The sequence below is a fragment of the Streptomyces sp. WG7 genome, assembly GCF_049975785.1.
Lineage (GTDB): Bacteria > Actinomycetota > Actinomycetes > Streptomycetales > Streptomycetaceae > Streptomyces.
In genome coordinates this window covers 1-57,003 of the sequence record NZ_JBNGGE010000012.1, presented here as the reverse complement: position 1 = coordinate 57,003, position 57,003 = coordinate 1, and the positions used below count along the sequence as shown (strand labels likewise).

Sequence of the window (57,003 nt, the reverse complement as noted above, 5' to 3'; positions counted from 1 at the left end):
GGCAGGTCCGCAGCCAGGGGTGGGCCGGCGCGCCCGGCCCCGCCTGCGCACCCTCGTGTGCCGGGACCGGCGGGATCGCCACCGCCCCCAGGACCACCCCGTCACTGTCGTCGACGAGCAGGTCGAGGCGGCGTTCCGCCCCGTCCAGCACCGCCCGCGCCGCCGCGACCGCGCCCGACGGCAGACCGAGCGCCCGGGTGAGGCCCAGGACCGCCCCCACCGGCACCACCGACAGCGCGCAGTCCGCCAGCTCCCGCTGCCGGTGCAGCAGGGTGACGGCCCGCAGCAGCGCGCGGTCGTCACCGATCACGACGGGCCGTCGCGAACCCCTTCGCCGCAGCGCCCGGGCGAACTCCTCCGGACCGTCCGGCAGACACACCTTCGTGCTCGCCGCACCCGCGCTGAGCACGTCTTTCGCGATCCGGACGGACTCTCCGTCCGTCCGCCGGGCGGCCGGATCGACGACCACCAGGAGCTGATCGGGCACCGCGGAAGATGTTCCGGAAGATGTCGCGGAAGTCGCCACCTCGGCCATGCCTCGCTTCCTCGGGTAGCATCCTTGTGCAAGAGCCCCTTGCGCTATTGCGCCAGGGGCTTCGTCTATTCCGGGGCATCCGGTCCGACGGTTGGCGGCCAACGACGGTCGCGGTGTACGTGGCGGAAACCCACCGCGTACGCCCTCGACCTTGGACATGCCCCGCCCGGAAGGGGTGTACGCGCGTGCCCGCACTTGTGCTGCTCGGTGCTCAGTGGGGTGACGAAGGCAAGGGAAAGGCGACGGACCTGCTCGGTGGTTCCGTCGACTATGTGGTGCGCTACCAAGGCGGCAACAACGCCGGCCACACGGTAGTCGTGGGCGACCAGAAGTACGCCCTCCACCTGCTCCCTTCCGGAATCCTGTCTCCCGGCTGTACGCCGGTCATCGGTAACGGCGTCGTTGTCGACCCGTCGGTCCTGTTCTCCGAGCTGAGCGGGCTGAACGAGCGCGGCGTCGACACGTCCAAGCTCCTGATCAGCGGTAACGCGCACATCATCACGCCGTACAACGTGACCGTCGACAAGGTGACGGAACGCTTCCTCGGCAAGCGCAAGATCGGCACCACCGGCCGCGGCATCGGTCCGACCTATGCCGACAAGATCAACCGTGTGGGCATCCGCGTCCAGGACCTCTACGACGAGTCGATCCTCACCCAGAAGGTCGAGGCGGCGCTCGACGCCAAGAACCAGATGCTCACCAAGCTCTACAACCGCCGTGCGATCGCCACGGGCCAGGTGGTCGAGGAGCTGCTGGGCTACGCGGACAAGCTCCGCCCGTACGTCGCCGACACCGTCCTGGTCCTCAACCAGGCCCTCGACGACGACAAGGTGGTCCTCTTCGAGGGCGGCCAGGGCACGCTGCTCGACATCGACCACGGCACGTACCCCTTCGTCACCTCGTCGAACCCGACCGCGGGCGGTGCCTGCACGGGCGCCGGCGTCGGCCCGACGAAGATCAGCCGGGTCATCGGCATCCTGAAGGCGTACACGACCCGTGTCGGCGCCGGACCGTTCCCGACGGAGCTGTTCGACGAGGACGGCGAGGCGCTGCGCCGCATCGGCGGCGAGCGCGGTGTCACCACCGGCCGCGACCGCCGCTGCGGCTGGTTCGACGCGGTGATCGCCCGTTACGCGACCCGCGTCAACGGCCTCACCGACTTCTTCCTCACCAAGCTCGACGTCCTCACCGGCTGGGAGCAGATCCCGGTCTGCGTGGCGTACGAGATCGACGGCAAGCGCGTCGAGGAGCTGCCGTACTCGCAGTCCGACTTCCACCACGCGAAGCCGGTCTACGAGATGCTGCCGGGCTGGAGCGAGGACATCAGCAAGGCGAAGACCTTCGCCGAGCTGCCGAAGAACGCCCAGGCGTACGTCAAGGCGCTGGAGGAGATGTCCGGCGCCCCGATCTCCGCGATCGGCGTGGGCCCGGGCCGGGACGAGACGATCGAGATCAACTCGTTCCTGTAGGAACGGCGGGCGGACAGCGCGGAGCGGATCGGAACATGCGGAAGCCCACCACCCGGATGTGGATCTGGCTGACCGTCGCGGTCGTCGCCGTCACCGGCGGGCTCCTCTACGTCGACAGCCACCGCGTCTCCGCCGCCCCGCACGCGGACGACGCCAAGTGCGACACGGTCGTCGACCGCCTCCCCGACGACATACCCGGCGCCACGCGCGACTGGGCCCTCGGCGAAGGCGTCGCCTCCTGGGGCGGACAGAAGGCGGTGTTTCGCTGCGGCGCCGAGGAACTGCCGCCGAACATCAATCTCTGCGTCACCGTCGACGGTGTCGACTGGGTCCTGGACGAGGAGCGGCTCAAGCGCGACGGCGTGAGCGTGCTGCGGACGTACGGGCGCTCCCCGGCCGTCGAGTTCACGTACACCGGGCCGCGCGAGGAGGTGGGCGGCGTCCTCACCGCGCTGGAACCCGCTGTCGAGTGGCTCCCGCAGAAGCGCAAGTGCGTCGGGCTCCAGGACGCCGACGTCGTCCTGTAGCCGTTGGGCCTTCTTCGCCGGGCGCGGGAGCGGTCACGGGGCCGGAGCACCTGGGCGAACCGGACATCACGGGCATAGGCTGAGGCTGTACACGTCGCGTCGGCAGGAGAAGGTGAGTGCGATGCGCGTGCTGCTCAAGGCGACGCTGGACACGGAGAAGTCGAACGAGGCCATCCGCAGCGGGAAGTTGACCGAGCTGATCAGCCGGACGCTCGACCACGTCAAGCCGGAGGCCGCCTACTTCGGTCCCCTCGGTGGCCGGCGGACGGCCCTGATGGTCTTCGACATGCAGGACAGCTCCGAGCTGCCGGCCATCGGTGAGCCGTTCTTCGCCGAGCTGAACGCCGAGGTGGAGGTGTCCCCGGTCATGAACGCGGACGACCTGCAGAAGGGTCTCTCCCAGCTGCGCTGACCGGCCGGCCGGCCGGTCAGCTGAAGACGATCATCGACCCCTGGGCCAGACTCCGCGTGGCCGCCGCGTGCAGCCCCAGCCACACGTGGCGCTCCCGGGCGAAGGGGCCGGAGTCGTACGGCACGGGTGCGGCCGGTTCCTCCAGTTCCGTCGGGGCGAGCGGCGGACGCGGTGGTGCCGGAGGGTTGGCCGGATCGATACCGAGGGCCGGGCCGACGGCCTCCAGCTCCCGCAGCAGGGTGTGCGAGGAGCCCAAGGGGCCGCCGCCCGCGAGGAGTTCGTCGCTCGCGAGCGGGTGCGGGAAGTCGACGGGGACGTAGGCCCCCGCGTGGTCGTAGTGCCAGACCAGGTGCGACTGCTGGGCGGTCGTCTCGAACATCTCCAGCAACTGCTCGTAGTCGCCGCCGAGTTCGTCCACCGGCGTCACCGGCAGCCCGCACACCTGGAGCAGGTGGGCGCGGCGCAGGAAGTGCAGCGCGTCGTAGTCGAATCCGGCCACCGGCGCGACCTCGCCGGAGAGTCCCGGCATGTACTGGTACACGGGTACCGGCGGCAGTCCGGCCTCGGCGAGCACCTTGTCGTATTGCGCGAGTTCTTCGGCGAACGGGTTGTCCGGCGTGTGGCACAAGACGTCGACGAGCGGTACCAGCCACAGGTCACAGGCCAAAAGAGGGCTCCTCACACAGCACGGTGGTCAGCGAAGCGAAGCGTAGTCGGTGGGTGTCGGTACGGGGCGGCGCGGGTTGGCGCGGGTTGTGTGCAGGTCCCATACCCATCTGGGGCCGGACCACGACACCCCGGGCGTTGGTCATCCCCCGGTCGTCCCCCGGTCATTGCCGGGCGAGTCGCTCGATGAGGGCGAGCGAGTGGGCGTTGTACGCGTCGACGAGCGAGCGCGCCCCCGCGGCGTCTCGGCGGGCGAGGGCGTCGACCAGTTCGGTGTGCCCGGACCACAGGGCGCCGCGCAGATCGCTGAGCCGGCGCAGATGCTGCACCGTGCACACCCAGCTCTGCACGCGCAGCCGGTGCAGGAAGTCGGAGAGGTAGCGGTTGCCGAAGAGCACGGCCAGCTCGCGCCAGTACCGCAGGTCGTAGCCGATGAGGACGGGCAGGTCGCCGGCCGCGGCGGCGCGCTGTGCCTCCTCGCCGCGCCGCCGGACCCCGGCGAGGGCGGCGACGATCCGCGGGTCGTCGGGGTCCGGGCCGCCCCGGCGGTCGTCGATGAGGACGAGGAACATCCCGTCGGTGACGAGGGAGCGGGCCGCGATCATGCCGCGGAAGTCGTCGACCGAGTACTCGTGCACGCGGAAGCCGCGGTGGTGGTCGGCGTCGAGGAGTCCCTGCGCGGACAGGTCGACCAGGGCCTCGCGCACGGGCGTCGCGGACACCCCGTACTGCTCGGCTATCTCCTTGACCGTGAACTCCTGCCCCGGCTGGAGCCGCCCGGCCAGCACCTCGTCGCGGAGCGCGTCGGCGATCTGCTGGCGCAGGGTGCTGCGCGTGACGGCACCGGTGCCGCTGGGGCCGGGCATGGTCGGGCGTCTCCTCGTCGCGTTCGGGGCGTGCTCGTACGCGTGTCCACTGCGTACGAGCACGCCACCTTACGCGCTCGGGTTCCTTCCCTGCCCGTATGCGGGCAGGCTCTTACTCGGTGTACTCGTCCGCCACGGACAGTGCCGTGTCCAGGGCCGCCAGCCCCTCCTTCAGTTCGGCCTCGGAGATGTTGCACGGCGGCACCACGTGGGTCCGGTTCATGTTCACGAACGGCCACACGCCGTGCGCCTTGGCCGAGGCGGCGAACGCGGACATCGGGGTGGCGGCCTGTCCGGTCGCGTTGTAGGGGACCAGCGGCTCCCGGGTCTCCCGGTTCCTCACCAGTTCCAGTGCCCAGAACATGCCGGTGCCGCGCACCTCGCCCACGCTCGGGTGGCGTTCGGCCAGCTCCCGCAGGGCCGGCCCGACGACCTCTGCCCCGAGCCGGGCGGCGTGCTCGACGATGCCCTCCTCCGCCATCACGTTGATCGTGGCGACGGCCGCGGCGCAGGCCAGCGGGTGCCCGGAGTAGGTCAGCCCGCCGGGGTAGGGCCGCTCGGCGAACGTCTCGGCGATCCGCGCGGAGATCGCGACGCCGCCCAGCGGGACGTAGCCCGAGTTCACGCCCTTGGCGAAGGTCATCAGGTCGGGCACGACGTCGTACAGGTCGGCCGCGAACCACGTGCCGGTCCGCCCGAACCCGGCCATGACCTCGTCCAGGACGAACACGATCCCGTACTTGTCGCAGATCTCGCGGACCCCGGCCAGGTAGCCGGCCGGCGGCGTCATGATCCCCGCCGTGCCCGGGATCGTCTCCAGGACGACCGCGGCGACGGTCCCCGGCCCCTCGAACGCGATCGTCGTCTCCAGGTGCTCCAGCGCCCGCGCGCACTCCTGCTCCTCGGTCTCGGCGTAGAAGCGCGAGCGGTACAGGAAGGGTGCCCAGAAGTGCACGGTGCCGGCCGCGCCGCTGTCCGAGGCCCAGCGGCGCGGGTCGCCGGTGAGGTTGATCGCCTGCTGGGTGCCGCCGTGGTACGAGCGGTACACCGACAGCACCTTCGGCCGCCCGGTGTGCAGCCGCGACATGCGCACGGCGTGCTCCACGGCGTCGGCGCCGCCGTTGGTGAAGAAGATCTTGTCCAGGTCGCCGGGTGTCCGCTCGGCGATCAGCCGCGCCGCCTCCGAGCGCGCCTCGACGGCGAACGCGGGCGCGAACGTCGTCATCCGTGCCGCCTGCTCCTGGATCGCGGCGACGACCTTGGGGTGCTGGTAGCCGATGTTGGTGTAGACGAGCCCGCTGGCGAGGTCGAGGTAGCGCCTGCCTTCGTAGTCCCAGAAGTACGACCCCTCGGCGCCGGCGACGGCGAGCGGGTCGATGAGCTCCTGCGCGGACCAGGAGTGGAAGACGTGCGCGCGGTCCGCGGCCTTCACGGCGGCGCCGGCCTGGGGGTTGGGCTGAGGGGTCATGCGGCCGAGGGTAGGTGTCCGCGATGCGGAAACGGAATCGGCGTCCTGTCTGCGGTCGAGGGCTTTCCGCGACAGGTTGTCCACGTACCGGGCGGGAGCGTCCGAGGCGGCGCCGGCGGAGGCGGTCGAGGCCCTCGAACGCCTGTCGAAGGTGCTGGGCTCCCTCGGCCCGCCTGTTACGGAACCGTAGAACCGGACCGGCTCACCGAACGGCCGCCCCGCACTATCGTTGTGGTGTTGCTCACGTGGGTTCACGTGCGGGGGAAGGCGGCGCGACATGGAGAAGCTCGGGGTCGGGGACCCGCGGCACATCGGCGCTTATCGACTGCTGGGCCGGCTCGGCGCGGGCGGCATGGGCCAGGTCTATCTGGCCCGTTCGGACCGCGGACGCACGGTCGCCGTCAAGCTGGTCCGCGAGGAGCTGGCCGCGCGGGAGGAGTTCCGGGAGCGGTTCCGGCAGGAGGTCGGGTCCGCGCGGCGGGTCGGCGGGTACTGGACGGCGCCCGTGCTGGACGCCGACACCGAGGCCGCCGTCCCGTGGGTCGCCACCGGGTACGTCGCGGGCCCCAGCCTCCAGCAGGTCGTGGGGCACGACCACGGCGCCCTGCCCGAGCGCTCGGTACGGACCCTGGCGGCCGGGCTCGCCCACGCCCTCCAGGACATCCACGCCGCCGGGATCATCCACCGGGACCTCAAGCCGTCCAACGTGCTCGTCACCATCGACGGCCCCCGGGTCATCGACTTCGGCATCGCGCGGGCCCTGGAGACGGTCACCGAGGGCGGGCTGACCCGCACCGGCGCGCTCGTCGGCTCGCCCGGTTTCATGGCGCCCGAGCAGGTGCGCGGCGACCGCGTCACGCCCGCGTGCGACGTCTTCTGCCTCGGCTCGGTCCTCGCCTACGCGGCCACCGGCAAGCTGCCCTTCGGCACCACCGACAGCGGCGTGCACGCGCTGATGTTCCGCATCGCGCAGGAGGAACCCGACCTGGAGGGGGTGCCCGAGGGCATCGCCGACCTCGTCCGCGACTGCCTGAGGAAGGACCCCGCCGCACGGCCCGCCTTCGCCGAGGTCCTGGAGCGCACGGGGGCGCACGACACGGTCGCCGACGGCCGTTCCCGTGACCCCTGGCTGCCCGGCGTGCTGGTGGCCCAGCTCGGCCGGCACGCGGTGCTGCTGCTGGACACGGAGAACCCGCATTCACTGGGCGCGGCCGGGGCCGCCGGGGGCGACGACGCGGCGGCCGGCCCGGAGCGGGACGCTCCGGACGCGGACGCGGGCCCGCTCCCGTTCCGGAACCCGCTCCGGCCCCAGGACCGGTCCCCGGGGCCCGAACCGGGCACGGCGCCGCCGGACGGGGGCCCGCCGCCACCGCGTGAGCCGGGCAGCGGCGCCCCGCTGAACCACCTCCCCACCCTGGTCGCGGGCCAGAGCCCCCCGGCCCCTCCGCCCGCCCACGGCCACCCGCAACACCCCCAGCCCCAGCCGCAGCCCCTCCCCCACCCGTATCCCCAGCCGCCCGCCCACGGTTACGCCCCGGCCCCGGCCTGGACCGCGCCTCCCGGGTACCACCCGCCGTACGGCGGCCTCGGCTCGACCCCGCCCTACGGGCCCCCGCCGTACGGCCCGCCCGCCGAGCCGCCCCGAAGAGGCCGGTCCACGGCGCTGCTGATCGTGGTCGCCCTGGTCGTCGCGCTGGGCGCCGGAGGCTCGGTCTACGCCCTGATGAGCGGGGACGGCGACGGCGCGAACCGGGCCGACGACGACCGCTCGAGCCCCGCGACGGTGGGTGCGTCCCAGAACCCGGGCTCCGGTACGGGCAGCCCGGCGCCGACGACCGGGGACGACCGGCCGACGGCGCCCACGTCGTCGGCGGCCGAGGACGGCACGATCCCGACGGCCTACCTGGGCACCTGGGCGACGACCATCGACAACGAGTCCGGCGTCCACCCCCGGCGGCTGACCATTCGGCAGGGCGACGTGGGCGACACGGTCCTGTCCCTCGTCGCCGACGGCCCGGCCGGCAACGGCACCTACCACTGCGTCTTCGAGGCCGACCTGGCCGGTGCCCCGGGCCCCGGCGGCCCCCTGGACATCGGCCCGTCCAGGGTGACGGCGGGCCCGTCCACCTCCTGCCGCCCGGGTGACCCCACCCGGGTCACCCTCCTGCCGAACGGCACCCTGGAACGCACCAACACCGGCAACGCCGAGAAGCTGACCTACCGGCGCCGGTAGCCGCCCGGCGGCCCGCACCGCCGCCCGATCGCACCGGCCCGGTTGCCCCCTCGTCGGCGCACAGTGCCCCTGAGGACCTTGCACCGTGTGTCGCGGCTGATCGAGACTGGACGGTCCACCGAGGGAGGATCGCGGATGCACGCACGGGACCGGAAGCCGGGAGAGGAACAGCGGAAGGCCGCCGCCACGCGCGACCGCGTCCCGTCCGCCGTCGCCGCCGGCACACACACCCCCGAGGCGCTGCGGATGCTGCAGCGCAGCGCCGGCAACGCGGCGGCCTCCCGCGTGATCGGGCAGCAGCGGCACGCCCACGGTCCCGGCCACCACGGGCAGGCGTCCGGTTCCTCCGCGGGACTTCCCGTGCAGCGGGTGACGGCGGGACCGCACATGCAGTCCTACAAGCGCCCGAACATCTCCAACGCGGCCACCGACGAGATGCTGAGCTATCAGGGAGTCGCCGACCGCCCGTCCTCGCCGCGAGCGCGGCAGCGCAACAAGGACCTCGCGGGTGACAACTCGTGGGACGTCGCTCTCAAGACCAACTGGGACAACGGGAAGCGCACCGGCTCCACCCCGGGCCCCAATCCCATCGGCATCTCACGCAACCACCGGCTCTCGGACCACTACGTCGGGCACATCCTCGAGGCGGCTGCCCAGTCCCTGAACAACGCCGGCCAGAACGGACCGCAGGCGTTGAGGATCAGGACAGCGGTGGAGAAGTTCGTCACCGCGTGCGCCCCGTCCGCCAAGGTCCCGGGCATCATGGTCAAATTCGACGCCTTCGCCGGAGGCAACGGCGACTTCCGGGACCTCGTCGGTGCCACCTCGAACAACGGCAGGAACCTGCGAGCGGGCCACACCAACGAGAACTCCACCATCCAGGAGCACTTCGACCCGAGCATCATCGCGGACGGCAAGTCGATGCCCGAGGGGACGCCCATCACCGCGTCCATCCAGGAGGCGGTGAAGAACCTGGCGACCCAGAACGTCATCACGCAGGGGCTGGCGGACGAGGCGCTCCAGCCCTACCGGGGCTGGACCTCCTCCGACATCCGGCAGCGTGCCTGACCAGCAGCAGATCCCTGAGGGCGCCGGCCGCACCCCGCTCTCGCCGCGGCGCCTGTCACCGGGGCTCCGGAGGCCGCTGCCGGGGCATGTTCGGCCGGGGCCCGTTCGACGACACCGAGAACCGTCCCGGCCCTCCTGCCCCGGCCTCCGGGCGTCCCCCCGCGGAGGCTTCCGCCTGCGGTCCCAGCGGTGCGGCCCCGGTCCGGAAGTCCACCATCCAGTCCGCTGTCTCCGTCCGCACCAGCTCCGTCACGTCCTCGGAGAACCGCCGCAGCACCAGCAGGCACCGCTCGGCCGCCTCACTCGCCGTGCCGTCCGCCGGGCCCAGCACCTCCCGCACGCTCTCCGACGCCCAGTCGAACTGGAGCACCTGAAGCCGCCGCTGCACCGCCTGCGCCGTGGCCACGTCCCGCATCCACCCGGACGTGATCCCGAAGTACCGGTCCGCGGCCACGCACGCCACCGCGACCAGCAGGGCCAGATACCCCCAGGGCGCGCCCCTGCCCACCGTCCCGGACATGTCCAGCAGCGGCAGCGCCGCCCCGGCGAGAGCCCCGGCCGCGGCCCCGGCCCGCAGCGCGACGGCGCTGCGCCGCTTCCACACCCGGTCCGCCAGGTACCAGGCCGCCGTGTCCAGCGCGCCCCGCTCCACCCACCGGTACAGCTCGTCCAGCCGTTCCGCGGGCAGCGCCCAGTCCCCGAGCGGGAACGCCCGCCCGGTCAGGTCGCCCGGTCGCGGTCCGGCCGCCCCCTCTCCACCCCGCCCGTCCTGCGGCGGTCCCTCGGGCTGCATCCCCGGCTGACCCACCCGGCACTCCCTACTGCTCACCGTCCGTGAAGACCTGAAGACGCCCTGAAGACCTCATGCGCGGAACCCTTCCTACCGCCCAATGGGTGGCGAAGACCCGGGTTCGGCCGCTTTTCCGCCCGGAAGAGGGTGTTAATCAGATATGGGACGGCCCTCGGCGTCACTCGAAAGAGTGCTGGAGCGGGGGCCGCGCGGACCACGTAGGCTCGTGCCGAACGGCAAAAATCCCGCGGTGACCCCGCGGCGACAGCGGCGACAGGAGCTGAACGTGATCCCCGGTGGTGGCCAGCCCAACATGCAGCAGCTGCTTCAGCAGGCCCAGAAGATGCAGCAGGATCTCGCCCGGGCCCAGGAGGAGCTGGCGAGGACCGAGGTCGACGGTCAGGCGGGCGGCGGTCTGGTGAAGGCGACGGTCACCGGCTCCGGCGAGCTGCGCGCCCTGCGGATCGACCCGAAGGCGGTGGACCCGGAGGACACCGAGACCCTCGCCGACCTGGTCGTCGCCGCGGTCCAGGCGGCCAACGAGAACGCGCAGGCCCTCCAGCAGCAGAAGCTGGGTCCGCTCGCCCAGGGCATGGGCGGCGGCAGTGGCATCCCCGGCCTGCCTTTCTGAGTCCGCCTTTCTCAGACCGGCCGAAGCCCTCTACCGTACGTAGTGCAGGAACCTCAGGAAGGACGGCAGTCCGTTGTACGAAGGCGTGGTCCAGGACCTCATCGACGAACTCGGGCGGCTGCCCGGCGTCGGGCCCAAGAGCGCGCAGCGGATCGCCTTCCACATCCTCCAGGCGGAACCGACCGACGTACGGCGGCTCGCCCAGGCCCTCATGGAGGTGAAGGCCAAGGTCCGCTTCTGCGCGACCTGCGGAAACGTCGCGCAGGAGGAGCAGTGCAACATCTGTCGCGACACCCGGCGTGATCCTTCCGTCATCTGCGTGGTGGAGGAGCCGAAGGACGTCGTGGCCATCGAGCGCACCCGCGAGTTCCGCGGGCGCTACCACGTGCTCGGCGGCGCGATCAGCCCGATCGACGGAGTCGGCCCTGACGATCTCCGTATCCGTGAACTGCTCGCCCGCCTCGCGGACGGCACGGTTACGGAACTGATTTTGGCCACGGACCCGAATCTGGAGGGCGAGGCCACGGCCACGTACCTCGCCCGCATGATCAAGCCCATGGGCCTCAAGGTCACCCGCCTGGCCAGCGGCCTCCCGGTGGGCGGCGACCTGGAATACGCGGACGAGGTGACCCTCGGCCGCGCCTTCGAGGGGAGACGACTCCTAGATGTCTGACGCCACTCTGCACGCGACCAACCAGAACCCCGACGACTTCGCCGTATCGATCGCGGACCAGATCGAGAGCTTCCTGGTCGCCGTCACCGAGGTCGCCAAGGGCGACGAACCGGACTCGGCGGTCCCCTTCCTCCTCCTGGAGGTCTCCCAGCTCATGCTGGCCGGCGGCCGGCTGGGCGCCCACGAGGACATCGTCCCTGACGAGCGCTACGAGCCCGACCCGGGCCCCGAGCTGGACGTGGACGACCTGCGCGAGAACCTCGCCCGCATCCTCGAACCGATCGACGTCTACTCCGAGGTCTTCGACCCGTACGAGCCGAGCAAGGCGCGGGTCCCGGCCCGGATCTCCGACGACCTCACCGACGTCATCACCGACCTGCGCCACGGCATGGTCCACTACAAGGCGGGCCGCACCACGGAGGCCCTGTGGTGGTGGCAGTTCTCCTACTTCTCCAACTGGGGTTCCACGGCCTCCGCGACCCTGCGCGCCCTCCAGTCGGTCGTCGCCCACGTCCGCCTGAACCAGCCCCTGGAGGAACTGGACGGCCTCGACACCGACCAGGACCTCGGCGACGACACCCTGGAGACGGAGGCCGGCAGGGTCATGGTGGAGGAGATCGCGGGCCCGCTGGGTCTGCGCCCGGTCAGGTGACGCGGTCCCGTTCCGGGGGCTGGGGGTAGGTGGTGTGCGGAAAAGCGTGAACTGATGGCGGGAAATGTCCTTGGGGCGCTCAAATGAGTGCTGCGAGGACATTCGGGTCGAATCGTTCACGCTTTTTGGGTGGGGGTACTGCGGGGAGGGGGAGGGGTGGCTTCTCACACGCCGGTGCCCAGTCCCGCAAGGAGTTTCGCCGCGCACACGTACGGCGCGGTCGCCGTCGGCCCGCTGTACCAGCGCAGCGGCCACGTGTTGCCCTCCAGCGCCGGGATGCCGACGTAGGTGACGGTCCGCGCCCCGCCCAACCGCTGGACCCCACGCGGCCAGTCGTGCGCCGCGACCTCCCCGGGCGCCAGCAGGAAGTACACCCACCGCCCACCGCTCCCCTCGCACACGATGGGCCCGGCGTCCTCGTCCGTCACCTCGACGAGCCAGTCGGCGACCAGCTCCCCACGGATGCCGTCGACCCGTACGGCGTCGAAGTGCACGCCGGCGAGATGCAGCTGGTGTCCGGCGGCCGGGACCCAGGAGGGGCGGTGCAGTGTTTCCGTCATGGTCACACGCTGGCGCACACGACGCTACGCTCGGTAGCGACTGAGGTGATACACGCCGGGGTGTATCGGTCGGAGGTGCGTGCTGTGTCCCATTCGCCGGTCATGTGGCGCTTCAGCGGCAACCAGATGAAGCGCTGGCGCACGAAGGCCAACGTGAGCAGGGAACAGCTGGCCGAGGCGGCCAACTACTCGCCGGACACGATCAAGTCGATGGAGCAGGGCGTACGCATGCCGACGCCGCGTGTGCTCGACGTGGCGGATGAGTTGTGTGGGGCGGAGGGGTTGCTGAGCGCCGCGAAGGACTACTTGCAGCGGGAAAAGTTCCCCAAGCGAGCGCAGAACTTCATGGAGCGCGAGCGAGAAGCCATCAGCTACTGGTCCTACGAGGTCGCGTTGATCCCCGGGCTGTTGCAGACAGGGGGATACGCGCGCGCCCTGATCGAGGGCTACGTGCCGCCCTTGGAAGAACAGACGCTGGAGCACCGGATCACGGGCAGGCTGGAGCGGCAGGCGATGCTCACGGACCGCAAGGTGCCGGTGGCCTTCGCCTTCGTCGTCTATGAGGCGGCTCTGCGCTCTCCGTTGGTGGACAGCGAACAGCTCCGTCATCTGGTGAAGGCGTCGGAGCTGCGCAATGTCGTCTTGCAGGTGCTGCCCTTCGAACGGTCCATCCCCAGCGCGCTCATGGGGCCCATGGTGGTGCTGGAGACCAGCGATCACGAGCGATCCGTCTACACCGAGTGCGTGTTCATCAGTGACCTGACGGCTGATTCGGCCATTGTCCGGCGTGTGACCGAGCGACTTACCCTGATTCGCGCCCAGGCCCTCAGCCCCGCTGAGTCGGCCCACTTCATCGAGCGGATGGCTAATGATCACCATGGTTGACCAGCCGGCGTGGTTCAAGTCCAGCTACAGCGATCCCGAAGGCGCCAACTGCCTCGAAGTCACGTTCTCTCCCACCCTTCGGATCCGCGACTCCAAGGCGGCGCCGACCGGTCCCGAACTCCACGTCTCCGCCCCCGCCTGGGCGGCCTTCGTCGCCGCAGTTCAGCCCGGAGCTTGAGCCCCGGGACCCGAGCTCTTTTCTTGGTTTTTGGTTTGTTTGAAATACCCAACCAACCAAGTCTGAACGTGAGTTGAGCCGCCGTACCTCGTAAGAGTGACGTTCCGTGATCGGCTTGCGTCGTTGCGTGAGGCCGCCCTAGGTTCGCGGCAAACGACCGCACATGTGTCGGCCCCGGCGGTGCTGGCAACACCAACTCCGGGGCCTGACCGACGCATCGAAGGAACATTTCGATGGTGGCTTGCGCCAACCCTAGTCCCGCCCTGCCCTCCCCGTCCCACCCCATGGCCAATCCGGGCTACGGGAAACGCCCCGCAGGTGACGAAGACCCGCACGCGGACCCGGACTTCGCACACCTGAGCCCGCGTGAGGCGGAGATCGCCGTCTTCGTCGACCACCTCGACGACGGCCACGCGATGGGCCACAAGGCCCTCGCGGCACACCACCCCCGCTACGGCCAGCAGGCGGTGCGTACGTCCCTCAACCGCCTCGCCGAGGCCGGCCACCTGCGCTGGATCAGGGAACACATCACCGTCGAGGACCACACCATGCGATGGGTCACGCGGACGTACTGGTCCCGTACCCGCAGGTCGGAAGCCTGGTGGGAGGAGTTCGCGCGCGAGCGGGACGGCCGGATCGTGCCCGCCGGCCACCGGCCCGGACTGGCCCGCACCGACGAGCCCGAGCTGCCCGAACCGGAGACCGAGCCGCAGTCCGAGGCGAAAACCTCGTACCTCACCCTCGCCGGAATCCGCGAGGCGGACCCCCGCATGTCCCTGTCCGAATCCGACTGCCGGTCCCTGGCCTCACTGGCGGGGGAGTGGCTGTCGCGTGGGGCGACGCCCCAGGACATCACCCGCGCGGTGACCGAGGGCCTTCCCGCGACCGTGAACAACCCGGGCGGTCTCGCCCGCAACCGACTGGAGAGCAAGATGCCCCCGAAGAAGGCGAAGATCCGCCAGAAGGCCGCCCCGCGCCGGGCCCGCGTGACCCGCGCGGTCATCTGTTGCATGTCCTGCGACGCCGACGAGCTGACGACGACGATCAAGGGCGGCATGTGCCCCGACTGCCGCGCCGAGTTCGAGGCGGCCGTGGCCGCCGAGGAGGCCGGGCAGCTGGACGCCGGATACGTGCCGGACACCTTCCTGGCCGCCCCCGACGCCCACGCCGTGTACGAGTGGGTGGACGTCCCCCGCCGCGCGGCGGAGGTACGCGCGGCGGCCGGCCTGCGGCCGAGGACGGAGAGGGCGCTGTGAGCGTGCAGGAGGTGCCGGTCAGGACACCGTGGTGTCGAGGAGGCGACGCCATGACCCCCTTGACCGAACACCGGCCGCAGATGTCCGTCGAGGAGCTCGAACGCCATGCTCCAGAAAGCGTGTGGCTGGAATTCGTGTGTTGAAGGTCAAGGTCAAGCCGGTGCCCGACGGCAATCACAGTGAAATCTACATGTGGCTGCTGGAACGCTGCATGAGCCTGCGGCCCGATCTTCGGCTGCATCCGGAGCGGGGACTCAAGACGGAGACCTACCGGAGAGGACGCGCTCGCGCGGACGCGGTTCTGGTGCCGAAAGGCGGGCTCATCGGGCACGGGGAGTGGTCGGATCCCGAGACGGTGCTGATGGCCGTCGAGATCACGTCGTATGACTCCGATACCAACCAGTGTGACCGGGTCGACCAGCCCGAGGGTTACGCCGCCGCAGGCATCCCCGTGTACCTGCTGGTCGATCGGGACGACTGCTCGGTCGTCGTGTTCGACCAACCGGAAGGCGGCCGCTACAGGCACGCGGAGAAGCTGCCCTTCGGCGCGACCGTGACGCTCCCCGCCCCCGTCAACATCACCCTCGACACCGAACTCCTCAAAGAGCTGGCTGACTGAGCCGCTCCGCTTGTGAACGTGTGACACACCGCACTTTCCCGAGTGACCCGCGTCCTCCTGGGCATGAGCCTGCCTGGACGGGCCCGGGAGTCTCACCATGCGATACCGCAGGGGGGAAATCCGGACGCTCGGTAAAATGAGCCGACCGCAGTACATATACGTACGTGCGGAAAGAGACGGATTGAGCGAGGAGCGCACGTGGGCCTTGTCGTGCAGAAGTACGGAGGCTCCTCCGTAGCCGATGCCGAGGGCATCAAGCGCGTCGCCAAGCGGATCGTGGAAGCGAAGAAGAACGGCAACCAGGTGGTCGCCGTAGTTTCCGCGATGGGCGACACGACGGACGAGCTGATCGATCTCGCCGAGCAGGTATCCCCGATCCCTGCCGGGCGCGAACTCGACATGCTGCTGACCGCCGGAGAGCGTATCTCCATGGCGCTGCTGGCCATGGCGATCAAAAACCTGGGCCACGAGGCCCAGTCGTTCACCGGCAGCCAGGCCGGAGTCATCACCGACTCGGTCCACAACAAAGCCCGGATCATCGACGTGACGCCGGGCCGCATCCGCACCTCGGTGGACGAGGGCAACGTCGCCATCGTGGCCGGCTTCCAGGGCGTCAGCCAGGACAGCAAGGACATCACCACGCTGGGGCGCGGCGGGTCCGACACCACCGCCGTCGCCCTCGCCGCCGCGCTCGACGCGGACGTCTGTGAGATCTACACCGACGTCGACGGCGTGTTCACCGCCGACCCGCGCGTGGTGAAGAAGGCGAAGAAGATCGACTGGATCTCCTTCGAGGACATGCTGGAGCTCGCGGCCTCCGGTTCCAAGGTGCTCCTCCACCGCTGTGTGGAGTACGCCCGCCGGTACAACATCCCGATCCACGTCCGGTCCAGCTTCAGCGGACTGCAGGGCACATGGGTCAGCAGCGAGCCGATCAAGCAAGGGGAAAAGCACGTGGAGCAGGCCATGATCTCCGGTGTCGCGCACGACACCTCCGAGGCCAAGGTCACCGTCGTCGGTGTCCCGGACAAGCCGGGCGAGGCCGCCGCGATCTTCCGGGCGATCGCCGACGCCCAGGTCAACATCGACATGGTCGTGCAGAACGTGTCCGCGGCCTCCACCGGCCTCACCGACATCTCCTTCACCCTGCCCAAGGCCGAGGGCCGCAAGGCCATCGACGCGCTGGAGAAGAACCGCTCCGGCATCGGCTTCGACTCGCTCCGCTACGACGACCAGATCGGCAAGATCTCCCTGGTCGGCGCGGGCATGAAGAGCAACCCGGGCGTCACCGCCGACTTCTTCACCGCGCTCTCCGAGGCCGGGGTGAACATCGAGCTCATCTCGACCTCCGAGATCCGCATCTCGGTCGTCACCCGCAAGGACGACGTGAACGAGGCCGTCCGCGCCGTGCACACCGCCTTCGGACTGGACTCCGACAGCGACGAGGCCGTGGTCTACGGAGGCACCGGGCGCTGATGGCCGACATCGCGGGTGCCGGGCGCACCGGGCGGCCGACCCTGGCCGTCGTCGGAGCGACCGGCGCCGTCGGTGCGGTCATGCTCCAGATCCTGTCCCAGCACGCGGACGTCTGGGGCGACATCCGCCTGATCGCCTCCCCGCGCTCCGCCGGCCGCAAGCTGGCCGTGCGCGGGGAGGAGGTCGAGGTGGTGGCGCTCACCGAGGATGCCTTCGACGGGGTCGACGTCGCCATGTTCGACGTACCCGACGAGGTCGCCGCGCAGTGGGCGCCGGTCGCCGCCGCCAAGGGCGCGGTGGTGGTCGACAACTCCGGCGCGTTCCGGATGGACCCGGACGTGCCGCTCGTCGTGCCCGAGGTCAATCCGCACGCGGTGCGGATGCGGCCGCGCGGCATCGTCGCCAACCCCAACTGCACGACGCTGTCCATGATCGTGGCACTGGGCGCGCTGCACGCCGAGTTCGGGCTGCGCGAGCTGGTCGTCTCCTCGTACCAGGCGGTGAGCGGGGCCGGACGGGACGGTGTCGAGACGCTGCGCCGGCAGCTGTCCCTGGTGGCCGGCACCGAGCTGGGGACCAGCCCCGGTGACGTGCGGCGGGCCGTCGGCGACGACACCGGGCCGTTCCCGGAACCGGTCGCGCTGAACGTCGTACCGTGGGCCGGCTCGCTGAAGGACGACGGCTGGTCCTCGGAGGAGATGAAGGTGCGGGACGAGTCCCGCAAGATCCTCGGGCTGCCGAACCTTCCCGTCGCGGTGACGTGCGTACGGGTGCCGGTGGTCACCACTCACTCCCTGACCGTGCACGCCCGTTTCGAGGGCGAGGTCACCGTCGACAAGGCCCGGGAGATCCTGGCCACCGCGCCCGGGGTCGTCCTCTTCGACAACCCGGCCGCGGGGGAGTTCCCCACCCCCGCCGACGTGGTCGGCACCGACCCGACCTGGGTCGGCCGGGTGCGGCGGGCCCTGGACGACCCGACGGCGCTCGAACTCTTCGTCTGCGGAGACAACCTGCGCAAGGGCGCCGCGCTGAACACCGCGCAGATCGCGGAGCTGGTGGCGGCCGAGTTCGTCTGACCACAGGACGGCCGGTGGAGCGCCGGGTGGGAAACGCCGGACGGGAAGCCGCCGTTGGGAAACCGGCGCTGGGAAACCGGCGCTGGGAAACCGCCGGGTCGGAAAAAAGCAGGGTGAAAAACTCTGGCCGCTGTGGACTTCGTTTGTAGGATCCATGAACGAGATGTGATCCGGAAATCGGTCCGGACTACTTGTACCCGGCACCTGTGGCGTCAGAGGATTTGCTCCCCGCCCTCCGCAACCGTGCGAAGGGCGGGGAGCGTCTTTGCGGTCACCCATTCAGGGCGCGGTGCCGCGTGGTCGGCGTGGGGACGCCGAGAACGGGCGTGGGGACGCTCGTTCACATGGGACATAGGGGAAGAGCGGGACGATGAGGGCCTATGACGCACCGTCTGACGGGTGGCCGCCCGGCAGACGCGGGAACGTGACGCCCGGCACGTACAACCCTCATGGGGGTGGGCGTGTCCAACTGGCGTGGCAGAGGTACTCGATTTCCCCGCGGCGACGCGTGGCCCCGCTGTGCGGCCACCCGTCCGGCCCGTCCGTCCCCGTGTGGCCGGCCCGGCCGGTGGCATGCCGGTGATCGCGCCGATGCCCGCAGCGCGGCCGGCCCGCATTCCGAACCAGCGCGACGGCGCGGACGGGGACGCGGTGGCGGCGGGTACCACCGTCGACCACCTCACCGAGACGTACCGGACGCACTACCGGTCGCTGCTCGGCCTCGCCGCGCTCCTCCTCGACGACACCGCCTCCTGCGAGGACGTCGTCCAGGAGGCCTTCATCCGAGTCCACTCGGCGCGCAAACGCGTCCGTGACCCGGAGAAGACCCTGGCGTACCTGCGTCAGACCGTCGTCAACCTCTCGCGCTCGGCGTTGCGCCGCCGCATCCTCGGCCTCAAGCTGCTCTCCAAGCCCATGCCGGACATGGCGAGCGCGGAGGAGGGCGCCTACGACCAGCTGGAGCGCGACTCCCTGATCAAGGCGATGAAGGGACTGCAGCGCCGCCAGCGCGAGGTGCTCGTCCTGCGCTACTTCGCCGACATGACCGAGGCACAGGTCGCCGAGACGCTCGGGATATCCCTGGGCTCGGTCAAGGCGTACGGATCACGCGGCATCGCGGCGCTCAGGGTGGCCATGGAGGCACCGGCATGAGCGACGGCGACGACGAACGGCGCGCCGCCCGCGACGAGCACGGGCCCCGGGAAGGGACCGCACCGACCGGACCTGCCGAGCCACCGTCCGGGCCCGCCGGGCCACCGTCCGGACCTGCCGGGCCACCGTCCGGACCTGCCGGGCCACCGACAGGACCTGCCGGGCCACCGTCCGGGCCGACCGGGCCCGCCGGGCAAGAACCGTCGAAGTACACGCACGCTGGGAACGGAACTGTGAACAACGGCCCCGCCGAACAGGGCCCCGACACTCAGGGGCCTGACAGGCTCGACGGGCTCGGCTCCGACGAGCTGGCCCTGCGCAGAATGCTCCACCAGGCCGTCCAGGACGTGAAGCCGAGCGACGGCACCCTGGACCACCTGCGCCGCGCGGTCCCCGCACGGCGGGCCCGCAAGCGCCAGGCCGTCGTCGGTATGGCGGCCGCCGCACTCTTCATCGGCACGGCGGTCCCGGCCCTCGTGCACGTCTCGAACGCCACCGGGCCGGGGGCAGACCCGTCCGTCGCGGGACACGCCTCGCAGGCCCAGGGCGGTACCTCCCAGGGCAAGGACCCGGCCGGCGGGCAGAGCGGCATCGCCGGCTCCGCGGGCACGGCCGAGGGCAGGGAAGAGAGCGACCCCGAGAAGACGCCCACGGACAAGGAGAGCGGTGCCGCGACGGGCTCCGCCCCCGGCACCGGCCCCTCCGCCAGCGCCGCCGCCGACATCCCCGCGTGCACGGCGAAGCAGCTCGGCCCGGCCGTCGCGAGCAGCGCCGCCCCCGACTCGACGGGTGTGGTCTACGGCTCCTTCCGCGTCACCAACGTCTCCGCGGACGGCTGCACCGTCGCCGGCCCCGGCAACGTGGTCGCCACCCCGCAGGGCGCGGCGGACGCCGCCGACATCGGCACGGCACGGCACGTCGCGGGGGACGCCGCGGCGGGACTGCCCGACCCGTCCCTGGAGAACGCCGCACTGACACTGCCGTCCGGCTCCGCGTACGAGGTGCAGTTCGCCTGGGTGCCCTCGGAGACCTGTCCCACCACCGGCGGCACCACGGGAGGCGGCACCGGCGGACCCACGGCCGACCCCTCGCCCACCCAGCCCACGGCAGCCACGGGCGGCACCCCCACCGGCGCCGACGACACCGGCACCACGACCCAGCTGCTCACCGAGGACGGCCCGGCCGAGGGAAGCGTGTCGGTGACGTACACCCCGGAGGGCGGCTCGGGCTCGGCGACGGCCACCGTGTCCAACGCCTGTGCGGGAACGGTGTACTGGACGGGCGTGCTGGCGGGGACGGCGTAGGGCGCCCGGCCTGCCCCCCACGGCTGGGCCTGGGCTGCACTGCCGGGCCTGTGTTCCGTGGTCCGGCGTACGTTCCACGGTCCGGCGTACGTTCCACGGTCCGACCTGTGCTTCTCCGTCGGGCCCCGCGCTTCCCGGTCCGGCCCGGGCCGCGCCGCCGGGCCCGCGCTCCACGGCGCGGCCGGCGGCCGGCGGCCGGTGTCAGACGCCGGACGGGCTGGGGTGCGGCTCCGACTCCGACTCCGACTTCGGCTCCGACTCAGACTTCGACTTCGGCTCGTCCTCCGGGGTCAGGCCGAGTTCCGCGTCGCGGGCGAGTTCGACCTCGCGGCGCAGCAGCCGGAACCACATGAAGATCACGAAGCCGACGAAGGCGAACCACTCGGCGGTGTAGCCGAGGTTCTGGAACGCCTTCAGGTCCAGCCCCGTGCCCTGCGGCGCGGTCACGGGTACGGCCCGCATCCCGGAGTCGCCCTCGTTGAGCGTGACCCACGCGTCGTACACGTCGTACGGCACGAGGTTCAGCAGCGTCGCCGCGCTGATCGCGCCGGTCTGCCCGGCCGGCCACCCGGAACGTCCGCTGACGCCGTTGCTGCCGGGCGACTCGGCCGCCTGGAGCGCTCCGGTGACGGTGACCTCGCCGGTGGGCGGGGCCGGGGCCTTCGCCGGGTCGGGCTCGCCGGGCAGCCAGCCGCGCACGACCGGCAGCGCCTCACCCGAGTCGGTGCGCAGCAGCGTGAGGACGTAGAAGCCGTCCCGGTCGTCCAGCTTCCGCTCCGGGACGAGCAGCTGGTCGGCGTACCGGCCGCGCACGGTGGTCTGCTCGCCGACCGTCGCCTTGTCCACCGGCAGCATCTCCGCCAGCGGACGGGCCGCCTCGCGGCGGGCCGGGTCCTGTTCGGTGGTCGTGGTCTCGTGGTCCTGCACCCGGTCCTCGAACCGGCCGAGCTGCCACGAACCCATGAAGATGCAGAAGGGGATGGCCAGGACGACGAAGACGTTGATCCCCCACCATCGGGGCGTCAGCAGAAACCGGTACACGCCCCCCACGGTACGGGGCGTGGCCCCGCGACCCGGCCGCGGGGCTGTGGAAAAGCGTCGGAGCGGGCTGGGGTGGGCGAAGTTTTCCACAGGCTGGGGATCTGATCCGCACGTCGTCACCGGGTCGGGGCAGTATGGGGCCATGACTGAGAGCAACGGGTCCGCGTCGTCGGACCAGCGGCGGGGACAGAACGGCCGGCAGGACGAGAGCACCGAGCGTATGCCCGACTGGGAGAGGCGGTTCCGGGCGCCCCGGGTGTCGCTGCCCGACTGGGCCGAGGACGCCCCGGACCGCTCCCTGTTCGTGTCGAACGCGACGGGGACGTACGAGCTGTACGCCTGGGACCGGTCGACCGGCGAGCAGCGCCAGGTCACGGACCGGCCCAACGGCACGACGGACGGGGTGCTCTCACCGGACGGCGACTGGATCTGGTGGTTCGACGACAAGGACGGCGACGAGTTCGGCGTCTGGCGCCGGCAGCCCTTCCCGGGCGGCGAGGACGAGCTCGCCGTGCCGGGCCTCGACCCCTCCTACCCGGCGGGCCTCGCCCTCGGCCGGGACGGGCGTACGGCGGTGATCGGCCGCTCGACCGACGAGGACGGTACGACGATCCACCTCGCGTACGCGGGCGGACCCCCGGCGGAGATCTACCGGCACCGCGAGTCCGCGGGCGTCGGCGACCTCTCCCACGACGGCACGCTGATCGCGATCGAGCACACCGAGCACGGCGACGCCATGCACTCGGCGCTGCGCGTCCTGCGCCCCGACGGCACGACGGTCGCCGAGCTGGACGACACGAAGGGCGGCGAGGAGGAGCTGGGCCTGGAGGTGCTCGGCTTCGCACCGGTCGACGGTGACACCCGCCTGCTCATCGGCCACCAGCGCCGGGGCCGCTGGGAGCCCCTGGTGTGGGACGTGGCGACGGGCGAGCAGACCGACCTCGCCCTGGAGCTGCCCGGTGACGTCAGCGCCGAGTGGTACCCGGACGGCAGCGGCCTGCTGATCGTGCACGGCTTCGAGGCCCGCAGCGAGCTGTTCCGCTACGACCTGGCCGAACGCGAGCTGGTGGAGATCGAGACCCCGGCCGGCACCGTCTCCGGGGCGACGGCCCGCCCGGACGGCAGCGTGGAGTACCTGTGGTCCTCGGCCGCCGAGCCGTCGGCGGTGCGCTCGACGACCGGCCGGGTCGTCCTGGACCCGCCCGGCATGAAGTCGCCCGGCTCGGTACCGGTGGAGGACGTGTGGGTGGAAGGGCCGGGCGGCCGCATCCACGCCCTGGTCCAGAAGCCCGCCGGCACGACCGGACCGCTCCCGACGGTCTTCGACATCCACGGCGGCCCCACCTGGCACGACAGCGACTCCTTCGCCGCCGGCCCCGCTGCCTGGGTCGACCACGGGTACGCGGTGGTCCGCGTCAACTACCGCGGCTCCACCGGGTACGGCCGCGCGTGGACCGACGCCCTCAAGCACCGGGTGGGTCTCATCGAGCTGGAGGACATCGCGGCGGTGCGCGAGTGGGCGGTCACCTCCGGCCTCGCGGACCCCGCCCGCCTGATCCTCACCGGCGGTTCCTGGGGCGGCTACCTCACCCTCCTCGGCATCGGCACCCAGCCCGAGGCGTGGACGCTGGGCATCGCCGCCGTCCCCGTCGCCGACTACGTCACCGCGTACCACGACGAGATGGAGGGCCTGAAGGCCCTCGACCGCACCCTGCTCGGCGGCACCCCCGAAGAGGTCCCCGACCGCTTCGAGGCATCCTCCCCGCTGACCTACGTCGACCAGGTCAAGGCCCCGGTCTACATCTCGGCGGGGGTCAACGACCCGCGCTGCCCGATCCGCCAGGTCGAGAACTACGTCAAGCGCCTGGAGTCCAGGAACGCGGTCCACGAGGTGTACCGGTACGACGCGGGGCACGGGTCACTGGTGGTGGACGAGCGGATCAAGCAGGTCCGGCTGGAACTGGACTTCGCGGCGAGGCACTTGCCCCAGAGCTAGCCGCTCGGCCGGCCGAGGCGCTCCGTGGAGGCCTTCCGGCCGGCCGAGTGGGGTGGGTGGACAGGGGCCGGGGGGGTCGGGGGGTGGAGTCCCCAGGGGGTCGGGAGGTGAACCCTCTGGTGGTTCCGGTGGTTCCGGTGGTTCTGGTGGTTCCGGGGGGCCGGTGATTCCGGGGGTCCGGTGGGCCTGGTGGGCCCGATGGGTCCGATGGGTCCGGTGGGCCGGTGGTTCCAGTGGGTCCGGGAGGGTCCGGGAGGGGCTGGTGGGTCCGAGGTTCGAAGGTTTCGGGAGTTTCGGGGATCTGAACTCCCGGATTCCCGGGGGCGGAGCCGGACGGAGCCCTGGCGGGAGCGTAAGGGGCCTACGCCCGTAAGGGGCAGCGCTCCTACACGTCCGTCCGCTGCCGTGTCCGCCGCCCCAGCAGCTCCGCCAGCCCCTGCCGTGTGGCCGCCAGCACCACCCGGTCCTCAGCCCGCAGCACGTACGTGTCGGGCAGCTCCCACACCAGCCCCGTGTCCGCCGCCCCGCGCTCACCGGAGACCTCCAGCGCCAGCACCCGCCACGCCCCCGCGCGGAACGCCTCACCGACCGTCTTCCCCTCCAGCTGCGGATGCCCGGCCACCTCCACCGCCGCGAACAGCAGCACCCGCCGCTCGACGGGGATCGCCCCGAGGATCTGGCGGCCCATCATCGCCCCGGCGAACGCGGGCGCGGACAGGTGGGTCACACTGCGGCTCCGGGTGAGCGCGCCCGGGTGCGCGGCCCGCAGGGTGCGGTACACGGCGGTCGCGAAGTCGTCGTCGTACAGGCGCAGCACCACCCGCAGTCCGGACCGTACGGAGCGGGCGTACAGCACGGCTTCCAGGTTGGTCGTGTCCACACTGGTCAGGGCGAGCAGGGAGTGCGCGCGGTGGATCTTCGCGGCCTCCAGGACGCCCTCCTGGGTGACGTCCCCGAGCACCACCGGCACCCGCAGCCGCCGCGCGGTCGCCATGCCCCGCGCCTCGGGGTCGGCCTCGACGCACACCACGGGGATGTCCATCTCCCGCAACCGGGTCAGCACACGGGTGCCGATCTTGCCGAGACCGAGCAGGACGACGTGCCCGCCGAGCCCGCGCGGCGGCTTCCGCACCGTCGAGGCGCTGCGGAAGGTACCGAGGGCCTCGAGCACGGCGGCCAGCAGTACCGGCAGCAACAGCAGTCCGACGAAACCGGACAGCAGCTGGAGCACCTGCCGCCCGGAATCCTTGTTGTGGGCGGGCTCGTTGATGGAGAAGAGATCGAGCAGGGTCACGTACGTGGCGTGCAGCGGATGGTCCCCGGTGACCACCATCAGCGCCACCGCGAGCGCGACCACGCAGGCCCCCAGGCCCGCCAGCGACCACCGCAGCCGCCGCGAGAACAGCTCGCCGAACGGGGGCACACCGGCACGCGCGGTGGGCAGTGGGGGACCGGAGTACGAGACCTGCTCCAGGACGACGGTGCCGCGCCCGGTGGCCGCCTCCACCGCCGCCGCGTCGGGCAGCAGTTGCGGCGCCTGCTCGCCGCTGCCCTCCGAACCGTCCGCGCCGGCCGGGTCGTTGCTCGTCGCGGAGAGCAGCGCGAGGGTGCACAGTCCCGGATCGGCCACCTCGCCGGGACGGGGCGGCTGCCGTTCCACCGCGCGCAGCAGCAGCCCGTCCGCTTCGACGACCTTGCTGGTGCCGACGAGCGCGGTCGCGGCCAGCGCGGGTGCGGCCGTGTCGGCGTCGGACAGCACGGTCGTGGAGGTTCCGGCACCGTCGAGTCCCGGCGCCCGAGCGTCGCCAGTCGCCAGCGCGGCGCTCTGGTCGAGGAGTTCCTCGATGTGCCGGCCGAGGCGCCGGTTGTACAGGCGCAGGACCAGGCGCAGCCGAGGGTTGAGGCGGCGGGCGGTCAGGGCGGCGCGGATGTTGGTCTCGTCGTCGTCGTACACGAGGGCCAGCGCGGCGGCCCGGTCCACGCCGGCCTCCGCGAGTACGGCGTCGGTCGGCTCGGCGGCCTCCAGTTCACGGCCGGTGCCGTTCGGATCGCCGCTGCCCGGTTCCGCGTTGCCCGACCGGTTGACGGCCGCGCTGACCATGCCCCGCAGCGCCGCCGAGGCCGCGCGGGCCCGCCCGACCACCGGCTGCCGCACCCGGCTCCCGGAGGGCGGGACGACGAGGGTGACCTGTTCGCGGTACACGCCACGCAGTTCGGCGGCCAGCCGGTGTGCCAGTCCGTCGTCGCCGCACACCACCATGTGCGCGTACGCGTCACCCTGCGGAACCTGGTGCGGAACGCTCCCCGTTCGAGTCCCCATTTGAAAGAGGACAGTACCGGCTCCGGGTGCGGTTCCAGGAGTCCCCGAGGAGAGGGGAGAGAAGCGAAGGGCGGCATAAAAGAGGCGTAAAGATTGCCGGAACACGGCAATGACGCGATCCTCCGGCGCGTGTGACGATTCGTTTCACCGAAGCTCAGCGACGGGCGAGAGGGGGACGGCACGGATGGCCTGGTTTATCGGGCTGGGTGTCACGGGGGTCGTGCTGCTCGCCCTGTCGCTGGTCTTCGACGGACTGCTGGAAGGCGCGTTCGACACAGCGTTGGACGGCGTCCTGGAGGGGTGGCTGTCGCTGCCGGTCGTCGCCGGGTTCGTGGCGATGACCGGTTTCGGCGGCGCCATCGCCCTCGGCACCGGCTGGACCGGCCCCGCGGGGGCCGCGGGGGCCGGCGCGGTCGCCGGAGCGGGGGCCGGCTGGCTGACGTACCGTTTCAGCCGAGCGCTGATGCGCGACCGGACGGCTGTCACACCCCGTGCGGACGACCTGCTCGGCACGTCCGGCAAGGTGGTGACCGCGATTCCCGCGGACGGTTTCGGTGAGGTGCTGCTCCGGCTCGCCGGCCAGCCGCTGAAGTGCGCGGCGCGCAGTGCGGAGCCGGTGGCGCGCGGCGCCGAGGTGTGGGTCGAGGCGGTGCCGACCGGTACGTCGGTCGTGGTGCGGCCGGTGGACCGCTGAGCGGGGCCCGCCCTTCTCTGCTCCGTCCTCCCAGTTCCGTCCGATCGGTTCCCTCCGATCGGTTCCCTCCTCTGGGTTCCTTCCTCTCCGTTCCTTCTTTTCCGTGCTCTGTGATTCGGGGGCGTTGCCATGAGTCCTGTCGTCATCGCGGTGCTGGGAGTCGTCGTACTCCTGGTGCTGCTCGCGCTGGTGGTGGTCAGCCGCTACAAGGTGGCCGGCCCGAGTGAGGCGTTCATCGTCACGGGACGGCGCGGCAAGAAATCCACCGATCCGGAGACGGGCCGTGTGTTCACCGACAACAGCGGCCAGAAGGTCGTGGTCGGCGGCGGTGTGTTCGTCGTGCCGTTCGTGCAGCAGCGGTTCACGCTCGACCTCTCCTCGCGGCACATCCCGGTCGCCGTGCGTGGCGCGGTGACGCTGCGCGGGGTGAAGGCCAACCTGGAAGGCGTCGCGATCGTCAAGGTCGGCGGCACGGAGGACGCGATCCGCGCGGCGGCGCAGCGGTTCCTGATGCAGCAGGACGGCATCGTCGGCTTCACCCAGGAGGTGCTGTCCGGCGCGCTGCGCGCGATCGTCGGCCGGATGTCCGTGGAGGACGTCATCCGGGACCGGGCCGCGTTCGCCGGGCAGGTCGCCGAGGAGGCGGAGGCGAGTCTGTCCGGGCAGGGCCTGGTGCTGGACGCCTTCCAGATCCAGGACATCACCACCGAGGGCTCCTACCTGGAGGACCTCGGCCGTCCCGAGGCGGCGCGGGCCCGCCAGGAGGCCGACATCGCCGAGGCCGTGGCCCGGCGGGCCGCCGAGCAGGCGCGGCTGAAGGCCGAGGAGGAGATCGCGGTCGCCCAGCGGACCCTGTACCTGAAGCAGGCCGAGATCAAGGCCGAGACCGATCAGGCGTCGGCCCGTGCCAACGCGGCGGGACCTCTCGCCGAGGCGGCCCGTGAACAGGACATCCTCGCCGAGCAGGAGAAGGTCGCCGAGCGGCAGGCCGCGTTGAAGGACCGGCAGCTGGACACCGAGGTGCGCAAGCCCGCCGACGCCCAGCGGTACGCCGCCGAGCAGGAGTCGGAGGCCCGCCGGGTGGCGCGGGTGAAGCAGGCGGAGGCCGAGCGGGCGGCCGAGATCGCCGCCGCCCAGGCGGAGGCCGAGCGGGCCCGGCTCACCGGTGAGGGCGAGAAGCAGCGGCGTGGCGCGCTGGCCGAGGCGGAGGCCATCGAGGGCCTCAGGCAGGGTGAGGCCGAGCGTTCCCGGCGTGCGGCGATCGCCGAGGCCGTACGGCTGGAGGGCGAGGCGGAGGCCGCGGCGATCGGCGCCAAGGGCGCGGCGGAGGCCGAGGCGATGCGGCAGAAGGCCGACGCGTTCGGGCAGTACGGCGACGCGGCCGTGCTCCAGATGCTGGTCGAGGTGCTGCCGCAGGTGGTGGCCAAGGCGGCCGAGCCGCTCGCGGCCGTGGACAAGATGACGGTCATCTCGACGGACGGCGCGAGCCGGCTGTCGCGCACGGTCGCCGACAACGTGGCGCAGGGCATGGAACTCCTGGGCTCCACCACGGGCGTCGACCTGGCGGCCCTGCTGAAGAACATCACCGGGCAGGACGCGAAGGCGACGGACGGGCCGCCGGAGCAGGCGGCCGGGCCGGAGCAGGCGGACCGGGCGGACCGGCCGGGCCCGCAGCTCAACGGCAAGGTGGAGATCACGGGCTGACCGCCGGGCTGACCGCCGGGAGGGCCGCCGTGCGGGCTGGTCCCCGGGCGGGCGCCGGTGCCCGCGTGGGCCGGACCGCTCAGATCTCCTGGGCGGGCCAGCCCAGCAGCCGGGCCCCGATGACCGCGGTCTGCAGGGTGTAGCGGTGCACCGGGTCGGCGGGGTTGGCCCCGGTCAGCTGGTGGATGCGGTCCAGCCGGTAGGTCAGGGCCCGGACGCTGAGCGTCAGCCGCCGGGCCGCCGCGGCCGCCGTGCAGCCGGTGTCGAAGTACGCCTCCAGGGTCCGCAGCAGCGGCTCGGCACCACCGCGGGCCTCGCGCAGCGGACCCAGCATGCTCAGCACGAGGTCGGCCATGGCCTGCCGGTCGCGCGTGAGCACCGGGTAGACGAGCAGGTCGGCGGCGCGCAGCACGGGCTCGTCGAGTTCCAGCCGCTCGGCGAGCTCCAGGGTGCTCAGCGCCTCCTCGTAGCTGTGCACCACGCCGCCCGCGCCGGTCTGGGGGCGTCCGATGGCCACCCGGCTGCCGTCCGTGGCGGCGTACGCCTGCTTGGCGAAGAAGGTGAGGACATCGTCCTGGTCACCGGGCGCGATGCAGATGAGCTGCCCGTTCTTGGTGGTGATCAGGATGCGGCGGTCGCCGAAGCGGGAGATCAGCGCGGTCTCGACGAGCCGGGTGACCGGGGCGGTGTCGTCGTACGCCTCCGGCCCCTCCGCCACCGCGACCGCGTGGGCGCGGGAGAGGACGAGTCCGAAACGCTCGGCCCGTTCGGCGAGCCGGCCCAGATCGCTGCGCCCGTAGAGCAGGTCGTCGATGAACTCACGCCGTGCCGCCTCCTCCTGCCGTACGGCGAGACGCTGGGCACGTTCGTATCCCTCGGCGAAGGCGTCGACGGCCTGGGCGACGGCGGCGAGCACACTGTCCGCGACGCCGGTGGTGGAGGCCGTCGTACCGCCGGGCCAGGACGCGCGCGTGGCGTCCAGGTGCAGCCGTACGAGACTGCGCAGACTGTGTCCCGCCTCCGCGGCCTGCTCACCGTAGAGCCGCCGTTCCTCCAGCTCGCCCCGATTGAGCCGGCGCCCTGTGTCGGCGACCTCCGCGAGGATCTCGGAGTACCCGGTCAGGTACGTCTCCTGCCGATCGGCCAACTGGTCCGTCACCCCGCGCCTCCCCCTGCCGTTCACGCCCCGTGCGCGGTGTCCGGCAACGTGAGAGTAGTCAAGGCTGCCGGAAACCGGCAACGCGGCAAGGCCTGTTCAGCGGCTGTCCTCCATCGGTCGTCCACTCACCCGGTCACCGGCTACCGGCTACCGGCCACCGGTCACCGGCGCCGGCCCACTCGTGCACCGGTCACCGGCGCCGGCCGCTCGGCACCGGCTGTCGGCGCAGGCAGCCGACCGCCGGCGCACCGGCTGCCGGGCCTCACGGCCGCTGATACGGCTGCTGCTGCGACTGCCCGTACGTCTGGCCGCCCTGGCCTCCCTGGCCGCCGCTCACGGCCTGCGTCTGGAGCTGTTCCGCCTGCTCCTTGGTCACCTTCTGCTCGGCGCCGCAGAAGGTGCACTGCGTCAGGTACTTCGTGGAGAACGGGAACAGCGGCACGAAGAACAGCGTGAACTTCGTGACGCGCTTGCGCAGCGTGTGCGCGGAGGGGTTGCCGCACTGGCCGCACACCAGCGTCAGTATCGCGAGCTGGTAGAGGTATCCCTTGGTGCCGAAGATGATCACGAGACGGTCCTTCCCGGGTCGGTCCCCCGCGGGCACGCAGGGCACAGGCACGCAGATCCTCTCCCAGATTGCGCCGGGGCGGGGGCGGGAGGCCACCCGCGACCCGTGTCACTCCACGGTGTCCGCGCCCCCGCCCTCCCAGCGCAGCAGGTCTCCCGGCTGGCACTCGAGTACGTCGCAGAGCGCGGCGAGCGTCGTGAAGCGCACCGCCTTGGCGCGGCCGTTCTTCAGTACGGCCAGGTTGGCGGGGGTGATGCCGACACGTTCCGCGAGCTCGCCCACGGACATCTTGCGCTTCGCCAGCATCACGTCGATGTCGACGACGATCGGCATCAGATCACCTCTGCCAGCTCGTCCCGCATCCGTGCGGCTTCGACGTCGCGCGCGACGGCCTGGGCGAGCAGCATCCGCAGGACGAGCACGACCAGCGCGACGCCCAGGATCGCCACGACGACCCCGCCCAGCAGGAGGACGACGCCGGGCGCGACCGCCTCACCCGGCGCCAGGACGACCCCGAGCGCGAACACCAGGAGCGCGGCCGCGACGAAGGCGCCGATGACGACATGCACGTACCGGAAGGCGTCGAGGGAGAACACGGTGCCGCGTCGCACCATCGTCACCAGCCGCCAGACGCAGACCAGGACGACCTGGGCCGCCGCGGCGCCCAGGACGACGATCAGGAACACCGGCGTGCGTACGGCCGCGAGAGCGGCGTCGGGATCACCCGATCCGGACGCCAGCAGCCGGATCAGCACCGCCTGGATAAACACCGAGCCGGCGAGCAGCACCCCGACCACGCCGCGCAGCGCGACCACCGTCAGCTGTCCCATGGCCTCTCCTTCAATCGTTTCACGATGGAAAGCTATCGAGAATCGATAGGTTCGGCAAGGCGGGGGCAAGGTGGGGGCAACGCGGCGGGCCAAGGTGACGGTGACCGGCGGGGCGGCGCGCGCTCCGCGCTGCTACAGGTCGCATCCGGTCGTTTTTGGGTTCCGTACCGGATAGTGCCCACCGCCCGAAGGAGGCGACGCTGGAGCCGGCCCGCCCACCCTTTCCCGGACAGGCCGGGCCGGGTCGGCCACGTATGCGCGGCTGCGCCACTTCGCCCTGGTGTGATCGTGACGTTCCCACCTCGCAAGGAGAGCAGATGGCCCGCCCGACCGACCGCGTCGCCTGCCCGGGGCCCCGCGCCGGGAGGAGGACACCGTGCCCGGATCCGACGACCAGCGCCTCGGCGAGATCGAGTCCCGCCTGCGCCGCGACGACCCCCGGTTCGCCCGCGCCCTCGACGTCGGCCGTCCCCGCCGGCCACGCGAGTACCGCCGCGTCCGGGCCTGGCTGCTGCTCGCCACCGCCCTGGCGGCGCTGGGCGCCGGCATCGCCCTGGCCCACGGGCTGCTCATCGCCACCGGCCTGGTCCTCGCCGGGATCGCCGGGGAACTCTTCGACCCACACCGGCGGACATGCGGCGACCGGCGCCCTCCGCCCCGCGCCTGACGCGGGGGGCGGCTCTGGGGGCGGCTTCGGCGACCGCTTCGGCCTCGGCTTCGGTGGCGACTTCAGCGGCCTCGGCGACGGCCTCGGTGGCGGCCCCGGCGCCCGTCAGCCCGCCCCGGACGGCTCGGGGCCCGGCCGATGACCCTGCCCGAGCTCTACCTGACCCTGCTGATCGGCGGCACGGTGCTGCTGGCCAGCATCGCCGCCGCCCGCGCCGCCCACCGTGTCGGCCTGCCCAGTCTGCTGCTGTTCCTCGCGGTCGGCGTCGTCGCCGGCGAGGACGGGCTCGGCCTGGACTTCGACGACGCGCAGCTGGCCCAGGCGCTGGGCACCGCCGCCCTGGCGGTCATCCTCGTCGAGGGCGGCCTGACCACCCGGTGGAGCGACGTCAGGCGCCTGCTCGCCCCCGCCGGCGTGCTCGCCACCGCGGGGGTGGCCGTCTCCGTCGCGGTGACCGCCGCCGGCGCGCACTGGCTGCTGGGCATGGACTGGCACCTGGCTCTGCTGCTCGGCGCCATCGTGTCCTCCACCGACGCCGCGGCGGTCTTCGCCGTACTGCGTTCGCTCCCCCTGCCGCAGAAGGTGACGGGGCTGGTGGAGGCCGAGTCCGGGTTCAACGACGCCCCCACCATCATCCTGGTCCTGATCTTCTCCACCACCACCGCCGGCGACCTGCCCGGCCCCGGCCCGGTCGTCGGCAACCTGCTCTACCAGCTCGTGGCCGGCGGCACGCTCGGGGTACTGACCGGCCGCCTGGGAGCCGCCGCGCTGCGGCACATCGCGCTGCCCGCCACCGGCCTGTACCCGCTCGCCACGGTCGGGTTCGGCATCGTCGCCTTCGCAGCGGCCGGAGCGGTGAACGCCAGCGGCATCATCGCCGCCTACCTGTCCGGCCTCGTCCTCGGCAACGCCGAACTGCCGCACCGCGCCGCCACCCGCTCCTTCGCCGAAGGCGCCGGCTGGCTGGCCCAGATCGGCCTGTTCGTCATGCTCGGCCTGCTCGTCGACCCGAGCGAACTGCCCTCCGCGATCCTCCCCGCGCTCGTCGTCGGCACGGTCCTGCTGCTGGCCGCCCGCCCCGTCTCCGTCCTCCTCTGCCTCCTCCCCTTCCGCGTCCCCTGGCGCGAACAGGCGTTCATCTCCTGGGCGGGCCTGCGCGGCGCGGTGCCCATCGTGCTCGCCACCTTCCCGATCGTCGAAGGGGTCACGGGCGCACGCGACGTACTGAACATCGTGTTCGTCCTCGTCGTCCTCTTCACCCTCGTCCAGGGCCCCACCCTGCCCGCCGCCGCCCGGCGCCTCCGGCTGACCCGCTCCGACGCGCTGCGCGAGATCCAGGTCGAGACCGCGCCCCTCGACGTCCTGGACGCCGACCTGCTCACCGTGGCCATCCCGCCGGGCTCCCGCCTGCACGGCGTCGCCGTCTTCGAACTGCGCCTGCCGCCCCCCACCGTCGTCACCCTGATCGTGCGCGACGGCACCACCCTCGTCCCCGACCGCGACACCGTGCTGCGCGCCGGTGACGAACTGCTGCTCATCACCACCCTCCACACCCGGGAGGCCGCGGAACGCCGCCTGCGCGCCATCGGCCGGCGCGGCAAACTCGCCCGCTGGCTCGGGGAACACGGCGCCCCGGAACCGGAGAAGGAACCGGGCACCTCGCCACCCGGGTCCACGGCACGAGCACCACGCTGACGCGACCGGGAGCACGTGCACGTCACGGCCGCGTCATCGACCGCGGTCGCGCGGCTCCTGCGACGTGACGAGCCCGCCTCCATCGCGGAGGCCGGTTGCGTATCCTCGCCCGTGAGGTGCAAGGCGACATCTCAAGAGGGGGGACATGCGGGAGGAAGGGAACAGCCCGCGGGTCGCGCGGGTCATCGTCTGTCTGGTCTCCGTCGGGTTCTTCGTCGCGTCGGTGGCGGCAACGTCCGCCAACCGCGACGGACTTCGCCACCTGGTGGTGGCGTCGGCCATTCTGACGGCGACCCTGGGGCTGCACCTGCGTCATTCCGCCCGCCCGGCCGTGCGCCGTCACAAGCCGTGGTGGCCGTGGTCGCTCGTCGCGCACGGAGCCCTGACCTACTTGCCGTACGGCTTCTTCCAGGACACCTGGGTCGGCATCCCGGGGTCGCTCGCCGCCGCGGTGCTCCTGACGACTCCGGTACCGCACGCGTGGATCGCCTTCGCCGTGCTGATCGGTCTCCAGGTGCCCCTCGTCCTGGCCATCGGCGAGACGACAGGCCAAGGCCTCAACTCGGCGGTGTCCCACGCGGTGGGCGGGCTGGCCCTGTTCGGTGTGGTGCGACTCGCGGACCTGGCCGAGGATTTGCAGGCCGCCCGTGCCGAACTGGCCCGGCGCGCAGTCGACCGTGAACGGCTGCGCTTCGCCCGCGACCTGCACGACCTGTGCGGTTACTCGCTGACGGCGGTGGCGCTCCAGTGCGAGGGGATCCAGTGGCTCGTACGAAGCGATCCCCAGCGCGCCGAGGAGGAGTTGGTGCGGACGCAGGCGCTGGCACGCCACGCCCTGACGGAGGTACGGGCCGTGTCCGCCGGGTACCGCGTGCTGTCCCTGGAGCGGGAGGCGCGGACGACTGCCGCGCTGCTGGAGTCTCTCGGCGTGACCGTCGATGTCGAACTGGCCGAGGCCGCCCTGCCCGGGTCCGTCGACGAGACCCTGGCCATCGTGGTCAGGGAGGGAGTCACCAACGCGCTACGGCACAGCAAGGCCCGGCACTGCGCCATCCGCCTCACCGTGGACAAAGGGCCATCCCACGGTGCGTGGGCGCACCTGGAAGTGACCAACGACGGGGTCGCTCCCGGCGAGGCGGGACAGGAGCACGCCGGCCCCCCTGAACCGCAGGGCCTGGGCGGCAGCGGTCTGCGCAACCTCCGCGAGCGGGTCGCCGAGCTGGGTGGCCGGCTGAGTGCCGGAGCGGACGGCACGGGTGGGTTCCGGATCGCGGTGGCCCTGCCGTGCACGGGCCACGACACGCCCGGGGGAGTGTCCACGGTGCCTGCCACGCCTGCCACCATGCCGGACCGGAGCTCCGGACGTCAGTGACCGGCGCCGCGGTCCGGTCCCTCGACGCCGCCCCACAACCGGCCGCCGCACCGGTCCCGGTGTGAGGCGCCGGGCGGCCGGAGGCGTGGAGGCGTGCGGGCCTGGCGGAGGAGAGGAACGGCTCACGAGACGGCCCCGGCCAGCCCTCCCGGCGCGCCGGAGGCACGACGCATGGCTGTTCTGCCGACCAGGACGACCGTCAGGACGGCCACGACGGGCGTGCCGACGGCCAGCGCGGTCAACGGTCCGGCGGCCAGGGCGGGGACGGCCGAACCCGTGAGCGCCGTACTGAGCGGCATCAGCACCGCCGCGCAGACCAGCGTGGCCAGCGACAGGGCGACCACGCAGGTGAGCACGGCCTCCCAGGCCAGCATCCGCAGCACCTGCGAGGGCTGGGCGCCGGCCAGCCTCAGCAGGGCGAACTCCCGTCGGCGGCTCGCCGTCGCCATGCCCAGGGTGTTGACGACGGCGATGGCGGTGAACGCGTTGATCATGATCAGCAGCAGCAGGACGAACAGGCCGGCCGCCTCCGTGGAGCCCGAAGCACTACCCGGATTCTGCGCGTCCCCGCCGCCGACCCGCGCTCCCGGGAACTCCGCGGCCAAGGCCTCCAGTCCTCGTCCGACACTGTCACGATCGGCTCCGGCAGCGACCCGTACGAGAACGGTGTCCAGCAGGGGATCGGCCGCGTGCCGGGCCGCCGGGGCGATCGGCAGCAGCGCGTCGGCGAACCCCTGGTCGCGGGAGTAGACGGCCGCGACGCGGAACGTGTCCCGGGTGCCGTCGTCCCAGTCGACGCGGACCCGGTCGCCCACCGCCACGTCCAGGTTCCGGGCGGCGCTGTCACCGAGCGCCACGGAGCCCGCGCCGAGCCGGGCTACGGAGCCCGCGCGGACCCCCAGGTCGAGCAGTTCCGGCACCGCGTCGGCCCGCATCGCGACCAGGCCCGCGCCGATGAGCGCCTCGGAGTCGTCTGCGTCGGCGTCGGCGTCGGCGTCTGTGTCGGCGCGGCTCAGCTCGCCGTCCAGGGACAGCTGCCCGGAGGCCGCCACCACCCCGGGCAGCCGGTCGGCCCGCTCCGCGAAACCCGGTGCTATGCCCGGCCCGGCGGACGTCACGACATGGTCGGCGAGAACGCGCTGCCGTTCCGCCCGCTGCGCACCGTCCGCCGTGACCAGGGGCACGCAGAGCAGGGTGCCGGTGAGGGAGACGGCCAGCACGAGCGGCGTCACGACGGACGCCAGCCGGGCGTTCTGCCGCCGGAGGTTGCGGGCCGCCAGCGCGCCTTCCCCGGGCAGGAGCGACTGCGCGGGAGCCAGCAGGACGGCGCCGGCGGCGCGGCAGATCAGCGGTGCCAGCAGTGCCACGCCCAGGATCAGGACCAGCACCATGCTCTCGGCCGTCCCGCCGCCCCCGTCCAGGCGGCCCGAGGCCACCGCGCCCAGGCAGACGCCCGCCCCGGCGAGCACGCACACGCCGAGCAGCACGCGCCGCCATCCGGTCCGCGGCTCGGGCGCCGCCGACTCGCGCAGCACCTCCACCGGCCGCACCCGGGAAGCGCGCCGGGCGGCGGCGAACGACGCGAACTGGGCGACGACCGCGGCCAGGACGACCGTCAGCCATGGCGCGACCGGACCCACGGACAGGTCGAACGACGGGGGCAGCACCTCCCCGTCCACCAGCACCCGGTGCAGGAGCAGCGCCACGCCGATGCCGCCCGGTACACCGACGAGTGCCGCCGCCGCGGTCACCAGAAGGGCCTCGACGGCGATCATCCGCCGGACCTGGCCCTTGGTGGCCGCCACGGCCCGCAGCAGGCCGATCTCCGTCAACCGCCCGGCGACCGCGAGCGACAGGGTGCCGGAGACGACGAAGCCCGCGACGAAGAGCGAGAGCGCCCCGAACGTGCCGACGAGAGAGGAGAGCACCGACGCCGGGGACGGCACGTTCCAGAACTCCGCGTCCGCCCGCCCGGCGCCGGAGGCCACCACGACCGGCGCGCCGGCCTCCCCGTACAGGGCCGTGACCCGCTGCTCCACCTGCCGCCGCAGTGCCGCCGGGTCCGTTCCCGGCTTCGCCAGCACGCCGATGGCACGCACCGGCTGGGCGGAACCCGCGAGCCGCTCCGCCTGACGGGGTGTGTGGAACACCGCGTACTGGCGGTCCAGCGGGCGGGGCGGGTCGGCGACGCCGCAGACGCGGTACGTGCGCGGCCCGTCCGGGCCGGCCAGCCGTACGCTGTCGCCCGCACCGACGCCCAGGCGTCCGGCGAGGGTGCCGTCCAGCACGACCTCCGCGTCGTCGGCGGGTGCGCGGCCCTGCCGCAGGGCGAAGGAACCGAGGGCGGCGCTCTCCCACGAGTGCCCGAGCGACGGTCCGTCCCAGGGCGCGTCGACCGGATCGCCGGACGCGTCCACCGCCGTCGTGGGAAACGACAGCTCCGGAACGGCGCGCTCGGCGGACGGCAGGGCGTTCAGCGCCGTGAGGAGTGCCTGTGCCCTGGGCACGAAGGGCTGCCCGCCGACGACCACGTCCGTTCCCGCGTACCGCTCGGTGGGGGAGGCGGCGCGGGTGCTCGACTCGAGGAGCACGGCACACGCCGTCGTCATGACCAGTGCCAGGACGAGCGCGACGAAACCAGCCGCCCAGCCTGCCCTGCGGCCCGAAAGGGTCCGCCATGCGAGTCGTATCACGGGTGCCTCTCGAAGCGGACGGAATTCCCTGAGCGGGCGTGGAAAGCGTATCGAAGGCCCCGGCTGCGGATGGCATATCTCCTGCGGGGCAAGGAGTTTGGCCGATTCGCGCACCTCGAACCATGCGTTTTTCACGGTTCAACTTGGGCGTTGTGTACTGGTGCGGTGGTTCGGGGTGTGAAATCTTTCCAGTCGTTCGAGGAAACCGAATGCGGGAGTACGAGGATCCGGGGGGACACAGGGATGCGGTACGACGCGTATTGCATGGCCGACCGAACGTTCTTCGACTCACCGTGGCAGGTGCGCGAAGGGGAGTACTCCTTCGCCGCCGCGGACCGGGAGCTGCCCGAAGGGTGGCGGAGGGTCGTCCAGGACGACTGGCTGGTCTGCACCCCGGAAGGCACGCGCCGGCCGTCCCAGGGCTGGAAGATCCACGCCTCCGGGTGCCAGGACAACGCCGAGAAGATCCTCGACGCGGTCTGGGACTTCTGCGTTCCCCGGGGAATACCGTTCAAGTTCCTGCGCGGCCGGCACATCCTCCAGCTGCGGAACATGAAATACGCGCCCCGTGGCGGCAGTGGGAAATTCGTCACCGTCTATCCGGCGGACGAGGCGGAGTTGCGCGAGGTGCTCGGCGGTGTCGACGCCGTCGTCGGCGGGGAGCCCGGCGCCTACATTCTCAGCGATCTGCGCTGGAACCAGGGCCCGTTGTACGTGCGCTACGGCGGTTTCGTCGAACGTCACGTCGTCTCGGAGAAAGGCGTCCTGGAGCCCGCCGTCGAGCGGCCCGACGGCACGCTCGTACCCGACCGGCGCCGGCCCGGCTTCCACGTCCCCGACTGGGTGACGCTGCCGGAGTTCCTAGAGCCGCACGCCGAGGCCCGGCGCGCCCACTCCCTGGCCGGGCTTCCCTACGAAGTCCGCCGCCCGGTGCACTTCTCCAACGGAGGTGGCGTCTACGTCGCCGAGGACACCCGCACCGGCCGGGAGGTGATCCTCAAGGAGGCCCGCCCGTACGCGGGGCTGACGGCCGACGGGAGAGACGCCGTGACCCGGCTCCAGGGGGAGCGGGACATCCTCGAACGGCTCGCCGGCCTCGACGCGGTTCCCGCGGTCCTCGACTACTTCACGGTGGGCGACCACCACTTCCTCGCCCAGGAGCTCGTCGAGGGCAAGCCGTTGAGCAAGTACTTCGGCCAGACGTACCCGGAGACCGGCCCGCGGGCCGACCCGGCCGAGATCGCCGGCTACACGCGGTGGGCGACGGGTGTGTGCGAGGCGGTGGAGCGGGCGGTCGCCTCGTTGCACGCCCGCGGGATCGTCTTCGGCGACCTGCACCCCTACAACATCATGGTCGGCGACGACGGCCGGATCGGGCTGATCGACTTCGAGGTGGCGACGCCGGTCGAGGACGACGCGGTGCGGATGCTGGGGCATCCCGCGTACGCCGCGCCCCGCGACCGCACCGGATTCGCGGCGGACACCTACGCGCTGGCCTGCATCAAGCTCGCGGTGTTCCTGCCGCTGACCGCACTGCTGCGGCTGGACCTGGGCAAGGCGGCGGAACTGGCCGACGAGATCGCCGCGCAGTTCCCGGTCCCGCGGGAGTTCCTGGACCCGGCGGTGCGCGAGATCCTCGGCGACAAAGCGGCCGCCGGCGACGGCCCGGCCGAGGGCGGTCGCCCGACGGACGGGACCCGCGGCGCCGTCGGTGAGTTCCGGGGGCGGGACGGCCGGCCGCCCCGCCCCCGGCCCGACCGGGCGGCCTGGCCCGCCGTGCGCGGCTCACTGGCGGACGCGATCCTGGCCGCCGCCACCCCGGACCGCGACGACCGGCTGTTTCCCGGCGACATCGAGCAGTTCAGCACCGGCGCGCTCAACCTGGCCCACGGCGCGGCGGGTGTCCTGTACGCCCTGGACGTCACCGGCGCGGGCCGTCACCCCGAGCACGAACAGTGGCTGCTGGAACGGGCGCTGCGCAAGGAGCAGCGGGCGCGGATCGGCTTCTACGACGGACTCCACGGGGTGGCGTACGCCCTGGAGCACCTGGGGCACCACGGTGCGGCCAGGCGGGTCCTGGAGCGCTGCATGGACGAGCAGTGGCGGCGCCTCGGTACGGACCTGTTCAGCGGCCTGGCCGGAGTCGGTCTCAACCTGCTCCACTTCGCAGGTACGACCGGGGACGGCACCTTGCGTGACGCGGCCCTCGACGTGGCCCGCACCGTCGCGGAACGGCTCGGCGCCGAGACGGACGTGCCCGAGGTCAGCGGCGGCCCCCATCCGAAAGCGGGCCTCATGCACGGGTCGTCGGGGCCGGCCCTGCTCTTCGTACGCTGCTACGAGGCCACCGGTGAGGAAACGTTCCTCGACCTCGCGGCGACGGCACTCCGCCAGGACCTGCGCCGCTGCGTGGTCCGTGACGACGGGGCCCTCCACGTCAACGAGGGCTGGCGCTCGCTGCCGTATCTCGCCGAGGGCGGTGCCGGTGTGGCCGTGGTCCTGGACCTGTACGGTGCCCACCGCGACGACGCACGCTTCCGGACGGCGGCCTCGGGCGCGCTGATCTCGTCCAGCTCCCGGTTCTACGTCCAGTCCGGACTCTTCAACGGCCGGGCGGGCATCCTCGCCCACCTCGCCGCCGTGTCGTCGCAGCCCGTGCCGTCCGACGATCCGCTCGTCGCCGCGCAGATCGAGGCGCTGTCCTGGCACGCACTGGAGTACCAGGGGCATCTCGCCTTCCCGGGCGAACAGTTGCTGAGGCTCTCGATGGACCTCGCGACCGGATCCGCCGGCGTCCTGCTGGCGCTCGGCTCCGCCCTGCACGCCGGCCCGGCCCACCTGCCGTTCCTCTGACTCCCTGACCCCTTGGCCTGCCCGCCGACCACGGAGGGCGCCCGCGTCGCGGGCACGCGCATCCGCGCACGAAGGAGGTGATCTGTATGTCTCTGCTCGAGCTTCAGGAGATGGATCTGCCCACCGAGTCCTCGGAGGAGACGGTGCTCGGCAGCGGACAGAGCCAGCACTGCTCGGACGCCAGCTGGGTCTTCTGCTGATCCAGCCCACCGTACGACCGGCACACCACCGCCGGCGCACCACGACCGGCACACCACCGCCGGCGCACCACGGCCGGCACACATCGACGAAAGGACACAGCATGTCTCTGCTCGACCTTCAGGAGATGGAACTGCCCACCGAGTCCTCCGAGGAGACGGTGCTCGGCAGCGGCAAGAGCCAGCACTGCTCGGACGCCAGCTGGGTCTTCTGCTGATCCAGTCGGACCGAGCCCGTGCACACCGCGGGCTGACAGCACCTGACGCGGCTGCCAAGCCGTGAACGAACCCGGTCGGCGGGTGCGGCAATCACCCGCCGGCCGGTTCGTGTTCCTTCCAGGCCGACCGTGGCACCTCGTGCAAGGAGCAGTCCATTGACCACGAGTCAGCCGCTGAAAAGCGTAGCCCAGGCCCCGGGGCGCGCGGCAGAGCGCATTCTGCTGCGCACCGCGCGGGAAGGCGGCGCCTGGACCGTCGTACTGCTCGTGACGGCCACCCTCTCGACCGCGGCGCAGATCCTCTTCCCGGCCCTCCTCGGCAAGGCCCTCGACTCCGCACTCGACGGCGGTGCCGCGAGCGAGTGGGTGATCGGCTGCCTGGTGGCCGTGGTCGCCATGGCCACCGCCGACGCGCTGTTCGAACTGGCCGCCGGAGCGGGCGCCGCCCGGGGCACGGCCCTCCTGCGAAGCTCGATGCTCGGGCCCCTGCTCTCGTGGACCGGACCCGGCGGGCCCCGCGCGACCGCGGGTGACATGGTGAGCCGCCTGGTGGGTGCCGCGGGCGAGGCGGGCGCCGTCGCCGCCGTACTCGTCCGCGCGGCGCTGTCGGTCGTGCCCGCCGTCGGCAGCGTCGTCGCCCTCTGGCTCATCGACCCCTGGCTCGCCGGCAGCTTCCTGCTGGGCTTTCCCGCCGTCGTCGCGCTGCTGCGCACGTTCACCCGGGACATCTCCGACGTCTCCACCCGGTACCAGGAGACGCAGGGCCGCCTCGCGACCGACCTGCTGGAGGCCCTCTCGGGACGCCGCACCATCGCCGCCGCGGGCACGGCCGGGGCCGAGACCCGGCGGGTGCTGCGCGCGCTGCCCGAACTGGGCCGGCTGGGACACGGCATGTGGCAGGCGCAGACCAGGGCGGCCGGCCGGTCCGCCCTGCTCACGCCGCTCCTGGAGATCGGAGTCCTGTCCGTGGCGGGCTTCGCCCTCGCCGCCGGCCGCATCACCGCGGGCGAGATGCTGGCCGCCGCACAGTACGTCGCCATCGGCAGCGGGATCGGTATGACGACGATGCTGCTGGGCCGACTGGCCAGGGCCCGGGCCGGCGCCGAGCGGGTCCGCGGGGCGCTGGCACAGCCTGTCATGGAGTACGGCGACGAACCGCTGCCGGCGGGCCCGGGCGATCTGGAACTCCGCGATGTCCGGGTGGTCGCCGGGGGCGAACGCGTCCTGGACGGAGTCGATCTGTCCGTTCCCGGAGGCTCGTGCGTGGCACTCGTCGGTGAGTCGGGATCGGGGAAGTCACTGCTCGCCGCCGTCGCCGGCCGGCTGGCGGACCCGGACGCCGGGACGGTCGCCCTCGACGGCGTGCCGCTGCGCCGGCTGACCCACCGCGACCTGCGCTCCGCCGTCGCCTACGCCTTCGAACGACCGGTGCTCTTCGGCGATACGCTCGGCGACGCGATCGCGCGCGGCACCGGCCGGGCGGCCGACCGGACACCGGCCGGGCACATCGTGGCCGCGGCCCGCGCCGCCGACGCGGACGGTTTCGTCCGGCGCCTCCCGGACGAATACCGGACCGCGTCGGCCGACGCGGCCCTGTCCGGGGGAGAGGTACAACGCATCGGTCTGGCCCGGGCGTTCGTGCACTCCGGGCGTTTGCTCGTCCTCGACGACGCCACGTCCAGCCTGGACACGGTCACCGAGCACCGCGTCAGCCGGGTCCTCACCGGGGCACTGCGCGACCGTACCCGCGTCGTCGTCGCCCATCGGGCGGCCACCGCGGCCCGCGCGGACACCGTCGCGTGGCTCGACGGCGGACGGGTGCGCCGCATCGGCCCGCACCGCGAACTGTGGCGCGCGGAACCGGAGTACCGGCGTGTGTTCCGCGGCACCGACGCCGTCGAAGAGGTGACGCCGTGAACACGGAGCCCCCGGACGAGGCACTGCTCCCCCTGCTCGTGGCCCCTCTCCGGGCACGCCCCGGCCATCTGCTCCGACTGATCCTGTGGTCCCTGGTCGAAGCCGTCCCCGCCCTGCTCGCCGGTCACCTCGTGGCCCGCGCGATCGACCACGGCTTCGCGGCGGGACACCCGGTGCGAGGACTGGCCTGGCTCGCCCTGATGGGGCTCGGCGTCTTCGCCGGAGCCTGGGGAACCCGGCAGGCCTACCCCCTGCTCGCCGAGGTGGTCGAGCCCTTCCGGGACGACCTGGTGCGGCAGGTGGCCGACGGCTCCCTGCGCCAGGCCGTGTCGGGACGGCCCGTCGACGCGTCGGGCGTCTCCCGGCTCACCCTCCAGGTCGAGATGGTGCGCGAGGCCTACGCGGGCGTCCTCATGGTCGTACGCGGCTTCCTCCTCACCGTGGGCGGTGCCCTCCTCGGCATGGTGTTCCTCGCGCCACTGGTCCTGATGCTCGTCGTGCCACCGCTCCTGGCCGGTCTCGGTCTCTTCCTGGTGCTGCTCCGCCGGATGGCAAGCGCGCAGCGGGACGTCATCGTCGCGGACGAACGCGTCGCGGAAGCGGCCGGCGCCGCATGCGCGGCCGGCCGGGACATCGTGGCCTGCGGGGCGGAGGCGGGCGTACGGGACGAGCTCCTGGAGCGCATCGACGCCCAGGCGGCCGCCGGCCGGCGGCTCGCGGCCCTGATGCCGGCCCGTGTGCTGTGCCTGGCCGTCGCGGGCTGGCTGCCTCTGCTTCTGCTGCTGGCGGCCGCTCCCGGGCTGCGCGCCGGCGGACTGTCCACCGGTGCCGTGCTGGGGGCGGCGACGTACGTGATGGGCGGCCTGCAGCCGGCGGTCCGGTCGCTCATCCAGGGGCTGGGCGGCAGCGGCCTGCGTCTCGCGGTGGCACTGCGCCGCATCCGTGAGGCGTACCCGCCACCGCCGCCCTCTCCGCGGCCCGCGTCGAGCGCCGCCGCACACCCTTCCTCCCGGCCCGTGTCGAGCGCCGCCGCACACGCCTCCCCTCCGCCGCGGACGACGGAGCGCGCCGCCCATGACGTCCGGCTCACCGCCGTCACCTTCGCCTACGGGGTGCGGGCGGACCCGGTGTTCCGGGATCTCGACCTCACCCTGGGCGAGGGCGGACACCTCGCGGTCGTCGGCCCGAGCGGCATAGGCAAGTCCACGCTGGCCGGTCTGATCAGCGGAACCCTGGTGCCGGACAGTGGCCGGATCCGGCTCGGCGGCGTCCCCCCGGCCGCGCTCTCCCCGGCCGAGCTCTCCGCCCGGCGCGTCCTCGTCCCCCAGGAGGCGTACGTGTTCTCGGGCAGTCTCATGGAGAACCTGCGCTATCTGCGGCCCGACGCCGGTGAGGAAGACGTGGTGGCGGCCGTGGACGAGGTGGGGGCGGCTCCCCTCGTCAGCCGGCTCGGCGGGATCGGCGCCCTGATCGACCCTGCCACGCTGTCCTCGGGCGAGGGCCAGCAGATCGCGCTCGCCCGCGCGTACCTGTCACCGGCCCCCCTCGTCGTGCTGGACGAGGCGACCTGTCACCTCGACCCCGCGGCCGAGGCCCGTGCGGAGGAGGCGTTCGCGCGGCGGCCCGGATCACTGGTCGTGATCGCCCACCGCATCAGTTCCGCGCGACGCGCCCGGCACGTCCTCGTCCTCGACGGCGGCCGGGTGGTGAGCGGCGTACACCACGAGGTCCTGGAACGGTCGCCCCTCTACCGCGACCTGGTGGGGCACTGGAGCGACGACGAGCACGACCCGTCCGAGGCCGACGCGGGGTGCGAGGAGGCGCCTGTAGGAAACGAAGCGGCGGTCAGAGCCACCCCGCCTCGGTCGAGATCCTGATCGCGTCCACCCGGCTGCGTGCCTGCGTCTTGGCCACGGCGGACGCCAGATGGTTCCGTACCGTCCCGACCGAGATGTAGAGCTGCGCGGCCACGTCCCGGGTCGACGCCCCCTGTGCCGTCAGCCGCAGCACGGAGACCTCACGGGGTGTCAGCGGATTGTCCGTCGCCGTCGCGGCCGCGAGGACCAGCTCCGGGTCGACCACCCGACGGCCCTGCGCCACCTGACGGATGTCCTCCGCCAACCGTGCGGTCGGCGCGTCCTTGCGGATGAATCCGGCGACCTTGGCCGCCAGCGCACGACGTACGTGTTCCGGCCGCGCCACGCTGGTCAGCAGGAGCGTGCGGCAGGAGGGCAGCTCGGCCTGCAGTTCCACGGCGGCCGTGATCCCGTCCGTCCCGGGCAGGTCGATGTCGAGCACCGCCACGTCCGGAGGTGTGCGCAGCGCGGTGGGGACGATGAGGTCTCCGTGGTCGACCGCGGCCACGATGTCGATGTCGGGCTCCTGGGACAGCAGTGCCGCCAGCGCCTGACGGATCAAAGGAGCGTCCTCGGCCAGAAGCACCCGAATACGGGCCTCGCTCCCGGCTCCGTCGCCGTCGGCTCTTCCTTCCAGCACGCTTACGGCCCCCCGATTGCTGCTCGTTCAACGCTCCAGCCAATGACATGTGACACCGGTGAGGGGGGCAAGGAGCAAACCGGCCACAAGGCCTGCACACATGTGACGGACCCGGTCAGAGGCGCGTCCCCGCGCCCTCTCCGCCCGGACGACGCGGGCGGAGACGGCCGCTGCGGCGCCGGACGCCCGAGCTCCGGGCCCTGGGCGGCCGCGCCCGTAGACTCCGCGCACATGACGGACGATCTCCGGTTCACGGTCCTCGGCAGCGCGAGCCCCTACCCCCGGGCCGGGAACCCGTGCTCGGGGTACCTGGTCGAGGGCGGTGGCGCCCGGTTGTGGATGGACGCCGGCAGCGGCACGCTCGGCGCGCTGCGCGCACACACAAGCCTGGACCGGCTCGACGGAATCTGGATCTCGCATCTGCACGCGGACCACTGCGCCGACCTGCTGACCGCGTACTACGGCCTCCTGTACGCGGACATCGAACTCCGCGCGCCCGTGCCCCTCTTCGGCCCGCCGGGAATCGCGGACCGGCTCGCCGGCTTCCTCACCAACGGGCCCCGGCGGAGCCCGGTCGAGGACGCCTTCCAGGTCGTCGAGCTGCGCGACCACCACCGCGCCCTGGTCGGCGGGCTCGCGCTGACCAGCCGGGCGGTGACGCACGGGATGCCCGCGTTCGGGGTCCGGATCGAGACCGAGGACGGAGCCTGCCTCGCCTACTCCGGCGACACCGCCCCGTGCGAGGCGCTCACCGCGCTCGCCGACGACTGCGCGGTGCTGCTGTGCGAGGCGGACTACGCACGCGCGCCCCGGGCCGGCACCGAGGCCGTGTACCACACCCCGGAGCAGGCGGGCGAGAGCGCGGCCACCTCTGGAGCGCGGCGCCTGGTCGTCACCCACCTCGGGCCGTCCCTGGAACCGGCGGAGGCGGTGACCCGGGCGGGTGCGCGCTGCACCGGCCCCGTGGAGTACGCCGCGCCCGGCCGTACCTTCGGGGTGCCCGGGAGGAGTCGCTGACGAGCGTCAGGGGTGTGTGTCGGCGACCTTGACGCCGTAGCCGATCAGCACGACGGCGTCCTCCCGGGGCCCGGGGGTGGGGGCGTGTGGTCACCGCGCCCGCATTCATCTACGGTATTCCATGGATATATGGAGGATGCCCATGCCGGAGAGCAAGAAGAGCGGGACGAAGACGCTGCTGTACGAGGCGTTCGCGGCCAGCGGCAAAGCGCTGGCCAGCGGAAAGCGGCTGGAGCTGCTGGACCTGCTGGCCCAGGGCGAGCGGACCGTGGACGCGCTCGCGAATGCGGCCGGGCTGAACCTGACGACCGCGTCGGCGCACCTGCAGATCCTCAAGCAGGCCGGGCTCGTCTCGACCCGCCGCGAGGGGGTCCGCATCCACTACCGGCTGGCCGGTGACGACGTCGCGCAGCTCTTCGCCCTGCTGCGCAAGGTCGCCGAAGCCCACCAGTCCACCGTCCCCGCCGCCCGTGACGCCCACCTCGGCGAGCACGCCGCCGCCGAAGTGACCCGGGAGGAGCTGCGCGCCCGGGTGGCGGCCGGAGGCGTCGTCGTACTGGACGTGCGGCCGGTGGAGGAGTACCGGGCGGGGCACATTCCGGGCGCGCTCTCCATCCCGGTCGAGGAGCTGGCCGAGCGCATCGACGAGCTGCCCCAGGACGCCGAGATCGTCGTGTACTGCCGTGGCGAGTACTGCGTCCTGGCCTACGACGCCGTACGGCTGCTGACGGACCTCGGCCGCCGCGCGGTCCGCCTCAACGACGGCATGCTGGAGTGGCGCCTGTCGGAGCTGCCCGTCGACGCCGCGGACCTGGCATGAACGCTCCGGCCGACCGGCTGCCGCCTTCTTCGGCGACCACCGCGGGGGTGACCACGGCGGCCACCACCGCGACCCCGACGCCGGCCATCACGGCGGCCGCGGCTTCGCCGACAGTGTGGTCCGTGTGCCCGTCGGCCCGGAGCACGCCACCGACCTGATCGCCGACCGCGCTCAGGCCCTCGCCTCCCCGTAGACCGTCGCACCGTCCGGAGGCGGCCGGGGCCCGGGCCCTGGGTTCCCGGCCGCCGAGGGCCGGGAAGCCGCGCCCGCCCTGCCTGCCCCGCCCCCCCCCGCCCCGCCCCGCGAAAGGCTCCCGTGACCACTCCCGCCCACGCCGGCCCGGCCACAGACTCCGGCATACCCGATCCCGCCCCGGCGCAGCGCCGTATCCTGCGCGTCCTGGTCGCCTCCCAGGTCCTCAGCGGCGCGGGTCTCGCCGCGGGCGTCACCGTCGGCGCCCTGCTCGCTCAGGACATGCTCGGCACCACCAGTCTCGCCGGGCTGCCCAGCGCCCTGTTCACCGCCGGTTCCGCGCTCGCCGCCGTCACCGTCGGCCGCATCTCCCAGGCCCGTGGCCGCCGCCCCGGCCTCGCCACCGGATACCTCACCGGTGCGATCGGCTCCGCCGGTGTCATCACCGCCGCCGTCCTCGACAACCCCGCCCTGCTGTTCATCGCCCTGTTCGTCTACGGCGCCGGCACCGCCACCAACCTCCAGGCCCGCTACGCCGGAGCCGACCTCGCCCCGGCCGGCCACCGCGCCCGCGCCGTCTCCACCGTCCTGGTCGCCACCACCCTCGGCGGCGTCGCCGGACCCAACCTCGCCGCTCCCGCCGGCACCCTCGCCGAACACCTCGGCATCCCCCACCTGGCCGGCCTCTTCCTGCTCTCCGGCACCGCCTACGCCCTGGCCGCCCTCGTCCTCGCCCTCTGGCTGCGCCCCGACCCGCTGCTCCTGGCCCGCACCGTCGCCGCGGCACGGGAGAAGAGCACGGCCGGCGCGTCGTCGCCCGGGGAGCAAGCCGCCGGCAAGGCCCCGGGGGGCGTCGTCCTGGGGGCGCTGGTGATGGTCCTGACCCAGCTCGTCATGGTCGCGATCATGACGATGACGCCGGTCCACATGCACGACCACGGCCACTCCACCGCCGCGTCCGGCCTGGTCATCGGCATCCACATCGGCGCCATGTACCTGCCCTCCCCGTTGACCGGCTGGCTCGTCGACCGCTTCGGCCGCATGAAGATCGCCGCCGCCTCGGGCCTCACCCTCCTGGCCGCCGGGATCCTCGCCGCCGCGGCCCCCGGCGACTCCGTGTTCCTGCTCGCTCTCGCGCTGGCCCTGCTCGGACTGGGCTGGAACTTCGGCCTCGTGTCCGGCACCGCGATCATCACCGACACCGTGCCGCTGGCCACCCGCGCCAGGACACAGGGCCTGGTCGACGTCTCCATCGCCATCGCCGGCGCCACCGGCGGCATGGCCTCCGGCCTCGTCGTCGCCGCGGCGAGCTACCCCGTCCTCGCCCTCGCCGGCGGAGCCCTCTCCCTCGCCCTCCTGCCCGCCGTCGCCGCAACCGCCTACCGTCGGTGAGGTGTCTCCGTCGTCTTGTCGTCCCCGTCGTCGGCGAAGGCCGGCCCCGGGCGATCCCCGCAGGCCCCTGCGACCGGGCAGCATGGCCGAGTGGATGTCCCTGCGACGGCCACTGACCGCGCGTGTCACTCCTTGTCGTGCTCGGCAGACCACGGCGCGGTGCGCAGAGCGGCGGCATGCGGCCAGATGCCCAAGGACAGGGAGGCGAGGTACGCACCCCGCGTACGGATCCGATGCTCGTCCCAGGTGGTCGCCCACTCGCTGATGTCAGTGTCCGGCGGAGCACTGAGCAGGGTGCCGTGGGTGAGGCGCAGCAGGCTGTGCCGGCCGAGCCACTGCCGCTTGTCCTCCCAGGCCATGTTGCCCAGGGTGGGGTTCAGGCGGGCGGTGACCAGGGTCAGGTTGCCGAGTGTGTGGACCAGTTCGTCGCGGTCGGCTCCTTCGGACTGATCGTTCTCGAGTGGCGGCCAGTTGTCGCGCCAGCTCTGCGGCATGACGTGCTCGATGGTCAACTTCGCACCGGCCTGCTCGCCGACGGGAACGGTGAGCTGTTCCGTGTGGTCGGTGCGCAGCTCGTCCTCGAGAGCTTCCAGGAGGATGCGTACGCTGCGGCGGACCAGGCGGGAGTAGAGGGGGTCCTGTTCCAATGAGGCACGGAAGTCGTGGTCGCTCGGCCAGTGACGGTGGTGGCCCTGCATGGCCGAGAGGGCTTCGATGACGGCCTCGTCCGCGCGGTCGGGTTGCCGGGACACGGCCGCGACCAGGTCACGGAAGACGTTGTTGTAGTCGCGGGTGCTGAGATTGAGCACCGCCCGGCGAACGAGGTAGCTGTCGACGGCACGGATCGCCCGCCGTCGGCGCTCCAGTGGCAGCACGGACTCGTCCAGGCCGTAGAGGAAGAGGAGCAGGGGCATCGGGGTGGAGGTCTGAAGGACCTTCATCCGGTACAGGAACCGTCCCTCGACGCCGTGCAGCGGATGGTCGTCGATGAAGTCGTAGATCTCGGCGTACCGCGTCAGCTCGGCGAAGACCTCTTCCGTGGGCACGGCGGACGAGAGCAGCCAGCGCTCGAACTCCTTGAACAGCGCGGAGGCGGTGAACTCGCGCTGCGTACGCATCGTGAGCCAGTACGTCAGGAACACGTCGAGGCGGCTTCGCGTGATGCGGCCGGTCGTCTGTTCCATGCGCCATTCGTCCTGGTCGAAGGAGGCCCAGTACGTCTTGTAGAGCCGGTCGACGTCCGCGCCGGCACGTTCGGCGTTGCGGAACAGCAGGTTCTTGATCAGGTCCGCGTGCTCCAGCGGAGTGCCACGGCTGTTCAGCGTCTCGAAGACGACCTGCGCGTCGTCGTGCTCCTCCAGGTCGATGATGACCAGACGAAGCTGCTCCCGCAGCGCCTGCACCAGCATCCCCAGCCGCTCGTTCGGCTCAGCGGCTTCCGCCAGCCATACGTCGATCTCCTGCTGGAAGTAGGCGACGGCTTCGGCGAGCCGGCCTCCCTCTCCCTGACCGAGCATGACGGCGCGGAAATCGTCGCGGTCCGCATTGGTCGGCCAGACCTTGTAGAGGTGGTCGGGATGCTGGGCGCGGTCGAACAGGTCCTCGTCGTTCTCCAGGAACTTGCTCAGCAGCCGTACCGAGCGCTCGTGGTGGAGAGCCGCCGCGGACAGGCGGGCCGCGAACAGGAACAGCTGTAACGTCGTCAGGCGCTGCTGACCGTCGATGACCTGCCGCGTTTCCAGGCTGGACGAAAGGTACGGGGTCTCGTCGAAGACAACCGCTCCGAGGAAATGCGGTGCCACCGTCTCCCCGGTCAGAGCCGCCTGCTCGGCCCGCTCCACGGTGCGGCGGATGTCCTCCCACAGCGCCGACCAGTTGTCGTCCCGGTTCCACACGTACGGCCTCTGGAACAGTGGCACCGTGTAACGCACGTCCCTGCCGAAGATCCGCCGCAGGTCGACCGTATCCGCTCTCATGGCTTGGGGTCCCCTCCCTCGCGCTCAGACTCTTACCGTAGCGATCTTCGCCATGGCTGATCGGCTTGTTCCGTGAACTCCGGGTCGGTTCCGCTTCCGCTTCGGCCCGACGGACCGGACATCGGCGACGGGCCCGTCGCCGCGGCCTCACCGGCGCCCGTGACGACGCCGGTGAGGCCGCGGCGGAGGCCATGCCCGACGACGTCCGGGACGACGTCCGGGACGGCGACCGGGCCGTCCCGGAACTCACGCCCACAGCGCGTCCGCGAAGGACACCCCGACGAACACCGCCCCCAGCCCCGCCGCCACACTGGCGACGGCGTTGGCGGCGGCGAAGAACCTCGCCCCGTCCTCGGCCAGCCGCAGCGTCTCGTAGGAGAACGTCGAGTAGGTCGTCAGCGCCCCGCACAGCCCGACGCCGAGCAGCAGCTGGAGGTGGGAGGAGGCGGCGCCCGCCAGCACGGCGCCGGACAGGAGCCCGAGGACGAAGCACCCCACGACGTTGACGGTGAAGGTCCCCCACGGGAAGACGGTGTCGTGCCGTCGCTGCACCGCCCGGTCCGTGAGATAGCGCAGCGGCGCGCCGACCATGCCTCCGACGATCACCAGGATCCAGTTCACGCGCCCTGCCCCCTGCCCACGTACCGGATGACCCCGCAGTCGTCGAGGAGCACCCGGATCTCGCTGTGGAGCGGTTCGTGGTGCCAGGTGTCGTTCTCCCCGATGAAGACCGTCACGCGCAGTGCGGTACTCGTCAGCCTCGTCATCCCTGCCTCCACGCGAGTACGCGGCGCGTCGCCGTCACCGCGAGCCACACAGCCGCGAGCGCTGCCACCGGCGTCACGGCCAGATACAGAAGTCCGCTCCGCGCCTCGCCCTCGTCCACGAGCCGCTGGATGTCGACGGCGTAGGCCGAGAAGGTGGTGAACCCTCCGAGCACGCCGGTGCCGAAGAACGGCCGTACCAGCCGGTGCGCGGCCCATACGTCGCTGACGACCACCATGAAGATGCCGAGGACCGCGCATCCGATCGCGTTCACGCACAGAGTGGTCCAGGGGAAACCGCCGGCCGCGACCGGCCACAGAAGTGACGCTCCGTAACGGGCCGCCGCTCCCGTGCCTCCGCCGAGAGCCACGACCGCCACGACCGGCCCCTGGTCCCGCCAGGTCCGGCGTCGTCGGGAAGGTACGCGCAGACCGGCATCGGGATGCATAGGCTCGTCCATCTGGGAGCGCGGGCGGGCTGTCATGAACGTACGTCTCCTACTCGCCGGGGCCCGGACACGCGGGCACGCACCATCGCAAGTAGGGACTGTTGGCGGCACCGATGCCGCGGTTCGGGTACGGCGAGCCCCACCGCCGCGCTGCGAGTGACACCGCAGCCAGCCTTCAGACTAACGCCCGGTCGAGAACGCCGCTCAGCGCCGTGTCCACGCGCCCTTGTCGTGCAGGGGTGCCGATGCCGTCGCACGGGTGGCCGGCGGCCGCGCCCGGAGCCGGCTACCGGACGGTCAGCAGCTGTCCCATGGCCGCCAGTACCGACGGCTCTACCCGGTAGTAGACCCAGGTGCCGCGGCGCTCGGAGGTCAGCAGGCCGGCCTCCTTGAGCTTCTTCAGGTGGTGGGAGACGGTCGGCTGGGAGACTCCGACGTCGGAGATGTCGCACACGCAGGCCTCGCCGCCCTCGTGGGAGGCGACGGCCGAGAAGAGGCGTAGCCGTACCGGGTCTCCGAGGGCCTTGAACATGCGGGCAGTCCGCTCGGCCTCCTCGGCGGTGAAGGGGCGCTCGCTCAGCGGCGGGCAGCAGGGCACCGCGGCGTCGGGGGCCTCGGGTTCCATAAGCGGCAGTGCCTTGACGTTCGACATGCGTCTATGTTGACACATGTCGAACCAGGGCGCCCGGGCTCGGCGGGCGTGAAGCCGGGCGGCGATCCGGCCGGCGATGCGTGCGGCGTCCCCGCCGGTCCCGCGAAGGGGGTCCGAGGGCCCTGCGACGTCTGAGTGTTCCACAGCCCGCGACCTCTCAATTTCGATGGATGTCTATCTTGACGGCCATCGAATCAGGTGCCATGCTGGCGGCACAGGTGATTGACGAATATCGAAGCAAGGAGCCGGATATGGCCGCCGCCCGGATCCGCAGCGTCCTCACCCGCTCTGCCGCCCGGCACCTGGTCGGCGTCCGCTGCTGTGACAGCTGCGCACAGGCGTGCGACAGCGCCTGCCGGGCCCGGGCTCAGCACCGCGGCGCACGGCTCGCGCCGGCACCGCACGTCCCCTTCCGCTGAGCCGTCCACCGCTGAGCCGTCCACCGCCCCGACTCCGCCCGCCCGAGCAACGAACCGCCCGAGCAACGAACCGAAGGAAGCGCCGCCATGGAGAAGCAGAACCTGCCCGTCGTGGTCGTCGGAGCCGGCCCGGTCGGCCTGGCCGCCGCCGCACACCTCGTCGAGCGCGGCATCGAGCCGCTGGTGCTGGAGGCCGGCGCGTCGGCCGCGACGGCCGTACGGGACTGGGCGCACGTCCGCCTGTTCTCGCCCTGGGCCGAGGTCACCGACCCCGCCGCCGAGAAGCTGCTGGCCCCGACCGGCTGGGTCCGCCCCGACGGTACGGCGTACCCGACCGGCGGCGACTGGGCCGAGCGGTACCTCCAGCCGCTCGCCGACGTCCTCGGCGGCAAGGTCCGCTACGGAGCCACCGTCACCGGCGTGGCCCGCGCCGGCCGCGACCGGATCGTCGACTCCGGCCGCGAGGAGCAGCCGTTCACCGTGCACATCGAGACGGCGGACGGCGTCGAGGAGCGGATCACCGCCCGCGCCGTCATCGACGCCTCCGGCACCTGGACCACCCCCGGCCCGATGGGCGCGAACGGCCTGCCCGCCCTCGGCGAGAGGAAGACGGCCGACCACATCACCTACCGCGTCCCCGACCTCAAGGACCCGGCCGTACGGGCCCGCTACGCCGGCAAGCGCACGGCGGTCGTCGGCTCCGGCGCCTCTGCCTTCACCGCCCTCGCCCTGCTCGCCGACCTGGCCGGGGAAGAGGCGGACACGCACGCGGTGTGGATCCTGCGCCGGGGCATCGGCGACGCCACGTACGGCGGCGGCGAGGCCGACCAGCTCCCGGCCCGCGGCGCCCTCGGCCTGCGCGCCAAGGCGGCGGTGGAGAAGGGGCACGCGAGCGCCGTCACCGGATTCCGTACGGAAGCGGCCGAACGGGACGGCGACCGGCTGGTCCTGGTCGCCGAGGACGGCCGCCGCCTGGACCCGGTCGACGAGGTCATCGTCCTGACCGGCTTCCGCCCCGACCTCTCCTTCCTCTCCGAACTCCGTCTCGGCCTCGACGAACGCCTCCAGGCCCCGACCGCGCTCGCCCCGCTCATCGACCCGAACGTCCACTCCTGCGGCACGGTCTACCCGCACGGAGTGCGGGAACTGTCCCACCCGGAGCAGGGCGTCTACCTGGTCGGCATGAAGTCCTACGGCCGCGCCCCCACCTTCCTCGCCATGACCGGCTACGAGCAGGTCCGCTCCATCACGGCCGCCCTCGCCGGCGACCACGAGGCGGCCGAGCGCGTCGAGCTGACCCTGCCGGAGACCGGCGTGTGCGGCGGCGCCGGCCTGTTCGACGAGCCCGACGCCGCGCGGAGCGACGAGGGCGGCGGCTGCTGCGCGGCCCCGGCCACGCTGCGGATCGGCACCGACGCCCCGGCCCCCTCCGGCGGCTGCTGACGGCGAAGAACCCCAGCACGTCGTCCTGGCCCCCGGGTGCGATGCGAACCGGTCGGCCGCCCCGGGTCGTGCGCCTGCTCGACGGCGGCGCGTACGTGGCTGCCCGACGCGGGGGACGGCGTGGGCCAGGCGTCGCGGAGAGGTGCCGATCCCGTGCCGGCGGTGACGGCGGCGATTCGGCCGGCTGAGGCGGGCGGTGCTGCCCTTGAGCCAGGGCGCTGTGCGAGCGTCGCCGTCCGGCATCAACAAGGCGTAAAGATTGCCGTGTTACGGCAATGCGGGGTGAAGCGTGCCCGGGCCAAGATGAGTGCGGCAGAAACAGGGGATGACCTCGATGCCAGGGCCCGGCAACGGGCGTCGGCGTGGGGGCCAGCGGTCCGGTTCGGGGGTGAGGGCATGGCACGGGTCGGCGTCGCCGTCGTACAGCTCCTCCCCTTCTCCGGCATCACGCACCCGGTGTCCGGGCCCCGCGCAGCGTCGACGCTGCTGCCGGGCCGGAAAGCGGCGCGGTCGGGTGCCCTTCCCGCCGGGCCGGGCCACGCATACCGCAGGCGACGACGACCGGGCGCGGCGAGCAGTTCCCCGTACGACCCCGGCAGTCGCCGCAACCACGGCTGACCCGTAGCCGACGCACACCGCACCGGACGTGTCCGCCCGCACGGGACGTGCCTGCCCGCACCGAACGGGCCGCCCCCGCTCCGAACGGGCCGCCCCCGCACCGAGCGGGCCGCCCCCGCTCCGAGCGGGCCGCCCCCGCTCCGAACGGGCCGCCCCGCCGCTTCGCGAAGACGCCAACTCTCCGCAGACCACGAGGACTTCCTATGGATTACCGCACCCTGGGCATCGGCGTGCTCGTTTGCATCCTGATCGCAGCCGCCGTGCTGCTCGTCGTGGCCCGACTGTTCCGCAAGGTGGAGCAGGGCAAGGCCCTGATCGTCTCCAAGATGCGCAAGGTCGACGTGACCTTCACCGGGCAGGTCGTGCTGCCGGTGCTGCACAAGGCCGAGGTGATGGACATCTCGGTGAAGACCATCGAGATCACCCGGGCCGGCAAGGAAGGCCTGATCTGCCGGGACAACATCCGCGCGGACATCCGGATCTCGTTCTTCGTCAAGGTGAACAAGACCGCCGAGGACGTGGTCAAGGTCGCCCAGGCGGTCGGCACCGCACGGGCCAGTGACCGGAACACGCTGCAGGAGCTGTTCCACGCGAAGTTCTCCGAGGCGCTGAAGACCGTCGGCAAGCAGATGGACTTCACCGACCTCTACACCAAGCGCGAGGAGCTGCGGTACCGGATCATCGAGGTCATCGGCGTCGACCTCAGCGGCTACCACCTGGAGGACGCGGCGATCGACTACCTGGAGCAGACGCCGCTGACCCAGCTCGACCCGGCCAACGTCCTCGACGCGCAGGGCATCCGGAAGATCACCGAACTGACGGCCGTGGAGCACGTACGCACCAACGAGGCGCAGCGCACCGAGGAGAAGGAGATCACCCGCCAGAACGTCGACGCCCGGGAGGCGATCCTGGAGCTGGAGCGCCGGCAGGTCGACGCGGAGACCAAGCAGAAGCGGGAGATCGAGACCGTCCGGGCGAGGGAGGAGGCCGAGACGGCGCGGGTGGTGGAGGAGGAGCGGCTGCGGGCGCAGTCCGCGTTCCTCAAGACCGAGGAACAGCTCGGCATCCAGCGCGAGAACCAGGGCCGCGAGGTCGCGGTCGCGCAGAAGAACCGCGAGCGGGTCATCGCCATCGAGAACGAGCGCATCGAGAAGGACCGCCTCCTGGAGGTCATCGCCCGGGAACGGGAGACGCAGCTGACGCGGATCGCCGCCGAGAAGGAGGTCGAGGCGGAGAAGCGGGAGATCGCCGACGTCATCCGCGAACGGGTGGCCGTGGACCGTACGGTCGCCGAGCAGGAGGAGTCCATCAAGAAGCTGCGCGCGGTCGAGGAGGCGGAGCGGCAGCGGCAGACCGTGATCATCGCCGCCGAAGCCGAGGCGCAGGAGAAGCTGGTCAAGGACATCAAGGCGGCGGAGGCCGCCGAGCAGGCCGCCACCCACCGCGCCGCCGAGGAACTCACGCTCGCCGAGGCCCGGTTGAAGAGCGCCGACCTCGACGCGCGGGCCAAGCTGCGGCTCGCCGAGGGCATCCAGGCCGAGAGCGCGGCCGAAGGGCTGGCCGCCGTCCAGGTCCGCGACAAGGAGGCCGAGGTCATCGAGAAGTCCGGCCGCGCGGAGGCCGGGGCCACCGAGGCCCGGCTGCGGGCGGAGGCCGAGGGCGCCAAGGCCAAGGCACTCGCGGAGGCCGCGGCCGTCGGCGAGAAGCTGAAGGCGGAGGCCGCCGGCCTCACCGAGAAGGCGGCGGCGATGGCCGCGCTGGACGAGGCGTCCCGCGGCCACGAGGAGTACCGGCTGCGGCTGGAGACGGAGAAGGACATCCGGCTCGCCGGGCTGGACGTGCAGCGGCAGGTCGCCGAGGCACAGGCGACGGTGCTGGCGACCGGACTGGAGAACGCCGACATCAACATCGTCGGCGGGGAGTCGGTCTTCTTCGACCGCCTGATGTCCTCCATCGCGCTCGGCAAGAGCGTCGACGGCTTCGTCCAGCACTCCGAGACCGCCCAGGCGCTGGCGAAGCCCTGGCTGGACGGCACGTCGAGCTTCACCGATGACCTCGGCCGCGTCCTCGGCTCGGTCTCCACGGCCGACGTGCAGAACCTGACCGTGTCCGCGCTGCTGATGAAGCTCATGAAGACGGGCGGCGCCGACTCGGGGGCGCTGGAGCAGCTGCTGAGCAAGGCCGGTGAGCTGGGCCTCGCCGACACCCGGCTGACGGCTGCGAACGGCACCGCCAAGGGCTGACGGACCGCGGTGGGGGGGGGGGGGGGGGGGGGGGGGGGGGGGGGGGGGGGGGGGGGCGGGGGGGCGGGGGGGGGGGGGGGGGGGGGGGGGGGGGGCCGGGGG

Annotated in this window: 51 protein-coding genes and 1 pseudogene (1 of these 52 only partly in view); 33 read left to right on the top strand and 19 right to left on the bottom strand. The window is 72.3% G+C overall.

Annotation, left to right across the window (positions count from 1 at the left end; genetic code table 11):
* On the bottom strand, window positions 1-535 hold the 5' portion of the coding sequence (locus ACP4J0_RS15240) for a diacylglycerol kinase (RefSeq protein ID WP_426599205.1). The gene continues 353 nt to the left of window position 1, outside the view; the window shows 535 of its 888 coding nt (coding positions 1-535); its start codon is at window positions 533-535; its stop codon lies off the left edge, out of view.
* A 185-nt stretch (window positions 536-720) separates the two neighbouring features.
* On the opposite strand from ACP4J0_RS15240, the gene ACP4J0_RS15235 reads away from it, so the two are divergent.
* The 3 genes from ACP4J0_RS15235 to ACP4J0_RS15225 all read left to right on the top strand — a co-directional run bounded on the left by ACP4J0_RS15235 (window position 721) and on the right by ACP4J0_RS15225 (window position 2,943).
* Window positions 721-2,004, top strand: coding sequence for an adenylosuccinate synthase (locus ACP4J0_RS15235; RefSeq protein ID WP_426599204.1), 1,284 nt, complete (start codon window positions 721-723; stop codon window positions 2,002-2,004).
* Between the two features lie 35 nt (window positions 2,005-2,039).
* A complete protein-coding gene (locus ACP4J0_RS15230; protein WP_426599203.1) occupies window positions 2,040-2,531 on the top strand; it encodes a DUF3515 family protein in 492 nt (163 codons plus the stop codon).
* Window positions 2,532-2,652: 121 nt separating this feature from the next.
* On the top strand, window positions 2,653-2,943 hold the full coding sequence (locus tag ACP4J0_RS15225) for a hypothetical protein (RefSeq protein WP_426599202.1): 291 nt from the start codon (window positions 2,653-2,655) through the stop codon (window positions 2,941-2,943).
* A gap of 16 nt (window positions 2,944-2,959) precedes the next feature.
* Here ACP4J0_RS15225 and ACP4J0_RS15220 read toward each other — a convergent pair whose 3' ends face one another.
* The 3 genes from ACP4J0_RS15220 to ACP4J0_RS15210 form a co-directional block, all read right to left on the bottom strand.
* Window positions 2,960-3,610, bottom strand: a complete 651-nt coding sequence (locus ACP4J0_RS15220) for a hypothetical protein (protein ID WP_426599201.1) — start codon at window positions 3,608-3,610, stop codon at window positions 2,960-2,962.
* Window positions 3,611-3,773: 163 nt separating this feature from the next.
* A complete protein-coding gene (locus tag ACP4J0_RS15215) occupies window positions 3,774-4,475 on the bottom strand; it encodes a GntR family transcriptional regulator (protein ID WP_426556892.1) in 702 nt (233 codons plus the stop codon).
* Window positions 4,476-4,587: 112 nt separating this feature from the next.
* The gene (locus ACP4J0_RS15210; RefSeq protein WP_426599200.1) at window positions 4,588-5,943 is read right to left on the bottom strand and encodes an aspartate aminotransferase family protein; all 1,356 of its coding nucleotides are present in this window, start codon (window positions 5,941-5,943) and stop codon (window positions 4,588-4,590) included.
* A 277-nt stretch (window positions 5,944-6,220) separates the two neighbouring features.
* Here ACP4J0_RS15210 and ACP4J0_RS15205 point away from each other — a divergent pair, with 277 nt between their 5' ends.
* The gene (locus tag ACP4J0_RS15205) at window positions 6,221-8,176 is read left to right on the top strand and encodes a serine/threonine-protein kinase (protein WP_426599199.1); all 1,956 of its coding nucleotides are present in this window, start codon (window positions 6,221-6,223) and stop codon (window positions 8,174-8,176) included.
* Window positions 8,177-8,311: 135 nt separating this feature from the next.
* Window positions 8,312-9,244: a hypothetical protein gene (locus tag ACP4J0_RS15200; protein WP_426599198.1), complete on the top strand. Its 933-nt coding sequence runs from the start codon at window positions 8,312-8,314 to the stop codon at window positions 9,242-9,244.
* A 55-nt stretch (window positions 9,245-9,299) separates the two neighbouring features.
* On the opposite strand, the gene ACP4J0_RS15195 is transcribed toward ACP4J0_RS15200, so the two are convergent.
* A complete protein-coding gene (locus tag ACP4J0_RS15195) occupies window positions 9,300-10,052 on the bottom strand; it encodes an SLATT domain-containing protein (RefSeq protein WP_426599197.1) in 753 nt (250 codons plus the stop codon).
* 268 nt (window positions 10,053-10,320) lie between these two features.
* On the opposite strand from ACP4J0_RS15195, the gene ACP4J0_RS15190 reads away from it, so the two are divergent.
* From ACP4J0_RS15190 to ACP4J0_RS15180, 3 genes are all read left to right on the top strand, one after another.
* Window positions 10,321-10,665, top strand: a complete 345-nt coding sequence (locus tag ACP4J0_RS15190) for a YbaB/EbfC family nucleoid-associated protein (protein WP_426599302.1) — start codon at window positions 10,321-10,323, stop codon at window positions 10,663-10,665.
* A gap of 73 nt (window positions 10,666-10,738) precedes the next feature.
* Window positions 10,739-11,338, top strand: a complete 600-nt coding sequence (recR, locus tag ACP4J0_RS15185) for a recombination mediator RecR (RefSeq protein ID WP_007451877.1) — start codon at window positions 10,739-10,741, stop codon at window positions 11,336-11,338.
* Window positions 11,331-11,990, top strand: coding sequence for a DUF5063 domain-containing protein (locus ACP4J0_RS15180; RefSeq protein ID WP_426599196.1), 660 nt, complete (start codon window positions 11,331-11,333; stop codon window positions 11,988-11,990). Before recR ends, ACP4J0_RS15180 begins: the two co-directional genes overlap by 8 nt.
* Before the next feature lie 164 nt (window positions 11,991-12,154).
* Here ACP4J0_RS15180 and ACP4J0_RS15175 read toward each other — a convergent pair whose 3' ends face one another.
* A complete protein-coding gene (locus ACP4J0_RS15175; RefSeq protein WP_426599195.1) occupies window positions 12,155-12,550 on the bottom strand; it encodes a hypothetical protein in 396 nt (131 codons plus the stop codon).
* A gap of 84 nt (window positions 12,551-12,634) precedes the next feature.
* Here ACP4J0_RS15175 and ACP4J0_RS15170 point away from each other — a divergent pair, with 84 nt between their 5' ends.
* The 8 genes from ACP4J0_RS15170 (at window position 12,635) to ACP4J0_RS15135 (ending at window position 20,496) form a co-directional block, all read left to right on the top strand.
* On the top strand, window positions 12,635-13,435 hold the full coding sequence (locus ACP4J0_RS15170; RefSeq protein WP_426599194.1) for a helix-turn-helix domain-containing protein: 801 nt from the start codon (window positions 12,635-12,637) through the stop codon (window positions 13,433-13,435).
* Window positions 13,428-13,613 (top strand): DUF397 domain-containing protein, encoded by a 186-nt coding sequence (locus tag ACP4J0_RS15165; protein ID WP_426599193.1) that lies wholly within the window; start codon window positions 13,428-13,430, stop codon window positions 13,611-13,613. The genes ACP4J0_RS15170 and ACP4J0_RS15165 overlap by 8 nt, the downstream gene beginning before the upstream one ends.
* A gap of 284 nt (window positions 13,614-13,897) precedes the next feature.
* A complete protein-coding gene (locus ACP4J0_RS15160; protein WP_426599192.1) occupies window positions 13,898-14,869 on the top strand; it encodes a hypothetical protein in 972 nt (323 codons plus the stop codon).
* Between the two features lie 136 nt (window positions 14,870-15,005).
* The gene (locus tag ACP4J0_RS15155; RefSeq protein ID WP_426599191.1) at window positions 15,006-15,488 is read left to right on the top strand and encodes a Uma2 family endonuclease; all 483 of its coding nucleotides are present in this window, start codon (window positions 15,006-15,008) and stop codon (window positions 15,486-15,488) included.
* A 198-nt stretch (window positions 15,489-15,686) separates the two neighbouring features.
* Complete coding sequence (locus tag ACP4J0_RS15150; RefSeq protein ID WP_426520809.1) at window positions 15,687-16,964, top strand: aspartate kinase; 1,278 nt, start codon at window positions 15,687-15,689, stop codon at window positions 16,962-16,964.
* Window positions 16,964-18,040: an aspartate-semialdehyde dehydrogenase gene (locus ACP4J0_RS15145; protein WP_426599190.1), complete on the top strand. Its 1,077-nt coding sequence runs from the start codon at window positions 16,964-16,966 to the stop codon at window positions 18,038-18,040. Before ACP4J0_RS15150 ends, ACP4J0_RS15145 begins: the two co-directional genes overlap by 1 nt.
* 573 nt (window positions 18,041-18,613) lie before the next feature.
* Window positions 18,614-19,192, top strand: a complete 579-nt coding sequence (locus ACP4J0_RS15140) for a SigE family RNA polymerase sigma factor (protein ID WP_398133093.1) — start codon at window positions 18,614-18,616, stop codon at window positions 19,190-19,192.
* 233 nt (window positions 19,193-19,425) lie between these two features.
* Window positions 19,426-20,496, top strand: coding sequence for a hypothetical protein (locus ACP4J0_RS15135; protein WP_426599189.1), 1,071 nt, complete (start codon window positions 19,426-19,428; stop codon window positions 20,494-20,496).
* A 201-nt stretch (window positions 20,497-20,697) separates the two neighbouring features.
* Here ACP4J0_RS15135 and ACP4J0_RS15130 read toward each other — a convergent pair whose 3' ends face one another.
* Window positions 20,698-21,537 (bottom strand): SURF1 family protein, encoded by an 840-nt coding sequence (locus tag ACP4J0_RS15130; RefSeq protein ID WP_426599188.1) that lies wholly within the window; start codon window positions 21,535-21,537, stop codon window positions 20,698-20,700.
* Window positions 21,538-21,679: 142 nt separating this feature from the next.
* Here ACP4J0_RS15130 and ACP4J0_RS15125 point away from each other — a divergent pair, with 142 nt between their 5' ends.
* On the top strand, window positions 21,680-23,533 hold the full coding sequence (locus tag ACP4J0_RS15125) for a S9 family peptidase (RefSeq protein WP_426599187.1): 1,854 nt from the start codon (window positions 21,680-21,682) through the stop codon (window positions 23,531-23,533).
* 385 nt (window positions 23,534-23,918) lie between these two features.
* On the opposite strand, the gene ACP4J0_RS15120 is transcribed toward ACP4J0_RS15125, so the two are convergent.
* Window positions 23,919-25,793: an NAD-binding protein gene (locus ACP4J0_RS15120; RefSeq protein WP_426599301.1), complete on the bottom strand. Its 1,875-nt coding sequence runs from the start codon at window positions 25,791-25,793 to the stop codon at window positions 23,919-23,921.
* A 244-nt stretch (window positions 25,794-26,037) separates the two neighbouring features.
* Here ACP4J0_RS15120 and ACP4J0_RS15115 point away from each other — a divergent pair, with 244 nt between their 5' ends.
* Window positions 26,038-26,547, top strand: a complete 510-nt coding sequence (locus ACP4J0_RS15115; protein ID WP_426599186.1) for a hypothetical protein — start codon at window positions 26,038-26,040, stop codon at window positions 26,545-26,547.
* Between the two features lie 129 nt (window positions 26,548-26,676).
* Complete coding sequence (locus ACP4J0_RS15110) at window positions 26,677-28,251, top strand: flotillin family protein (RefSeq protein WP_426599185.1); 1,575 nt, start codon at window positions 26,677-26,679, stop codon at window positions 28,249-28,251.
* Between the two features lie 79 nt (window positions 28,252-28,330).
* Here the strand turns inward: ACP4J0_RS15110 and ACP4J0_RS15105 are convergent, their stop codons facing one another.
* The 4 genes from ACP4J0_RS15105 to ACP4J0_RS15090 form a co-directional block, all read right to left on the bottom strand.
* Window positions 28,331-29,410, bottom strand: a complete 1,080-nt coding sequence (locus ACP4J0_RS15105) for a PucR family transcriptional regulator (RefSeq protein WP_426599184.1) — start codon at window positions 29,408-29,410, stop codon at window positions 28,331-28,333.
* Between the two features lie 262 nt (window positions 29,411-29,672).
* Window positions 29,673-29,978: a zinc-ribbon domain-containing protein gene (locus tag ACP4J0_RS15100; protein ID WP_426520793.1), complete on the bottom strand. Its 306-nt coding sequence runs from the start codon at window positions 29,976-29,978 to the stop codon at window positions 29,673-29,675.
* A gap of 108 nt (window positions 29,979-30,086) precedes the next feature.
* Window positions 30,087-30,311 (bottom strand): helix-turn-helix domain-containing protein, encoded by a 225-nt coding sequence (locus ACP4J0_RS15095; RefSeq protein ID WP_426520791.1) that lies wholly within the window; start codon window positions 30,309-30,311, stop codon window positions 30,087-30,089.
* Complete coding sequence (locus ACP4J0_RS15090; RefSeq protein ID WP_426599183.1) at window positions 30,311-30,808, bottom strand: DUF2975 domain-containing protein; 498 nt, start codon at window positions 30,806-30,808, stop codon at window positions 30,311-30,313. Before ACP4J0_RS15090 ends, ACP4J0_RS15095 begins: the two co-directional genes overlap by 1 nt.
* 376 nt (window positions 30,809-31,184) lie before the next feature.
* Between ACP4J0_RS15090 and ACP4J0_RS15085 the strand changes: the two genes are divergently transcribed.
* The 3 genes from ACP4J0_RS15085 to ACP4J0_RS15075 all read left to right on the top strand — a co-directional run bounded on the left by ACP4J0_RS15085 (window position 31,185) and on the right by ACP4J0_RS15075 (window position 34,542).
* Window positions 31,185-31,475 carry a DUF3040 domain-containing protein gene (locus tag ACP4J0_RS15085; protein ID WP_426599182.1) on the top strand — a complete coding sequence of 97 codons (291 nt, stop codon included), beginning with the start codon at window positions 31,185-31,187 and terminating at the stop codon, window positions 31,473-31,475.
* Window positions 31,476-31,613: 138 nt separating this feature from the next.
* Window positions 31,614-33,170, top strand: coding sequence for a potassium/proton antiporter (locus tag ACP4J0_RS15080; protein WP_426599181.1), 1,557 nt, complete (start codon window positions 31,614-31,616; stop codon window positions 33,168-33,170).
* 145 nt (window positions 33,171-33,315) lie between these two features.
* Window positions 33,316-34,542 carry a sensor histidine kinase gene (locus tag ACP4J0_RS15075; RefSeq protein WP_426599180.1) on the top strand — a complete coding sequence of 409 codons (1,227 nt, stop codon included), beginning with the start codon at window positions 33,316-33,318 and terminating at the stop codon, window positions 34,540-34,542.
* Window positions 34,543-34,664: 122 nt separating this feature from the next.
* Here ACP4J0_RS15075 and ACP4J0_RS15070 read toward each other — a convergent pair whose 3' ends face one another.
* Complete coding sequence (locus ACP4J0_RS15070) at window positions 34,665-37,235, bottom strand: ABC transporter permease (protein ID WP_426599179.1); 2,571 nt, start codon at window positions 37,233-37,235, stop codon at window positions 34,665-34,667.
* A gap of 243 nt (window positions 37,236-37,478) precedes the next feature.
* Here ACP4J0_RS15070 and lanKC point away from each other — a divergent pair, with 243 nt between their 5' ends.
* The 4 genes from lanKC (at window position 37,479) to ACP4J0_RS15050 (ending at window position 44,297) form a co-directional block, all read left to right on the top strand.
* Window positions 37,479-40,088 (top strand): class III lanthionine synthetase LanKC, encoded by a 2,610-nt coding sequence (gene lanKC / locus ACP4J0_RS15065; protein WP_426599178.1) that lies wholly within the window; start codon window positions 37,479-37,481, stop codon window positions 40,086-40,088.
* 301 nt (window positions 40,089-40,389) lie between these two features.
* Window positions 40,390-40,503, top strand: a complete 114-nt coding sequence (locus ACP4J0_RS15060; RefSeq protein WP_398133024.1) for a SapB/AmfS family lanthipeptide — start codon at window positions 40,390-40,392, stop codon at window positions 40,501-40,503.
* 156 nt (window positions 40,504-40,659) lie between these two features.
* On the top strand, window positions 40,660-42,420 hold the full coding sequence (locus ACP4J0_RS15055) for an ATP-binding cassette domain-containing protein (RefSeq protein ID WP_426599177.1): 1,761 nt from the start codon (window positions 40,660-40,662) through the stop codon (window positions 42,418-42,420).
* Window positions 42,417-44,297 carry an ATP-binding cassette domain-containing protein gene (locus ACP4J0_RS15050; RefSeq protein ID WP_426599176.1) on the top strand — a complete coding sequence of 627 codons (1,881 nt, stop codon included), beginning with the start codon at window positions 42,417-42,419 and terminating at the stop codon, window positions 44,295-44,297. The genes ACP4J0_RS15055 and ACP4J0_RS15050 overlap by 4 nt, the downstream gene beginning before the upstream one ends.
* Here the strand turns inward: ACP4J0_RS15050 and ACP4J0_RS15045 are convergent.
* Entirely contained in the window at window positions 44,266-44,916 is a 651-nt protein-coding gene (locus ACP4J0_RS15045) for a response regulator transcription factor (protein WP_426556864.1), read from the bottom strand. The genes ACP4J0_RS15050 and ACP4J0_RS15045 overlap by 32 nt on opposite strands.
* 231 nt (window positions 44,917-45,147) lie before the next feature.
* Between ACP4J0_RS15045 and ACP4J0_RS15040 the strand changes: the two genes are divergently transcribed.
* From ACP4J0_RS15040 to ACP4J0_RS15030, 3 genes are all read left to right on the top strand, one after another.
* A complete protein-coding gene (locus ACP4J0_RS15040) occupies window positions 45,148-45,933 on the top strand; it encodes an MBL fold metallo-hydrolase (RefSeq protein WP_426599175.1) in 786 nt (261 codons plus the stop codon).
* A gap of 142 nt (window positions 45,934-46,075) precedes the next feature.
* Window positions 46,076-46,753 carry an ArsR/SmtB family transcription factor gene (locus ACP4J0_RS15035; protein WP_426599174.1) on the top strand — a complete coding sequence of 226 codons (678 nt, stop codon included), beginning with the start codon at window positions 46,076-46,078 and terminating at the stop codon, window positions 46,751-46,753.
* 315 nt (window positions 46,754-47,068) lie between these two features.
* Complete coding sequence (locus ACP4J0_RS15030; RefSeq protein ID WP_426599173.1) at window positions 47,069-48,337, top strand: MFS transporter; 1,269 nt, start codon at window positions 47,069-47,071, stop codon at window positions 48,335-48,337.
* A gap of 125 nt (window positions 48,338-48,462) precedes the next feature.
* Here ACP4J0_RS15030 and ACP4J0_RS15025 read toward each other — a convergent pair whose 3' ends face one another.
* From ACP4J0_RS15025 to ACP4J0_RS15005, 5 genes and pseudogenes are all read right to left on the bottom strand, one after another.
* Window positions 48,463-50,313 carry a DUF262 domain-containing protein gene (locus ACP4J0_RS15025; protein ID WP_426599172.1) on the bottom strand — a complete coding sequence of 617 codons (1,851 nt, stop codon included), beginning with the start codon at window positions 50,311-50,313 and terminating at the stop codon, window positions 48,463-48,465.
* 246 nt (window positions 50,314-50,559) lie between these two features.
* Complete coding sequence (gene crcB, locus ACP4J0_RS15020; RefSeq protein WP_426599171.1) at window positions 50,560-50,934, bottom strand: fluoride efflux transporter CrcB; 375 nt, start codon at window positions 50,932-50,934, stop codon at window positions 50,560-50,562.
* Window positions 50,935-50,990: 56 nt separating this feature from the next.
* A pseudogene (locus ACP4J0_RS15015) lies at window positions 50,991-51,080 on the bottom strand (DUF190 domain-containing protein); the annotation flags it as partial.
* Entirely contained in the window at window positions 51,077-51,526 is a 450-nt protein-coding gene (crcB, locus tag ACP4J0_RS15010; protein ID WP_426599300.1) for a fluoride efflux transporter CrcB, read from the bottom strand. The pseudogene ACP4J0_RS15015 and the gene crcB (ACP4J0_RS15010), both read right to left, overlap by 4 nt.
* 286 nt (window positions 51,527-51,812) lie before the next feature.
* The gene (locus ACP4J0_RS15005; RefSeq protein ID WP_426520758.1) at window positions 51,813-52,178 is read right to left on the bottom strand and encodes an ArsR/SmtB family transcription factor; all 366 of its coding nucleotides are present in this window, start codon (window positions 52,176-52,178) and stop codon (window positions 51,813-51,815) included.
* A 179-nt stretch (window positions 52,179-52,357) separates the two neighbouring features.
* Here ACP4J0_RS15005 and ACP4J0_RS15000 point away from each other — a divergent pair, with 179 nt between their 5' ends.
* From ACP4J0_RS15000 to ACP4J0_RS14985, 4 genes are all read left to right on the top strand, one after another.
* Window positions 52,358-52,597: a hypothetical protein gene (locus tag ACP4J0_RS15000; RefSeq protein ID WP_426599170.1), complete on the top strand. Its 240-nt coding sequence runs from the start codon at window positions 52,358-52,360 to the stop codon at window positions 52,595-52,597.
* Window positions 52,598-52,684: 87 nt separating this feature from the next.
* Window positions 52,685-54,040 (top strand): NAD(P)-binding domain-containing protein, encoded by a 1,356-nt coding sequence (locus ACP4J0_RS14995; RefSeq protein ID WP_426599169.1) that lies wholly within the window; start codon window positions 52,685-52,687, stop codon window positions 54,038-54,040.
* Window positions 54,041-54,436: 396 nt separating this feature from the next.
* Window positions 54,437-54,658: a hypothetical protein gene (locus ACP4J0_RS14990; protein WP_426599168.1), complete on the top strand. Its 222-nt coding sequence runs from the start codon at window positions 54,437-54,439 to the stop codon at window positions 54,656-54,658.
* Between the two features lie 203 nt (window positions 54,659-54,861).
* Window positions 54,862-56,901: a flotillin family protein gene (locus ACP4J0_RS14985; protein ID WP_426556852.1), complete on the top strand. Its 2,040-nt coding sequence runs from the start codon at window positions 54,862-54,864 to the stop codon at window positions 56,899-56,901.
* Window positions 56,902-57,003: the final 102 nt, after the last annotated feature.

Bases quoted from the DNA above. Each gene is read 5' to 3' on its own strand.
- ACP4J0_RS15230 (WP_426599203.1), top strand. From the start codon at position 2,040: ATGCGGAAGCCCACCACCCGGATGTGGATCTGGCTGACCGTCGCGGTC.
- ACP4J0_RS15225 (WP_426599202.1), top strand. From the start codon at position 2,653: ATGCGCGTGCTGCTCAAGGCGACGCTGGACACGGAGAAGTCGAACGAG.
- ACP4J0_RS15215 (WP_426556892.1), bottom strand. From the start codon at position 4,475: ATGCCCGGCCCCAGCGGCACCGGTGCCGTCACGCGCAGCACCCTGCGC.
- ACP4J0_RS15210 (WP_426599200.1), bottom strand. From the start codon at position 5,943: ATGACCCCTCAGCCCAACCCCCAGGCCGGCGCCGCCGTGAAGGCCGCG.
- ACP4J0_RS15205 (WP_426599199.1), top strand. From the start codon at position 6,221: ATGGAGAAGCTCGGGGTCGGGGACCCGCGGCACATCGGCGCTTATCGA.
- ACP4J0_RS15200 (WP_426599198.1), top strand. From the start codon at position 8,312: ATGCACGCACGGGACCGGAAGCCGGGAGAGGAACAGCGGAAGGCCGCC.
- ACP4J0_RS15180 (WP_426599196.1), top strand. From the start codon at position 11,331: ATGTCTGACGCCACTCTGCACGCGACCAACCAGAACCCCGACGACTTC.
- ACP4J0_RS15175 (WP_426599195.1), bottom strand. From the start codon at position 12,550: ATGACGGAAACACTGCACCGCCCCTCCTGGGTCCCGGCCGCCGGACAC.
- ACP4J0_RS15165 (WP_426599193.1), top strand. From the start codon at position 13,428: ATGGTTGACCAGCCGGCGTGGTTCAAGTCCAGCTACAGCGATCCCGAA.
- ACP4J0_RS15160 (WP_426599192.1), top strand. From the start codon at position 13,898: ATGGCCAATCCGGGCTACGGGAAACGCCCCGCAGGTGACGAAGACCCG.
- ACP4J0_RS15145 (WP_426599190.1), top strand. From the start codon at position 16,964: ATGGCCGACATCGCGGGTGCCGGGCGCACCGGGCGGCCGACCCTGGCC.
- ACP4J0_RS15140 (WP_398133093.1), top strand. From the start codon at position 18,614: ATGCCGGTGATCGCGCCGATGCCCGCAGCGCGGCCGGCCCGCATTCCG.
- ACP4J0_RS15125 (WP_426599187.1), top strand. From the start codon at position 21,680: ATGACTGAGAGCAACGGGTCCGCGTCGTCGGACCAGCGGCGGGGACAG.
- ACP4J0_RS15120 (WP_426599301.1), bottom strand. From the start codon at position 25,793: ATGGTGGTGTGCGGCGACGACGGACTGGCACACCGGCTGGCCGCCGAA.
- ACP4J0_RS15115 (WP_426599186.1), top strand. From the start codon at position 26,038: ATGGCCTGGTTTATCGGGCTGGGTGTCACGGGGGTCGTGCTGCTCGCC.
- ACP4J0_RS15110 (WP_426599185.1), top strand. From the start codon at position 26,677: ATGAGTCCTGTCGTCATCGCGGTGCTGGGAGTCGTCGTACTCCTGGTG.
- ACP4J0_RS15095 (WP_426520791.1), bottom strand. From the start codon at position 30,311: ATGCCGATCGTCGTCGACATCGACGTGATGCTGGCGAAGCGCAAGATG.
- ACP4J0_RS15090 (WP_426599183.1), bottom strand. From the start codon at position 30,808: ATGGGACAGCTGACGGTGGTCGCGCTGCGCGGCGTGGTCGGGGTGCTG.
- ACP4J0_RS15080 (WP_426599181.1), top strand. From the start codon at position 31,614: ATGACCCTGCCCGAGCTCTACCTGACCCTGCTGATCGGCGGCACGGTG.
- ACP4J0_RS15075 (WP_426599180.1), top strand. From the start codon at position 33,316: ATGCGGGAGGAAGGGAACAGCCCGCGGGTCGCGCGGGTCATCGTCTGT.
- lanKC (WP_426599178.1), top strand. From the start codon at position 37,479: ATGCGGTACGACGCGTATTGCATGGCCGACCGAACGTTCTTCGACTCA.
- ACP4J0_RS15060 (WP_398133024.1), top strand. From the start codon at position 40,390: ATGTCTCTGCTCGACCTTCAGGAGATGGAACTGCCCACCGAGTCCTCC.
- ACP4J0_RS15040 (WP_426599175.1), top strand. From the start codon at position 45,148: ATGACGGACGATCTCCGGTTCACGGTCCTCGGCAGCGCGAGCCCCTAC.
- ACP4J0_RS15035 (WP_426599174.1), top strand. From the start codon at position 46,076: ATGCCGGAGAGCAAGAAGAGCGGGACGAAGACGCTGCTGTACGAGGCG.
- ACP4J0_RS15025 (WP_426599172.1), bottom strand. From the start codon at position 50,313: ATGAGAGCGGATACGGTCGACCTGCGGCGGATCTTCGGCAGGGACGTG.
- crcB (WP_426599300.1), bottom strand. From the start codon at position 51,526: ATGCATCCCGATGCCGGTCTGCGCGTACCTTCCCGACGACGCCGGACC.
- ACP4J0_RS15005 (WP_426520758.1), bottom strand. From the start codon at position 52,178: ATGTCGAACGTCAAGGCACTGCCGCTTATGGAACCCGAGGCCCCCGAC.
- ACP4J0_RS14995 (WP_426599169.1), top strand. From the start codon at position 52,685: ATGGAGAAGCAGAACCTGCCCGTCGTGGTCGTCGGAGCCGGCCCGGTC.
- ACP4J0_RS14990 (WP_426599168.1), top strand. From the start codon at position 54,437: ATGGCACGGGTCGGCGTCGCCGTCGTACAGCTCCTCCCCTTCTCCGGC.
- ACP4J0_RS14985 (WP_426556852.1), top strand. From the start codon at position 54,862: ATGGATTACCGCACCCTGGGCATCGGCGTGCTCGTTTGCATCCTGATC.